This is a genomic window from Burkholderia sp. BCC0398, from assembly GCF_902833245.1.
Lineage (GTDB): Bacteria > Pseudomonadota > Gammaproteobacteria > Burkholderiales > Burkholderiaceae > Burkholderia > Burkholderia sola.
Genome location: NZ_CADFEM010000025.1, coordinates 1 through 57671 on the forward strand (window position 1 = coordinate 1; position 57671 = coordinate 57671).

The following is a 57671-nucleotide window of genomic DNA, read 5'->3' on the forward strand; positions in this document are numbered from 1 at the left end:
TCTTATCTGCCCAAGGTCATGAACACGATATCTCTAACGCACCGCTCGCAACGCCCGTTTACACCGTTCCGAATTTCAACAGCCTGCTAGGCCGCCGTCGTCGCATGCAGCGTCAGGAAACGCTTGAGGATGCCCGACGAATAGCTGCTCGCAATCGCCGACAGGAAGTGCGAGAACGACTGCGTCGCGTGATCGTCGGCCGTATCGGAGATCGTGCGCACGAGCGCGAACGGCACGTCGTGTTCGGCACATACCTGGGCGATCGCGGCGCCTTCCATTTCCACCGCGAGCGCGTCCGGCAGCGCGTCGCGCAGCGCGACGACTTCGCGCTCGCTCGACACGAAGCGGTCGCCGCTGATGACGAGCCCGGCGTGCAGCGCCGCGCCGGCGAGCCCGAAGCGCTCGGCGAACCGCGCGGCCTCTTCCTCGACGAACAGCGCGCATGCGGCCCGCAAGCGGGCCGTCAGCGCCGCGTCGGTCGCGAAACGCGTGATGCCGAGCAGCGGCACCTCGTAGCGCGGAAACAGCGGCGATGCGTCGAGATCGTGCTGCAGCAGCGTATCGGCCACGACGACGTCACCGACCCGCACCGTGCGCGACACGCCGCCCGCGACACCGGTAAACACCACGCCCGACACGCCGAACACGTGGATCAGCGCGCTGACCGTCGCGGCGGCCGCGACCTTGCCGACCCGCGCGAGCGTGACGACGCAGGCCGCGCCGTGCACGGTGCCAACGTGATAATCGCGGCGGCCGAGCGTGACCGTCTTCATCGCGCCGTCGGCGCGCATCGCGGCGATCAGGTCGCCGAGTTCCTCGGGCAGCGCGGCCAGAATGCCGAGCCGACGCGCGGCAGGCGCCACGACGAGGTCGACGTCCATCATTCCACCGCCTGCAGTTTCGCGACCGCGAGCGCGAGCCATTTCTCGCCGTGGCGCTTGAACTTCACCTGCGCCTTCGCATCGGTGCCGTTGCCTTCGAGCGCGGTGACCGTGCCTTCGCCGAACTTGGTATGGAACACCTGCTGGCCGACCCGGAAGCCGGTGTCGGCCGCGCGCTGCTTGTCCGCGAACGCCGGCAGCGGCGCGGACACGGCCGCATCGACGATCTGCTCGCGGCTGCCGCCGCCCGGCCGCGCGAACCAGTCGCGCCCGTAGCCGGCGTTGTCGGAGCGCCCGCCCCAGCGCGACCCGGCCTCGACCTTCGGCGTGAGCCACTTCAGCACGTGCTCCGGCAGTTCGTCGAAGAAGCGCGAGCGTACGTTGTAGCGGGTCTGGCCGTGCAGCATCCGGCTTTGCGCGAACGACAGGTAGAGCCGCTCCTTCGCACGCGTGATCGCGACGTACATCAGCCGGCGCTCTTCCTCCAGGCCATCCGATTCGAGCACGCTGTTCTCGTGCGGGAACAGCCCCTCCTCGAGCCCCGTGATGAACACGGCCGAGAACTCGAGCCCCTTCGCCGCGTGCACGGTCATCAGCTGCACCGCGTCCTGGCCGGCCTGCGCCTGGTTGTCGCCTGCTTCCAGCGACGCGTGCGACAGAAAGCCGGCGAGCGGCGTCATCGTGTCGGGATTCTGGGCCGGGTCGGCGGGCGATGCCGGATCGAGCACGTCGACCGCCGGATCGTCGGTCGCGGTACCGAGTTCGGGCGCCGCGATCGCGCCCGCGCGCAGCGGAATCGAGCGGGCCGGCGTGTCGAGCCCATAGCCTTCCTCGGCGATGAACGCGGTGGCCGCGTTCACGAGTTCCTGCAGGTTTTCGAGGCGATCCTGACCTTCGCGTTCGCCCTGGTAGAAATCGGCGAGGCCGCTCGCGCGCACGATGTGCTCGACGGTGTCGGGCAGGTTCATGTGCTGCGTGTCGGCGCGCATCTTCGCGATCAGGTTCGCGAACCCGCCGAGGCTCGTGCCGGCCTTGCCGGTCACGTACGGAATCGCGGCGGCCATCGAGCAGCCGTACAGCCGTGCGGCGTCGGCCAGTTGCTCGACAGAGCGCGCGCCGATCCCGCGAGTCGGGAAGTTCACGACGCGCGCGAATGCCGTGTCGTCGTTCGGGTTGTCGATCAGGCGCAGGTACGCGAGCGCATGCTTCACTTCCTGCCGCTCGAAAAAGCGCAGGCCGCCGTACACGCGGTACGGAATGCCCGACGACATCAGCGTGTGCTCGATCGAGCGCGATTGCGCGTTGCTGCGGTACAGGACGGCCACTTCGCTGCGCGCCATCCCGGTATTGATCAGCGAGCGGATCTCCTCGACGATCCAGCCGGCTTCCTGCGAATCGGTGCTGGCTTCGTACACGCGCACGGGCTCGCCGTGGCCGGCGTCGGTGCGCAGGTTCTTGCCGAGGCGGTGCGCGTTGTTCGAGATCAGCTGGTTCGCCGCGTCGAGGATGTTGCCGTGCGACCGGTAGTTCTGCTCGAGCTTGATCAGGTTGCGCACGCGGAATTCGTCCTCGAAGTCGCGCATGTTGCCGACGTTCGCGCCGCGGAACGCGTAGATCGACTGGTCGTCGTCGCCGACCGCGAAAATCGCGTTCTCGCCGCCCGCGAGCATCTTGAGCCACGCGTACTGCAGCTTGTTGGTGTCCTGGAACTCGTCGACGAGGATGTGCCGGAAGCGCGCCTGGTAGTGCGCGCGCAGCGGCGCGTTGTACGCGAGCAATTCGTAGCAGCGCAGCAGCAGCTCGGGGAAATCGACGACGCCTTCGCGCTGGCACTGCTGGTCGTACGCCTGGTACAGCTCGACGAACTTGCGGTTGAAGTTGTCGGTCGCGTCGACCTTGTCCGGGCGCAGCCCCTGCTCCTTCGCGTTGTTGATGAAGTACTGGACGTTCTTCGGCGGGTACTTTTCGTCGTCGACGTTCGCCGCTTTCATCAGTCGCTTGATCGCGGACAGCTGGTCGGCCGTATCGAGGATCTGGAAAGTCTGCGGCAGGCCCGCGTCGCGCCAGTGCGTGCGCAGCATCCGGTTGCACAGGCCGTGGAACGTGCCGATCCACATCCCGCGCGTGTCGATCGGCATCATCGCCGACAGGCGCGCCATCATCTCGCGCGCGGCCTTGTTCGTGAAGGTGACGGCGAGCACCGTGGGCGGCGATGCATAGCCCTGCTGGATCAGCCACGCGATGCGCGTGATCAGCACGCGGGTCTTGCCGCTGCCCGCCCCTGCGAGGATCAGCGCCGGTTCGTTCGGCAACGTGACGGCGGCGAGTTGTTCGGGGTTCAGATTGGCGAGCAGATCGGGCATGGAGCGGCGGCTAACGGGCGAGAAAAATGCGGGACCCGACATTATAAGTCCGTCGTGCGCGATACCGTGACCGACCGATGTGGCATCGCGGCCCAACAGGCCGCCTTCCCCGCCGGCGACGGCTTCGGCACGCGTGACCAGCGTTATTTCCTGCGCGGGGCAGCAGGTTGGTCGCCGATCCAGTCGGGATGAGGGACATACCGGCGAACTTGTTCGGCGAGTTCGGGGCCGTGAGACAGGTCCAGGCATCTCAGCAGAGCAAATTTTGCCCCGGCGTAACCTTCCACGGGATTGCCGTAATCGCGGCGCAAAAATAGTGTTCTGCAAGCCGCTCGACCGCCCGATCGCCTTTTTTCTCATCGTAACGAGTCCATTCCAGGAACGCACTCTTGGTGACGTCGGCATCCTTGCCTGCCGGCGATCCCCAGTAAGCGAGCGACAGGCACGCCGCCAACACCCTGTCCTTGTAATTCTCCGCATTGGTGCGCCGCACGGCCATGACGGAACCGGCTGCTTCGGCAGACAGTGCCGAACATAGCGCGACGGCGCAGACCACCCGAAAAATATTCATATGAGCGACCGGAAATAAGCACGGCTAGTGCGATAGTTCGCCTCCGGCATCCGCCGAGGGTTCTTTTTATCCCGGATATGCGCAGCGACGCTGCTCCTGGGTGGCGACGGCGGACCGGTGCGGCAGCAAGCCCTCGCCGACTCAAACCCGCAGCCTGACCCGCAAGTTAACCGTCCCAACACGCGTCAGCAATTGGACACGTGCGAACCTGACTGTAAGCCGCGAACGGCTCCGCTCGACGCCCGGCGACTTATAATGTGCGGTTCAAGTCTCCAACAAGCATTTTTCGGCAAATTTCCAACCATGAGCGACAACACGCTGGCGAAGAGCTTCGAACCCCACACCATCGAGTCCCAATGGGGGCCGGAGTGGGAAAAACGCGGCTACGCCGCCCCGGCATTCGATCCGTCCCGCCCCGATTTCGCGATCCAGTTGCCGCCGCCGAACGTGACGGGCACGCTACACATGGGCCACGCGTTCAACCAGACGATCATGGACGGCCTCGCCCGCTATCACCGGATGCTCGGCGAGAACACGCTGTGGGTGCCCGGCACCGACCACGCGGGGATCGCCACGCAGATCGTCGTCGAGCGCCAGCTCGACGCGCAGGGCGTGTCGCGCCACGACCTCGGCCGCGAGAAGTTCGTCGAGCGCGTGTGGGAATGGAAGCAGAAATCCGGTTCGACGATCACGGACCAGGTGCGCCGCCTCGGCGCGTCGACCGACTGGTCGCGCGAATACTTCACGATGGACGACAAGATGTCGGCCGCCGTGCGCGACGTGTTCGTCACGCTGTATGAACAAGGGCTGATCTACCGCGGCAAGCGCCTCGTCAACTGGGATCCGGTGCTGCTCACCGCCGTGTCGGATCTCGAAGTCGTCAGCGAGGAAGAAAACGGCCACCTGTGGCACATCCGCTACCCGCTCGTCGACGGCTCGGGCTCGCTGACGGTCGCCACCACGCGTCCCGAGACGATGCTCGGCGACGTCGCGCTGATGGTCCATCCGGAAGACGAACGCTACGCGCACCTGATCGGCAAGCTCGTCACGCTGCCGCTGACGGGCCGCGAGATTCCGGTGATCGCCGACGACTACGTCGACCGCGAATTCGGCACCGGCGTCGTGAAGGTCACGCCCGCGCACGACTTCAACGACTACCAGGTCGGCCTGCGCCACAAGCTCGCGCCGATCGAGATCCTGACGCTCGACGCGAAGATCAACGACAACGGCCCCGAACAGTATCGCGGCCTTGACCGCTTCGACGCGCGCAAGGCGATCGTCGCCGACCTCGACGCGCAAGGCTTCCTCGACTCCGTGAAGCCGCACAAGCTGATGGTGCCGCGCGGCGACCGCACGGGCGTCGTGATCGAGCCGCTGCTGACCGACCAGTGGTTCGTCGCGATGACGAAGCCGGCGCCGGAAGGCACGTTCCATCCTGGCAAGTCGATCACCGAGGTATCGCTCGACGTCGTGCGCGACGGCCAGATCAAGTTCGTCCCGGAAAACTGGACGACCACCTACTACCAGTGGCTCGAGAACATCCAGGACTGGTGCATCTCGCGCCAGCTGTGGTGGGGCCACCAAATCCCCGCGTGGTACGGCGAGAACGGCGAGGTGTTCGTCGCCCGCAACGAGGAAGACGCACGCGCGCAGGCCGCGGCAAAGGGCTACACGGGGGCGCTCAAGCGCGACGAAGACGTGCTCGACACGTGGTTCTCGTCGGCGCTCGTGCCGTTCTCGTCGCTCGGCTGGCCGAACGAAACGCCCGAACTGAAGCACTTCCTGCCGTCGTCGGTGCTGGTCACCGGCTTCGACATCATCTTCTTCTGGGTCGCCCGGATGGTGATGATGACCACGCACTTCACCGGCAAGGTGCCGTTCCATACCGTCTACATGCACGGCCTCGTGCGCGACGCGGAAGGCCAGAAGATGTCGAAGAGCAAGGGCAACACGCTCGACCCGATCGACATCGTCGACGGCATCGACCTCGAGGCGCTGGTCGCGAAGCGCACGACGGGCCTGATGAACCCGAAGCAGGCCGCGACGATCGAGAAGAAGACGCGCAAGGAATTCCCGGACGGCATCCCCGCGTTCGGCACCGACGCGCTGCGCTTCACGATGGCGTCGATGGCAACGCTCGGCCGCAACGTGAACTTCGACCTCGCGCGCTGCGAAGGCTATCGCAACTTCTGCAACAAGCTGTGGAACGCGACGCGCTTCGTGCTGATGAACTGCGAAGGCCACGACTGCGGCGCCGACAAGCCGGAAGTGTGCGGCGCGGGCGACTGCGGCCCCGGCGGCTACCTCGACTTCTCGGCGGCCGACCGCTGGATCGTGTCGCTCTTGCAGCGCACCGAAGCCGACATCGCAAAGGGTTTCGCCGATTACCGCTTCGACAACATCGCGAGCAGCATCTACAAGTTCGTGTGGGACGAGTACTGCGACTGGTATCTGGAGCTCGCGAAGGTGCAGATCCAGAACGGCACGCCGGAACAACAGCGCGCGACGCGCCGCACGCTGCTGCGCGTGCTCGAAACGGTGCTGCGCCTCGCACACCCGGTCATCCCGTTCATCACCGAGGCGCTCTGGCAAAAGGTCGCGCCGCTCGCCGGCCGCTATCCGCAAGGCAAGGCCGAGGGCGAAGCGTCGCTGATGACGCAGGCGTATCCGGTCGCGAACCTGCAGAAGCTCGACGAGGCGTCCGAACAGTGGGCGGCCGACCTGAAGGCGATCGTCGACGCGTGCCGCAACCTGCGCGGCGAGATGAACCTGTCGCCGGCCACCAAGGTGCCGCTGCTGGCCGCCGGCGACGCCGAGCGCCTGCGCTCGTTCGCGCCGTACGTGCAGGCGCTCGCGCGCCTGTCGGACGTGCAGATCCTTGCGGACGAAGCGGCGCTCGACCGGCAAGCGCACGGCGCGCCGATCGCGATCGTCGGCCCGAACAAGCTGGTGCTGAAGGTGGAAATCGACGTCGCGGCCGAACGCGAGCGCCTGTCGAAGGAAATCACGCGCCTGACGGGCGAGATCGCCAAATGCAACGCGAAGCTCGGCAACGAGGCGTTCGTCGCGAAAGCGCCGCCGGCCGTGGTCGAACAGGAGCAGAAACGCGTCGCGGAATTCCAGAGCACGCTCGACAAACTGCGTGCGCAGCTCGATCGGTTGCCTGCGTAACAAACGGTAAGGTCAATTGCGTTCAATATAATGCGAACGTGAACATAGACCGTCTGACAAGTCGATTACAGGAATAAAGGTTCGATCATGTTGAAAGTCACCAAGGCGGTATTCCCCGTGGCCGGCCTCGGCACGCGGTTCCTGCCGGCAACGAAGGCGAGCCCGAAGGAAATGCTGCCCGTCGTCGACAAGCCGCTGATCCAGTACGCGGTCGAGGAAGCGATCGCGGCGGGCATCACCGAGATGATCTTCGTCACCGGGCGCAGCAAGCGCGCGATCGAGGATCACTTCGACAAGTCGTACGAAGTCGAGGCCGAGCTCGAGGCGCGCGGCAAGGAAAAGCTGCTCGAACTCGTGCGCAGCATCAAGCCGAGCCATGTCGACTGCTTCTACGTGCGCCAGCCGGAAGCGCTCGGCCTCGGCCACGCGGTGCTGTGTGCGGAAAAGCTGGTCGCCGACAACCCGTTCGCGGTGATCCTCGCGGACGACCTGCTCGACGGCAACCCGCCGGTGATGAAGCAGATGGTCGACGTGTTCGACCACTATCACAGCTCGGTGATCGGCGTCGAAGAGATCCCGCCGTCGGAGACGAAGTCGTACGGGATCGTCGACGGCAAGGAATGGGAAGAGTCGATCGTCAAGATGTCGGCGATCGTCGAGAAGCCGGCGCCGGAAGTCGCGCCGTCGAACCTCGGCGTGGTCGGCCGCTACATCCTGAAGCCGCGGATCTTCGAGCATCTGCGTGCGCTGAAGCCGGGCGCGGGCGGCGAACTGCAGCTCACCGACGCGATCCAAGCGCTGCTCGCCGACGAACAGGTGCTGGCCTACAAGTATCAGGGCACGCGCTACGACTGCGGCAGCAAGCTCGGCTACCTGAAGGCGACGGTCGAATTCGCGCTGCGCCACCCGGAAGTCGGTGCGGAGTTCGAAACGTACCTGCGCACGCGCGACGGCGGACAACCGACCGTCTGAACGCGGCAAGAGCCCGCCCCGGCGGGCCCGCCCTCACCTCGCGGCCAGCGCTGTCAGTGCGCGTCGGCCGGCTTCACCGAGACGACGCCCGGCATGCCGCCCGCGTCGTCTTTTTTCGTCTTGACGAGCCAGCCGCTGCCGTCGCCGAACGGCACCTTCGCCAGCGCGCTCTTCACGAGCGCCGGCGCGGCCTGCTGCGTGCCCGGATCGCGGTCGCGCAGCGACGCCGACACGCGATAGACGTCGGCGCCCGATTTCGCATCGACGAAGCGCAGCGTCAGCACGTGACGGTACACGCGGCCCATGAACGGCAGCGCGAACGGCGCGGGCCCGTCGACCGTCACGCATGCGCTGCTCGCCGCGCCGCAGCCGGCGGCGCTCGCCGCGACCGCCGCCGGCTGCGTCGCATACGCGATCGACAACCGGTAGCGCGCGTCCTTGAGCGGCTGCGCATCGAAGCCGCGGCGCGCGAGTTCGTCGCGCACGAGCGTCTCGATCTGCCGATACTCGGCGTCGCCCGCCTGCGCAGCCGTCCGCACGAAATCGTAGCCGTGCGCCCCCGATGCAAATGCATTCGGCTGCCCGAGCGCACTCACGCCGCTCGTCACGCCCGCGCAACCCGTCAACAGCGACGCCGCCAGCGCGGTCGCCGCCCATTGCTTTCTCATGGCTTTCCCCAAATACCTGCCGTCGCGCCCGGCCCTGTCAGGCGGACGGCTCGTCGATCGCGGGCAGCGACACCGTCACCGCGGTGCCGACACCCACTTCGCTGTCGACCGACACGCTGCCCCCATGGCGCGTGACGACCGTCTTCACGAATGCCATGCCGAGCCCGGAGCCCGAGATTTCGGGCCGCTCGCCGGCATGGAATCGCTTGAAACGCTCGAACAGATGCCGCTGATCTTCCGGCGCAATGCCGTATCCCTGATCGCGAATCGTACAGAACATCCGCTTCGATGCGTGCTCGACCGTCAGCGTACACGTGATCACCGTGTCGGACGGACTGTATTTGACCGCGTTGTTCAGCAGGTTCACGAATGCGCGCGTGATCAGCGAGCGGTCCGCGCGCACCCAGCACATGTCGGCGCCCACGTCGGTCTCGACGCGGATGTGCTTCGCCTGCGCCTGCGGCCACACCTCGTCGCTCGCGTCGATCAGCACGTCGACGAGGCTCGTCACCTCGAGCTGGTACGCCTGCGACTCCGCGCGCGCCAGTTGCACGAACTCGTCGGCGAGCGACAGCGCGCGGTGCGCATAGCGCTCGATCCGCGCGAGCAACCCGCGCATCGCGTCGCTGTCGACGCGGTCGCGCTCGATCTCGACCAGCGCGAGAATCGACGACTGCGGCGAGCGCATGTCGTGCGACAGCAGGTGCAGCGCTTCCTCGCGATGCCGTTCGGCCGCGTGCAGCTCGGTCACGTCGACGAGGCCGGCGATCCAGCCCGTCACGCGCCCTTGCGCGTTCGTACACGCCGCGTAGCGTAGCAGATGGTCGAGCCCGTCGCGATCGCGCACCTCGATACCGCGCGCCATCGCGTCGTGCTCGGCCTCGAGCGTCGGGTCGAGCGCGGCCGGCCAGCGCTCGCGGATCGCCGCGTCGTGCTCGGCGTTGCCGTCGACGGTCTTCATGAACGTCAGCTCGCCGAGCGCCGTGCGCAGCGGCCGCCCTTCCGGCAGCGGCAGCGCGAGCCGCGACCCGTAGCGTTTCGCCGCGTGGTTCGCGATCAGCACGGTGCCGGCGAGATCGGTCACGAAGATCGGCTCGGGCATGCTGTCGAGGCTGTCCCACACGAAGCGCTTCATGTCCTGCACGCGCTGCGCGGCCTGCGCCATCAGCGCCATCTGCCGCTCCAGCACGTCGCCGCCGACGCTGCGCGTACGCGGCGCCTCGGGCAGCAGGTGCGGCTCGTCGGCGAGCTTCTGCAGCTCGCGGCGCAGGTACGACATCGTCATTTCCAGCCGCCGCCAGTTCCAGATCGGGTAGACGGCGATCAGCCCGAAGATCGCGGGCGCCGGCGTCAGCCAGATGCGCGCCTCGAACAGCAGCGCCAGGCTCGCGACGACGGCGAGCGCGGCGAGGCTCAGCGTCAGCAGCAGCGCACGCCACGGCGACAGCATCAGGAAGCCGCCCAGCAACACGGCGAGCGGCAGCAGCGACGCGACGAACAGCCCAAGGGGCGACGCGGGCGAGATCGCACTGCCGGTCGCCAGCATGTCGAGCACGTTCGCATGGATGTACACGCCGGCGAGCGGGCCGAATTCGCCGGACACCGGCGTCGCGAAGCGATCGTACAGCCCGGACGCCGTCACGCCGACGACGACGATCTTGCCGCGCAGCGCGTCGGGCTTCACGCGCCCTTCGAGCACGTCGTCGAACGACAGCGTCGGATACGCGGGCGTGTTGCGGCTGAACGGAATCAGGTAGCGGCCGTCGCCCGCCGCATCGCGCGACAGGTCGTGCGCGTTCGCGCCGGGCACGCCGCCGACCGGATGCAGCCGGCCGGCCTGGATCGCACGATAGACGGGCACCATCAATTGCGGCCAGCGCACGCGGCCGTCGCTTTCGAACAGCGCGACGCTGCGCACGATGCCGTCGCGATCGACTTCGAGATTGATATGGCCGAGCCCCGTCGCGCGCGCCGCGAGCGCGGCGACCGGCGGATCGACGGAACGCATGCCGTCCGCCTGCTCGGGGCTCAGCAGCACCGGCAGGAAGGTCGGCACGCGGCTCATCGCGTCCGCGAACGCGCGATCCTCGGGCGACGGTTCGGTAAACAGCACGTCGTAGACGACGGCGGCCGGCTGTGCGCGCGCGAGCGTGTCGAGCAGCCGCGCATGCACGTCGCGCGGCCACGGCCAGCGGCCGAGCGTGGACACGCTCTGGTTGTCGATGTCGACGACCACCACGTCGGGCGACAGCGGCAGGCTGCGCAGCATCAGCAGCCGGTCGTAGATCAGCCCGTCGACGCTCGACGACAGGCGGCCGAGCGCGCACGCGAGGATCACGGCGACCCCGAGGCAGCCGATCGCGATCCATTCGATCAGAAAGCGGCGGCCGAGGTGCCGCCGTGTGGAAACGGAATCGGGTTTCATGCGCCGCGGGTCAGCGCGACAGCGTGAACGCGCTGACCGGACTGGTCTTCTCGTAGAACTTGCCGCCTTCGAATTCCTCGACGGTCACCGCCCAGAAATAGTCGCCCGGCGGCAGGTGCGCGACGGTGATCTGGCGCGCGTGCAGGCCGACCTGATCGACGACCGGCGCGCTCAGGTCCTTCGAGCGCGACAGCACGAACCGGTAACGCGCGTTCTTGCCCGCCCCGTTCGGCGACCAGCGGAACTCGTAACCGCCGGCGCCCGGCGACGCGCTCGCGTCGAGCCCCATCACGCGGCGTTCGAACGTATAGGTGCGCGGTAGCCCCTCGAGGCCGTTCGCATCGATCGCGGCGATCCGCACGAAGTAGTTGCCGTTCGGCACGTCGCGGAACACCGCGCGCGGCGAATCGGTGCGTGTCTCGCGGAACAGGTCCATCAGCCCCGCATCGTGCGCGAGCTGCACGCGGTACGCATGCGCTTGCTCGAGCGGCGCGATGTCGAACGCGACGTCGGGCTCGTCCTGCACCTTGTCGGGATGCTCGAGCGCGGGTGCGCCCAGCAGCGCGATCGGCGCGCCGACCGCACCCGACGACGTCGCGACGCTGCCGAAGTTCGCATGCACGAGCGTCGCGCCGACCGGCTTGCGGCCGCCCGCGACGCCGACGGTGCCGTCGAGCACTTCGACGCGCGTCGACGCCGTGCCGGCCGCGTCGTAGTTCACGCGAAAGCGCGTGCCGCGCACGCCGGCGACGACCGACGGCGAGCGGATCTGGAAGCGGTCGTCGCGTTTCTTCAGGTGGGTGACTTCGCTGTCGACCGAGCCGCGCGTGAGTTCGAACTCGCGATCGAGCGTGCCGGTCAGCACCGTGCGGCGCAGCGACTTCAGGTCGAGCTGGCTGTCGGGCGGCAGGCTCATGTGCGTGCCGTCGGTCAGCTCGATCGTCACGAAGCCGTTCGGACCGGTGCGCACGCGGTCGCCTTCGGCGAGCGTCGCATCGTTCGCGAGCGGCGCGAAGGCAGCGCCGGACGCGCGCTCGGCCGTGCCCTGCACCGCGATCACGCGTGCGGTGAGCTTTTCCTTGCGCAGGCGCGCGACCGGCAGCTTCAGCGCGATGCCGGGCTGCAGGCGCTTCGGCGCCGGCACGCCGTTGATCTGCTGGAGCAGTTGCCAGTCGTCCACGCCCTGCAGGTAGCGCGCGGCGACGTCGTACAGCGTGTCGCCCACCTGCGTGCGATAGACGACCGTCTTGCCCGCGGCGGCGGGCGGCTGCGCCGCGGCCTGCTGCGCGGCGAACGCGAATGCGACCGCGCAGGCCGCGCGCAGCGCCGCCGTGCACAGGCCCGCCGTGCGCCGCGTGATGCGCGCGGTCACTCCGGTTCCCCCTGGCCGACCCGTTCGAGCCGGTAGCCGTATCCGTAGATCGGCGCGAGACGGTAGCCGTTTTCGGGCCGCAGGCCGAGCTTGGTGCGCAGCATCGAAATGTGCGTATCCATCGTGCGCGACGGAATGTCGGTCGCCTGCTTCCATACGAGGTCGAGAATGTGCGCGCGCGACAGCGGCCGGTCGAGATGCTGGAACAGCAGCAGCGCGAGCTCGAATTCCTTTTGCGTGAGGCTCACGGCCTTGTCGCCGACGTACGCCTGCTTCAGGTTCACGTCGAAGCGGAACTGGTCGAACTCGCGGACGGTGGCCTCGGCATTGACCGGATACGCGCGGCGCAGCAGCGAACCGATACGTGCGCGCAGGATCGGGCCCGACACGGGCTTGACCACGTAATCGTCGGCGCCGGCGTTGAGGATCTGCGTGATTCCCGCCTCGTCGTCGCGGCTCGTCATGAAGATGATCGGCAGGCTGTGCTCGGTCTGGTTCGCCCGCACCCACTTGAGCACTTCCTCGCCGGACATGTCGGGCACGTTCCAGTCGAGCACCAGCAGGTCGAACGTCTCGCGCTGCAGGCGCTTCTTCAGGGCCTTGCCTTCCTTGAACGCATAGCACGTATGGCCGACGGCCGTCAGCGTTTGACTGACGAAATCCGTCTGGGCCGGATCGTCATCCAGTACAGCAATTCTCATAGCACCCCGCAAATCGAAGTCGACTCGTCCACTCGGCTCCCGCGCCTGCCCCGGCCGCGCCACCTGTGCGCGGCGTCCGGATACCGGCCGGCGAGCCGTCGTTCGCCGCTCGCGCCTCCTGCGCAAGCCGGCGACCCCGGCTAAATATCTCAAAAACGGGGCACGGACGAACCGGCGATTTCATCATAGTAGTATGAAATTCGCCAAGAAATTGCGCGGACTATCGCCCTTTCTTCGAATAATCCTTTCTCTTGCGCAACCGGACGCCTATTCGGCGCCCGCGATGCCGGCCACCGGCTCGGCGAAATCATCCGTCGGCATGCGCGGCGACGGCCGCTGCGGCAACGGCGGTTGCGCCAGCACGGGCTGCCCCAGCACGGGCTGCCCCAGCATCCGCTGCAACTGGTCGCGCACGCGCTCCCACGCGCCGGCCGCGTAGTCGGGCTGGCCCGCCGCCCATGCCTGCGCCAGATCGAACACGCGTTCGATCGTCGCACCGCAGTAGGTCGGGCCCGCGCCGTCGTCCCGCGCGGCGTCGCGCAGCCGTTCGTCCAGCCATTCGGCCAGCCACGGCATCTCGGCCGCGGCCGAATCCGCATAGGCCTCCAGCGCGGCACGCGCGTGGCGGTCCTGTTGCGGATCGAGCTCGATCCGGCTCAATTCCGAGGTGCGCACGGGCGCGATGCTTTCCGCTCCGGACGGACTTCGAAGGGTCCCTGGTCTGAAGGACATGTCCTCTCCCCGTTGTACGACGGTAGCGTCAGGCATGGCCCCCGAGCCCGCCGTGCGACGTACCGTGGCCGGCGCCTCCGCTGGGAGCGGACGACCGGCCGGGTCAGTATACGCAGCCGGTCGCGCAACGAGGTTTAAGAATTGTCAGAGAAGTGTGGCCAGCGCTTTCCAATGGAACAGGCGCCTGGGCAAGGGCACCGGGCCAGGGACAGCCGGCGAGGCGCCCGGCGCGGCGGGACACGTGATGCGCGCCTTCAGCGGCGGCGCATCAGGAATACGAAGGTCTTGTCCTGGGTCGTCGATTCGACGATCTCGTTGCCCGTCTGCTTCGCGAACGCGGCGAAATCGCGCTGCGAGCCCGGATCGGTCGCGAGCACCTTGAGGATCTGCCCGCTTTCCATATCGGCAAGCGCTTTCTTGGCACGCAGGATCGGCAACGGGCAATTGAGCCCGCGCGCGTCCACTTCCTTGTGAATCTGCATCGGCTGTCGACCTTCGAATGACGCGCCATACGTGGCGCGGGAGGAAGCGGCGATTTTACCGCAGCGCCGCCGCGCTTGCCCGGGCCGCCCACGGCCAGGCGCCCGCCGGCACCCGGCTCACGCGCCGGAGAAGCCGCCCGCGAGCCGTTCGCGCAGGTGCCGCACGAGCGCGCGCACCGCACTCGGGACGACCGGGCTGTACGGGCGGATCGCGAAAATGTGGTCGCCGAACGCGCCCGACGGCCGCCAGCCGTCGAGCAGCGCGACGAGCCGGCCGGCGTCGAGATCGCGCCGCGCGCTGAAATCGGGCAGCAGCGCGATGCCGAGCCCGCCGAGCGCGGCCTCGCGCATCGCCTCGCTGTTGTTCGCCGCGAAACTGCCGCGCACCGGCACGCTCACGCGCTCGCGGCGGCCGTCCGGCTCGAAGCTCCACGCGGCCGGCTCGTGCTCGCGCAGATAGCACAGGCAGCTGTGATCGACGAGCTCGCTCGGGTGGCGCGGCGCGCCGCGCGCGTCGAGATAGTCGCGGCTCGCGACCAGCAGCGAACGCGTGTCGCACAGCTTCCACGCGACGTGGGTCTGCGGCGCGGTGGTCGTATGGCGGATCGCGAGATCGAAGCCCTCCTGCGTCAGCGAATGCAGGCGGTCCGACAGGTCGAGCTCGATCTGCACGCCCGGATGCTGGCGCAGGAAATCGGGCAGGTGCGGCACGACCTGCTGGCGCCCGAGCGCGACCGGCACCGTCAGGCGCAGCAGCCCGCGCGGCTCGCCGGCGAGATCCTTCACGCGCGCGAAATGCTGGCCGATCGACTCGAACGCATCGCGCGTGCTGTCGACGAGCGTCTGGCCCGCATCGGTGAGCCGCACGCTGCGCGTGGTGCGGCGCACGAGCGGCACGCCGGCCGCCTTTTCGAGATCGGCGATGCGCTGGCTCATCGCGGCCTTGCTGATGCCGAGCCGCTGCGCGGCGGCCGTGAAACTGCCGGCCGCGGCCAGCACCGTCAGCGAATGGATATGCGGCCAGAGCGCCTGGACATTTTGCTGATTCATCCAGTGATTATTCAGAATTCTGAACAGTGAATCAAGCTGCGCGGTCTTCTCCCGCCCCGCCGCTTTGCCTAGACTTGGTTCCGTTCACCCCCTACTCCCAGGAGACACGCATGACCACGGTTCCCGCGTATACGTCCGACGCCGACGTCGGCCACTACATCGACGGCGCGCCCGTCGCCGGCCGCAGCGGCCGCTTCCAGGACGTGCTCAACCCGTCGCTCGGCCGCGCGGTGCGCCGCGTCGCGCTCGCCGGCAACGACGAAGTCGAGCGGGCCGTCGCGTCCGCCCACGCCGCGTTCCCGGACTGGGCCGCGACGCCGCCGATCCGCCGCGCGCGCGTGCTGCACCGCTTCCTGCAACTGATGAACGAGCACCGCGACACGCTGGCTGCGATCATCACGGCCGAGCACGGCAAGGTGTTCTCCGACGCGCAGGGCGAAGTCGCGCGCGGCATCGACATCGTCGAATTCGCGTGCGGCGTGCCGCAACTGCTGAAGGGCGACTTCACCGACCAGGTCAGCACCGGCATCGACAACTGGACGATGCGCCAGCCGCTCGGCGTCGTCGCGGGCATCACGCCGTTCAACTTCCCGTGCATGGTGCCGTGCTGGATGTTCCCGGTCGCGATCGCGACGGGCAACACGTTCGTGCTGAAGCCGAGCGAGCGCGACCCGTCGGCCGCGCTGTTCATCGCCGACCTGCTCACGCAGGCCGGCCTCCCGGCCGGCGTGTTCAACGTCGTGCAGGGCGACAAGGGCGCGGTCGATGCGCTGCTCGACCACCCGGACGTGCAGGCCGTCAGCTTCGTCGGCTCGACGCCGATCGCGGCCTACGTGCAGCAGCGCGCGGTGCAGTCGGGCAAGCGCGTGCAGGCGCTGGGCGGCGCGAAGAACCATCTCGTCGTGATGCCCGACGCGAACATCGAGCAGGCGGTCGATGCGCTGATTGGCGCCGCGTACGGCTCGGCCGGCGAGCGCTGCATGGCGATCAGCATCGCGGTACTGGTCGGCGACGTGGCCGACAGGATCGTGCCGGCGGTCGCCGAGCGCGCGCGCAAGCTGGTGATCGGCGACGGGATGTCGCCGGAAGTCGAGATGGGCCCGATCGTCACCGGCGAAGCGCTCAAGCGCATCGAAGGCTATATCGAGCAAGGCGTGAACGAAGGCGCGCAACTGGTGGTCGACGGCCGCGGGCTGCGCGTGCCGGGCCGCGAGGCCGGCTTCTTCACCGGCGGCACGCTGTTCGATCACGTCACGCCCGACATGCGGATCTACAAGGAAGAAATCTTCGGGCCGGTGCTCGGCTGCGTGCGCGTGAAGGATTTCGGCGAAGCGGTCGACCTGATCAATGCGCACGAGTTCGGCAACGGCGTGTCGTGCTTCACGAGCGACGGCGGGATCGCGCGCGAATTCGCGCGGCGCATCCAGGTCGGGATGGTCGGCATCAACGTGCCGATCCCGGTACCGATGGCATGGCACGGCTTCGGCGGCTGGAAGAAGAGCCTGTTCGGCGACATGCACGCGTACGGCGAGGAAGGCGTGCGCTTCTACACGCGCCAGAAGTCTGTGATGCAGCGCTGGTCGTCGAGCATCGGCAAGGGCGCCGAATTCGCGATGCCGACCGCGAAGTAAGCCGGCCGGTGCGCCGCCCGTCGATCCGTTCGGCGGGCGGCGCACCGGTAGCCGAGATCAACCGGCCTTCGTGCCGTGCGCGCCGTCGGCGGTCGGCAGGTACGACAGCTCGAGCCGGTACGCGAGCGCGACGAACAGGCTCTGCGCAAGGCCCATCGTCGCCGTCAGCGCGCGAAAGCCGAACGTCGCGCTGTCCTGCACCATCAGCGTCACTTCCGCCTCCCGCGCGAGCGGGCTCATCCGGCTGTCGGTGATCGCGATCAGCCGCGCACCGCGCTGCGCGGCCTGCTGCGCGACCTGTACCGTCTCGTCCGCGTACGGCATGAACGAGATCACGATCATCACGTCGCCTTCGCGCACCGATCGGATCTGCCCGAGATGCATGCTGCCGAGCGCGCTGAACAGCCCGATGCGCTTGTCGGTGTGCTGCAGCGCATAGTCCAGATACACGGCGATCGGAAACGCGCGCCGCGACCCGGCGATCCAGATCGCCTGCGTATCGGCGAGCAGGTCGACCGCCTGCGCGAGCGCCTGCGAGTCGAGCGTCTGCCGCAACTGCTGCATCCCGGCAATGCTGCCCTTGATGAATTCGTCGGCGATCTGTTCGGGTTGCAGGCTCGACGAACCCGATTCGATCACGTCGCGCACGCGCAGGTTGTACGCACGGCCCGGCGCGATCTGCTGCGCGAGCCCTTCGCGGAACAGCCGCTGCATCTCGGAGAACCCGGAGAAGCCGAAGTGCTTCGCGAAGCGCACGACGGCCGACGGCTGGACGCCGCAGGCTTCCGCGAGCGACTGGATGCCCTCCAGCCCAAGCTGGTCCCGATGCGTTTCCACGTGGCGCGCGATCACCTTCAGGCGATTGCTGAGGCCGTCGTACTCCTGCGTCAGGTGCTGCAGGAACGCCTCGACGGTGGCGGGAGGTTTCTCGGATGAACTCATCGGATAGCGCGAAGTTGACGGCCCCGGTGCGCGCGCGTGGCTGGCCGGCGCGGCCCGGGGCTCGACTGGATACATGCATGAAGGGCGAATTTAATCACGTTTGCGGCACGGCCCGCGCCGCCTGCTCGCTCCCACGCGCTCGATCATCGCTTGCATACGCTCCACGGCAAGACTGGGAGCGATTGTCCAACGCGTTCGCGGCGGCGTAAAGATCAGGGTGTGTACCGAGGCCGGCCGTCGCGACGAAGCGCGGCGCAGCCGGCCCGCCTCCGTTCAGCGATAGTCGACCCACACGCCGCCCGCGTCGGCCGAACGCACGCAGTTCTCGACCCAGCGCACGCCTTCGACGCCCGCGTGCACGTCCGGAATACGGATCGCCTTCACCGCCACGGCGTCGCCGCGATCGGCCGCGTCCATCGCGAGCGCGAAGCGCGCGTAGAGATTCGACCATGCGTCGAACAGCCCTTCCGGATGCCCGGCGCCGATGCGGTCCTCGCGCAATGCGTGCGGATGCAGGTACGGCATTCCGCGATCGAGCACCTGTGCCGGCTGCCCCTGGACTTCGTAGCGCAACTGGTTCGGGTGTTCATCCCACCATTCGATGCTCGCCTTCGAACCGATCACGCGCACCTTCTGCCCGTGCATCGAGCCGGCGTTCACCGCGCTCGACCACACGTAGCCGATCGCGCCGGTGTCGTATTCCATGATCGTGAACGCGTTGTCCTCGAGCGGCGCGCGGCTCTTCACGAAACTCTGCCGCGAACACATCAGCCGCTTGATCTTCAGTTCCGGCGCCATCACCTCGGAGATATACAGCGGATGCGTGCCGATGTCGCCGAGCACGTAGCTCGGGCCCGCGAACTTCGGATCGACGCGCCAGCGCGCGGCCGCGCTCGCGGCCTCGACGCCCTCGCTGTGAAAGCCGTGCGCGAACTGCATCTGCACGATGCGGATCTCGCCGAGGTCGCCGCGCGCGATCATCTCGCGCGCCTGCTCGATCATCTGGTGTCCGGAATAACCGTACGCGACGCCGACGATCCGGTTCTTCTCGACCGACAGCCGCTGCAGCGCCTCGGCTTCCTCGGTCGTGAAGCACAGCGGCTTCTCGCAGACCACGTGCAGCCCCGCGTTCAGCGCGGCGCGGCAGATCTCGAAGTGCGTGTTGTTCGGCGTCGCGATCGATACCGCGCGGATGCCGTCCGGCCGCCGCGCCTCCGCGTCGAACATCGCCGCGTAATCGGGATAGCAGCGCTCGGCCGCGACGCCGAGCTTCACGCCGAACTGCCGGCCGCGTTCGGGATCGATATCGAATGCGCCCGCAACCAGCTGGAAGCTGCCGTCGCGCAGCGCGGCCGACCGGTGGCTGTAGCCGATCTGGCTGCCGAGCCCGCCGCCGACCATGCCCCAGCGAATCGAATGTCCAAGCAGAATCTGTCCGTCAATCATGATGGTGTTCCTGGTGCGGGTTCAGAGGGTCATGCAAAACCGGCCGACGCGAGAAACGCGCGGCTCGCGGCGACGTCGCGCAGGCTCGTGCCGGCGTTGCGCGGGTCGCGTTCCTGTTCGATCGTGATGGTGCCGGCGTAGCCGATGTCGGCGAGCGCGTGGCGGATCGCCGGGTAGTCGAGCACGCCGGTGCCGATCGGGCACATCACGCCGCGCGCGCAAGCCGCGAAAAACGCGATGTGCTCGCCCATCACCGCGTCGTACACGGCCGCGTCGATATCCTTGAAATGCACGTAGTCGAGCCGCGCCGCGTGGCGGCGCAACCACGTTTCGGGGTCCATGCCCGAGTAATGCAGGTGGCCGGTGTCGAGGCACAGGCCCGCCGTGTCGGCCGGAATATCGGCGACGATCCGGTCGATCTCGTCCGCGAACTCGATGTACCCGCCCGCATGCGGATGGATCACCGCGCGCACGCCGAACTCGTCGCGCGCGATCGTCGCGATCTGCCGGATATGGCCGACCATCCGCGCCCAGCGCGCGTCGGACAGCCGCGGCGCGCGATCGCCGTGGCCGGCCGCGTAGTCGCGCTCCTCGTGGCCCCAGTCCATCACGACCAGGTACGGCGCCGCGTAGCGCTGGCCGTCCTGCGTCGGCAGCTTCGGCAGCCGCGTGATCAGCGCGCAGATGTCGCGCGTCTGGCGCAGGAGGTTCGGCAGGTTCTCCGGCGACACGAGATCGTCGAAGATCGTGCCGGCCGTGATGCTCAGGCGCTGTCGCTCGAGCTCGGCGCTCACCACGTCGAGGTCGAGCGGGATGTAGCCGTACGGCCCGAGCTCGATGCCCGAGTAGCCGGCCTGCGCGGCCTCGGCCAGCACGTGCCGCCATGGCGGCAGATGCGGGTTCTTCACGTCGTCGACGCCCCAGCAGCACGGCGCGCAGCCAATCTTCATCGTCATGTCGGTCGGTCCGGCAAGCAGGCGGCGAACGGCCGCGGGTCAGCCGCGATAGAACGCGGGACGGTCGGCCATCGCGATCGGCTCGACCGCGCCGCTCTGCTGCGCCCGCACACACGCGTCGGCCGCGACCGCCGCCGCGTAGCCGTCCCATGCGGACGGGCCAGTGAGCGCGCCCTGCCGCACGCCGTCGATGAATGCCTGCAGCTCGACGTCGTACGACGCGATGAAGCGCTCCTTCCAGTCGGTCATGATCTCGACCGACTGCCGCGCCGCATGCTTGAGCCCGACGGCCGGCGGATCGGGCAGCTTCGCGATGCCCTGCTCGCCGACCACCTCGCACTGGATGTCGTAGCCGTACTGGCAGTTCACGAAGATCTCGACGTCGATGCGCACGCCGCTCGCGGTTTCGAGCAGCACGATCTGCGGATCGGCGAGATGCGCGCCCGCATGGCGCGTCTTCTTCGGATAGACGACCTGCGCGCTCGTGTAATCCTCGCCGAGCAGCCAGCGCAGCACGTCGAGTTCGTGGATCAGCGTGTCGGTGATCGCCATGTCGGTCGTGTAGCGCTCGCCGACCGACTGGTTGCGGTGCGCGCAATGCAGCATCAGCGGCGCGCCGATCTGGCCGCTGTCGATCACGCGCTTGAGCGCGCGATAGCCTTCGTCGTACGGGCGCATGAAGCCGACCTGCACGAGCCGCTTGCCGTGCGCGACTTCGGCTTCGGCGATCCGCATGCAGCCGTCGGCCGTGACGGCCAGCGGCTTCTCGCAGAACACCGGCTTGCCGTGCGCGATCGCGTCGAGCACGAACGCTTCGTGGGTCGGCCCCCACGACGTGACGAGCACGGCCTGCACGTCGGCGGCCGCGACCACTTCGTGGCCGTCGCCGTAGATCTCGGCGTCGAGCCCATACTTCGTCACCGCGTCGCGCGCCTGCTGCGGATCGATGTCGTTGACGGCCACGACGCGCGCACCGGACAGCGTGCGGGTCAGTCTGCGGATGTGGTCCTGGCCGATCGCGCCGCAGCCGATCACGCCGATTTGCAAGGTCATGCAGTTCTCTCCAGTCGTTCGTTCATCAGCGGCGCGGCCCATGCCGCGCCGGTCAACAATCGGTCATCGGTCAACGCGCCGCGCGATCGAAATGGCGATCGACGTAGCGCTGGATCGCGTCGCGCATATAGCGCGACGACGCTTCCGCGCGGTCTTCCCACGCGAACACGCACGACGACAGCACGCCGTCGAAGCCGGCGGCGCCGAGTGCGCGGAAAAACACGTCCCAGTCGATCTCGCCCTGCCCGATGTCGAGATGCTGGTGCACGCGAATCTGGTTCGAGCCGGGCGGGTTCACGATGTAGCGCAGCTGGCTGCTCTTGCGGTGGTCGAAGGTATCGGCCACGCGCACGTGCGCGAGGATCGGCGCGGCGGCCGCGATCATCGCGGCCATGTCGTCGCCGTAGTGGAACGTATGCGGCGCGATATACGACAGCTTCAGCGACGGCGAACCGAGGTTCGTGACGATGTCGATCGCAGGCTGCAACTGCTCGATCCAGTCCTCCGGATGCGGCTCGACCGACAGCACGATGCGCTCGCGCTCGAGGATCGGCAGCAGCACGTCCATCGACCGAAACCACGCGGCCTCGCACAGCGCCTGAGGGTTCGCGCCCGGCCGCTCGCCGACCGAGCGCTCCGGCGACGCGCCGCGCCCGAACTCGGACACCATCAGCGGACACTCCATCTCCACTGCCACCTCGATCGCCTTCTTCCAGCAGCGCACGGCCCATTGCCGCTCGTCGTCGAACGGGCTCGCCCAGCGGTACATCGGTTGCAGCGACGCGAGACCGACGCCGCTCGCGCGCATCGCGTGGCGGAACGCGGCCATCCGCTCACGGGTCGCGCGCGGCATCACCCACCAGTCGAGAAAGTCGCCGCGCGGCGACAGCTCGATCTGGTCGTAGCCGAGCTCGGCCACCGCGTGCGGCAGCCGGTCGAGCGGCAGGTGGCGAATCATGTAGGGGTCCAGCGCGATCTTCATCGTCTTCCCGGGCAGTTTCGTGATTTCGGCAGCGGTGGAATCGATCAGCGGCGCGACTTCTTGTTGCGGTACTGGTCGGCGATCACGGCCGCGACGATGATCGCGCCCTTCACCATCTCCTGGTAATACGCGTCGATGCGAATGAACGTGAAGCCCGACGTCATCACGCCGAGGATCAACACGCCGATCACGGTGCCCGTCACGCGGCCGAGGCCGCCCGACAGCGACGTGCCGCCGATCACGACGGCCGCGATCGCATCGAGCTCGTACATCACGCCCATGCCCGACTGGCCGGAGATCGCACGCGCGGCGGTCACGGTCCCCGCGATGCCGCTCAACAGGCCCGCGATCGCATAGACGAAGATCAGGTGCCGCGTGACGTTGATGCCCGACACGACGGCCGCATGGCGGTTCGCGCCGATCGCATAGGTGTACTTGCCGAAGCGCGTGTAGCGCAGCACGACGTGGAAGATCGCGGCGATCACGACGAAGATGATCACCGGGTTGGCGCCCGCGCCGATCGCCGCGAACGGGTCGGTCAGCATCGACACCGGCATCCCGTTGGTGAACCACTTCGCGAAACCGCGCGCGGCGACCATCGTGCCGAGCGTCGCGATGAACGGCGGGATGCCCGTCATCGCGATCAGCGTGCCGTTCAGCAGGCCGACCAGCAGCCCGACGCACACGCCGGCCAGCACCGGCCAGATGATCGGCAGGTCGGTGAGGTGCGGAAACACCGCGCGCGGGAAGTCGGACACCTGCGCGAGGCTCGCCGATACGACGGCGGCCGCCGCGACGACCGACCCCGACGACAGGTCGATCCCGCTGGTGATGATCACGAGGTTCACGCCGACCGCGATGATGCCGATCACGGCCATCTGCAGCACGATGATCTCGAGCCGCTCGGCATTGAACAGGAAGCTCTGGCCGACGACGACCCAGCCGACGATCTCGAAGAACAGGCTGATGCCGACCAGCACGAGGAAGATGCTCAGTTCGGGCGGCCACTTCGCATGCCGCGACTTGAGGGTCATGGTCTGCGCATCCGCGACCGGGTTCAGGTTGCCCATTTCAGTGTCTCCAATCTTGTTTCGGCTCAGCGCGACGCGAGATCCATGATGCGGACCTGGTCGGCGTCCTTGCGATCGACGATGCCGGTCATGCGCCCTTCGTGCATCACCATCACGCGATCGCTCATCCCCAGCACTTCCGGCATTTCCGACGAGATCATCAGCACCGCGACGCCCTTGCCGGCGAGCGCGCTGACGAGCCGGTGGATCTCGGCCTTCGCGCCGACGTCGATGCCGCGCGTCGGTTCGTCGAGGATCAGGATGCGCGGTTGCGTGAGCAACCATCGACCGATCAGCACCTTCTGCTGGTTGCCGCCCGACAGGTTCTGGATTTCCTCGTGCAGCCCGGGCGACTTCACGCGCAGCATCCGGCTCATTTCCTCGCAGTCGCGCTTCAGTTGCGCGTGCTGCACGAAGTTGAACTTCACGTAGCGACGGCTGAGCACCGCCGCTTCCATGTTCGCGAGCAGGTCGAGATTCAGGAAGCAGCCGGAATCCTTGCGGTCCTCGGTGAGGAACGCCATCCCGTGCTTCATCGCCTGCGCGGGCGTCGCGATCCGCACCGGCTTGCCGTCGATGCGGATCTCGCCCGACGTGGCCGGCACGACGCCGAACAGCGCCTCCGCGACGTTCGAGCGCCCCGAGCCGACGAGGCCCGCGACGCCGAGAATCTCGCCCGCGCGCAGCTCGAAGCTCACGTCGCGGAACACGCCGTCGACGCAGAGATCCTTCACCGACAGCACGACGTCGCCGATCGGCACCTCTTCCTTCGGGAACATCTGCGTGATCTCGCGCCCGACCATCATGCGGATGATGTCGTCGCGCGTGACGTCGGTCGACGCATGCGTGCCGATGTACTTGCCGTCGCGGAACACCGAGAACTCGTCGGCGATCTCGAACAGCTCGTTCATCTTGTGCGTGATGTAGACGATGCCCTTGCCCTGCTCGCGGAGCTGGCGAATGATCCGGAACAGGTGCGTGACTTCCTTGTCGGTCAGCGCGGAGGTCGGCTCGTCCATGATCAGCACGTCCGAGTCGAACGACACGGCCTTCGCGATCTCGACCATCTGCCGGCTCGCGACCGTCAGCGTGCGCACGTCGGTCTCCGGATCGATGTCGATCGACAGCCGCTCGAACAGCGCGGCCGTGCGGCGGCGCAGCGCCGCGTGATCGATCAGGCCGAAGCGGTTCTTCGGTTCGCGGCGAATCCAGATGTTCTCCGCGACCGTCATGTACGGCATCAGGTTGAGTTCCTGATGGATCATCGCGATCCCGCGGTCGAGCGCATCGAGCGGGCCGTTCAGCACGACCGGTTCGCCGTTGATCAGGATTTCGCCCTGGTCGGGCGTGTAGACGCCCGCGATGATCTTCATCAGCGTGGACTTGCCGGCGCCGTTCTCGCCCATCAGCGCATGCACGGTGCCGCGGCGCACGCGGAACTGCACGCCGTCGAGCGCGACGACGCCGGGAAAGGACTTGCCGACGCCGCGCACCTCGAGCACGCAGTCGGCCGTGGGCGCACCGGGCGTGGCGGACGAAGCGGCCGGTGCGCTTTCGCTGGCCGTCGAGCGCGCGATCCTGGCTGTAAACATGGACGTACCTCGAAAATCGCGCGCGAACCCGGCCGCGCCGGGCCCGCGCAGTTCAGCGGAAAAACCGGTCAGTGCTTCGCGTACTGGTTCATGTTCTCCGGCGTCACGAGTTCGAACGGCACGTTCACGTAGCGATCGACCGGCTGCTTCTTCGCGAGCTTGAGCGCCGCGGCTACCGCCTGCGCGCCCTGCCCGGTCGCGTTCTGGTAGACCGATACCTTCAGCTCGCCGGCCTTCATCGCCGCGAGCCCGTCCGGCGTCGCGTCGATGCCGGCGACGACCGTCTTCGGCGTCAGCTTGCGTGCGGCCTTCAGCGCGTTGATCGCGCCGATCGCCATTTCGTCGTTGTTCGAGATGATCGCGTCGAACTTGGTGCCGGAGCTCAGCCAGTTCATCGTGATGTCCTGGCCCTGCGTGCGGCTCCACTTGCCTTCGCGCTTGTCGACGATCTTCATGCCCGCGCAATCCTTCGTCGCGATCACGTCCTCGATGTCCTTGGTGCGGGCGCGCGCCGATTCGTTGGACAGCTCGCCCATCAGCACCAGCAGGTCGCCCTTGCCGCCGAGCAGCTTGCACACCTGGCGCGCCTGCAGCGTGCCCGACTGCTTTTCGTCGGACGCGACGACCGCGACGCCGGCCGGCAGCTTGTCGAAATCGACCGGCTTGCGGTTCACGTAGACGAGCGGGATCTTCGCGGCGGTCACCATCTTCGTGATCTTCGGCGTCGCGTCGGTATCGACCGCGTTCACGATGATCGCGTCGACCTTCTGCGCGATCATGTTCTGGACCTGGCTCAACTGCTTGCCGACGTCGTTGCCGCCGTCCTCGATCTGCACCGTCGCGCCGTCCTTCTTCGCCGAATCGGCGATGCTGTTGCGCAGGATGGTCAGGAATGTGTCGTCGAACGATGCCATCGTCACGCCGATCTTCTCGGCATGCGCGAGCGGCGCAGCCAGGATCGCGGCGGCCGCGACGGCCATCAGCTTGGTCTTCATGATCAATCTGTCTCCTCATCTCCGGGGGGCGGAAGACGGCGCGTTGCGCGCCGCCGGGCCGAGTCCGATCGGGTCCGATCGGGACTGAAGCATCCGGATGAAACTGTAGATCACTTCCTCGACAATTTGGAAATTTATTTCTACGTGATTTCACCTAGGGAACTGGATTTCCAAAAAGTCTAGACTCCGTTCCGTAGCCCGAATCCCGGCGACAGGCCGCCTCGCGTCGTGCAGCACCTGCCGCGACAGCCGCCGCCGGTTCGGTCCCCTAATCCGCCGGCAGCGCCGAACGCCGGCCGCGAGCGTGACACGTGATATGAGCCTGCTGAACTTTCCGAGTGACCGCCCCATCGATCTCGCCTGCCTCGGCCGCGTGGCCGTGGATCTCTATGCGCAGCAGTACGGCAGCCGCCTCGAGGACGCGCGCAGCTTCCAGATGTATCTCGGCGGCTCGTCCGGCAACGTCGCGTTCGGCGTCGCGCGGCTCGGGCTGAAGACCGCGATGATTTCGCGCGTCGGCGACGAGCAGATGGGCCGCTTCCTGCGCGAGACGCTCGAGCGCGAAGGCTGCGACACGAGCCAGTTGCAGACCGACCGCGAGCGCCTCACCGCGCTGGTGCTGCTCGGGCTGAAGGATCGCGATACGTTCCCGCTGCTGTTCGTGCGCGAGAACTGCGCGGACATGGCCGTGCGCGCCGACGAGATCAGCGAGGACTTCATCGCCGGTTGCCGCGCGCTGGCGATCACCGGCACGCATCTGTCGACGCCGGGCACGCGCGAGGCGTCGCTGACCGCGTTGACGTATGCGCGCCGCCACGGCGCCGTGCGGATCCTCGACATCGACTACCGGCCGGTGCTGTGGGGGCTGACCGCGCGCGGCGCCGGCGAAAACCGCTACGTGCCCGACGCGCAGGTGACACGGCAGCTGCAGCAGGTGCTCGGCGAATTCGACCTGCTGGTCGGCACCGAGGAGGAATTCCTGATCGCGGGCGGTGTGCCGGATGATTTGATCGCGTCGTTGCAGGCGGTGCGCGCGATCACGAACGCGACGCTGGTCGTCAAGCGCGGCGCGCTCGGCTGCTGCGTGATCGAAGGCGATGTTTCCGCGCGCATCGACGATGCGCCGACCTTTCTCGGCGAGCGCGTCGACGTGCTCAATGTACTCGGCGCGGGCGACGCGTTCCTGTCGGGGCTGCTGTCCGGGCTGCTGCGCGGGCGCGACTGGGCCGAATCGACGCGCATCGCGAACGCGTGCGGCGCGATCGTCGTGTCGCGCCACGCGTGCTCGGCCGCGATGCCGACGCCGGCCGAACTCGCGCACTGGTTCGACGGCAGCCGCAATCCGCAGGTCGACGCCGACCGCACGCTCGCGCACCTGCATCGCGTGACGGTGCCGCGCCGCGAATGGGACGATCTCTGCGTGATGGCGTTCGACCATCGCAGCCAGTTCTACGAGCTCGCGGTGCAGGCCGGCGCCGACGAAGCGCGGATCAAGACGCTGAAGCGCCTGCTCGTGCGCGCGGTCGAACAAGTCGAGCGCGATCGCGGGATCGCCGGCCACGTCGGCGTGCTGATCGACGGCGGTGCGTACGGCAGCGACGCGCTCGCGTCGGCCACCGGGCGCGGCTGGTGGGTCGGCCGTCCGGTCGAACTGCCGGGCTCGCGGCCGCTGCGGTTCGACGACACGCGTTCGGTCGGCTCGTCGCTCACGCACTGGCCGACCGAACAGGTCGTGAAGTGCCTCGTCCACTATCACCCCGACGACCACGTCGACCTGCGCGTCGAACAGGAGCAGCGCGTGCTGGAGCTGTGGGAAGCCACGCGCGCGAGCGGCAATGAGCTGCTGCTGGAAATGATTCCGCCGCGCGCGGTCACGCCGGCCGGCACCGAGGACGACGCGGTGCTGCGCACGGTCGCGCGCTTCTACAACCTCGGCGTGAAACCCGAATGGTGGAAGCTCACGCCGCTCACCGCCGACGGCTGGGCGCGGCTCGCCGCGCTGATCGCCGAGCGCGACCCGTACTGCCGCGGCGCGGTGATCCTCGGGCTGAACCAGCCGCTGCAATACCTCGTCGACAGCTTCCGCTCGGCGACCAACCCGATCGTCAAGGGCTTCATGGTCGGGCGCACGCTGTGGGCCGATGCGTCGCTGAAATGGTTCGCGGGCCGGATCGACGACCAGGCGCTGATCGACGAAGTGGCCGGCAACTTCGCGCAACTGGTCGACGCGTGGCTGGGCCGCCGGGCCGCCGCGCGCGCCGCCGCGGCCTGATGCCCGTGTTCGTGACGACCACCCGACCTCTCTCTATCGACCGACGATGACCACCACCGTAAGACTGACCGTCAGCCAGGCGCTCGTGCGCTACCTGGCCGCCCTGCGCGCCGAAGTCGTCCAGCCCGACGGCCGGACCGAGATCCTGCCGTACTGCGGCGGCGTGTTCGCGATCTTCGGCCACGGCAACGTGGCCGGGCTCGGCGAGGCGCTGCATGCGGAGAAGGACCGGCTGCCGACGTTTCGCGCGCACAACGAGCAAGGGATGGCCAACGCGGCCGTCGCGTTCGCGAAAGCGCATTTCCGCCAGCGGATGATGGCCGCGACGTCGAGCATCGGCCCCGGCGCGACCAACATGCTGACCTCGGCCGCGCTCGCGCACGTCGGCCGCTTGCCGCTGCTGTTGCTGCCCGGCGACGTGTTCGTGTCGCGGCTGCCCGACCCGGTGCTGCAGCAGGTCGAGGATTTCGAACAGGGCGACGTCAGCGCGAACGACTGCTTCCGGCCCGTCACGCGCTACTTCGACCGCATCACGTCGCCCGAGCAATTGCTCGTCGCGCTGCCGCGCGCGATCCAGGTGATGACCGATCCCGCGCAGTGCGGGCCCGTGTGCCTCGCGCTGCCGCAGGACGTGCAGACCTTCGCGTACGACTGGCCCGAGGATTTCTTCGCGCCGCCGGTGATCCGGATGCGCCGGCCGCCGGCCGACGCACTCGAGCTCGCCGATGCGCTCGACGTGCTGAAGGCCGCGAAGAAGCCGCTGATCGTCGCGGGCGGCGGCGTGCTGTACAGCCAGGCGTGGGATGCGCTGCGCACGTTCGCCGACTCGCACGGCGTGCCGGTCGCCGAATCGCAAGCCGGCAAGGGCAGCCTTGCGTGGGACCACCCGCTGAACCTCGGCTCGATCGGCGTGACGGGCTCGCCCGCCGCGAACCGCGCGGCCGCGCAGGCCGACGTCGTGTTCGCGGTCGGCACGCGGCTGCAGGATTTCACGACCGGTTCGCACGCGCTCTACGGCGACGCGACGCTGCTGAGCCTGAACGTGCAGCCGTTCGACGCGGGCAAGAAACGCGGCCGGCAACTGGTGGCCGATGCGCGCACGGGCCTCGGCCAGCTGTCGGCCGCGCTGGCCGGCTGGCGCGCCGACCCGGCGTGGACCGCCGCGAACCGCGACCAGGCCGCCGCATGGAACGCGCGCGTGACGGACCTGACCACACGGATTCCGAAGGACACGCTGCCGTACGACGCGGAAGTGATCGGCGCGGTGCGCGACTCCGCGGCCGACGCGGGACGCGACAGCGCGCGCGACGATCTCGTCGTCTGCGCGGCCGGCACGCTGCCGGCCGAGTTGCACAAGCTGTGGCGCAGCGGCGTGCCGGGCAACTATCACATGGATTATGCGTATTCGTGCATGGGCTACGAGGTCGCGGGCGGCCTCGGCGCGAAGCTCGCGCGGCCCGAGCGCGAAGTGATCGTGATCGTCGGCGACGGCTCGTACATGATGCTCAACGCGGAACTCGCGACGTCCGTGATGCTCGGCCGCAAGCTCATCGTCGTGATCCTCGACAACCGCGGCTACGGCTGCATCGAGCGGCTGCAACTCAATTGCGGCGGCGCGAGCTTCAACAACATGCTCGACGACTGCGTGCCCGAAGGCGGCGAACGCTCGACGATCGACTTCGCGATGCATGCGCGCGCGATGGGCGCCGAAGCCGTGCACGTGCGCGACATCGGCGAGCTGCGCCACGAAATGAAGCGCGCGCGGGCGGCGACGACGAGCCAGGTGCTCGTGATCGACACCACGCACCAGCGCACGACCGACGACGGCGGCGCGTGGTGGGAAGTCGCGGTGCCGCAGGTGTCCGAACGCGCCGGCGTCGAAGCGGCGCACCGCGCGTATCTCGACGCGAAGACCCGCCAGCGGCGCTGATCCGCGCCCCTTTCCATCGGCCGCGCCGACACAACAACATTCGAACCCAGGAAACCCGTCATGAGCTGGAACGTCCGCATCGGTATCAATCCCCTGTCGTGGATGAACGACGACCTGCCGTCGCTCGGCGGCGAGACGCCGCTCGAGACGGCGCTGAAGGAAGGCGCCGAAATCGGCTATGCGGGCTTCGAGCTCGGCAACAAGTTTCCGAAGACGGGCCCCGAACTGAAGGCGAAGCTCGCCGAATTCGGGCTCGTGTGCGTGTCGGGCTGGTATTCGGGCTTCCTCGCGGAAGTCGCGCCGGGCATGACCGATGCCGATGCGGTCGCGGCGGAAATCGAGCGCTGCCGCGCGCATATGACGAAGCTGCAGTACAACGACGTGAAGGTCGTCGTGTACGGCGAATGCGCGGGCACGATCCAGGGCAACATCGACACGCCGGTCGCGAAGCGGCCGCGTTTCGTCGACGATGCAGCGTGGCGGCGCTATGCGGCGCGTCTCGACGCGTTCGGCGCGCACCTGCTCGACACGTACGGCATCAAGCTTGCGTACCATCACCACATGGGCGCGTACGTCGAGTCGCCGGACGACGTCGACCGGCTGATGGCGCTGACCGATCCCGCGAAGGTGTTCCTGCTGTTCGACACCGGCCACGCGTATTTCGGCGGCGCGGCCGACCCGGTGGCGCTGCTGCAGAAGCACGTGTCGCGCGTCGCGCACGTGCATTGCAAGGACGTGCGGCCGCAGGTCGTCAGCAAGGCACGCAACGACGGCTGGAGCTTTTTGAACGGCGTGATCAACGGCACCTTCACGGTGCCGGGCGACGGCGCGCTCGACTACGACGCGACGCTGCGCACGCTGAAGGACGCCGGCTACGAAGGCTGGCTCGTCGTCGAGGCCGAGCAGGACCCGGCCGTCGCGCCGAGCTATGCGTATGCGAAGAAGGGCTACGAATCGCTGCGCGCGATCGTCGACCGGTTGAGCGCGTGAGTTCGCGCGCAAGCGCCTGAGCGTTCGCGCCCTACCCTATTGCGGAGACTTATTTCATGACGATTTCTCCCCTGCTGGTCAAGGCATCCGCCGACCGCGAAATCTGCAACGTCACGCCCGAATCGGCCGGCTGGAAGCACGTCGGCTTTCGCGCGCTGCGCCTGAAGGCCGGCGACACCGAAACGCTCGACACCGACACGCGCGAATTGTGCGTGGTCGTGCTGACGGGCACGGTGCGCGCCAAAGTCGACGGCGAGACGTACGACGCGCTCGGCAAGCGCGACAGCGTGTTCGAGGACGTGTCGCCGGACGCGCTGTACGTGCCGGGCGGCAAGACCGTCACGCTGGTCGCGACGCGCGATGCGGAAGTCGCGCTGTGCACCGCGCCGTACGCGAGCGGCGACAAGCGGGTTCAGCGCCTCGACGGCGAACGGATGCGCCGCTCGGTGCGCGGGCAAGGCACCAACACGCGCTACGTATGCGACATCCTGATGGGCGACAACCCGGCCGCCGACCGGCTGCTCGTCGTCGAAGTCGTCACGCCGGCCAGCCATTCGAGCAGCTATCCGCCGCACAAGCACGACCGCGACGCGGCGCCCGACGAGACGTCGCTCGAGGAAACCTATTACCACCGGATCGATCCGCCGCAGGGCTTCGCGTTCCAGCGCGTATACACCGACGACCGCAGCCTCGACGAGGCGTGCGCGGTCGAGAACCACGACGTCGTGATGGTGCCGCGCGGCTATCACCCGGTCGTCGCACCGCACGGCTACAACCTGTACTACCTGAACGTGATGGCGGGCCCGAGCCGCGCGTGGGCGTTCAGGAACGATCCCGCGCACGAGTGGATGCTCGACGCGGCGCCGAAACGTTGAAGCGCTGAAACGCTGAAACGTCGACGTGCCGAAACGCCGAAGCACTGAACGAAAGACGGGCCCGCGCGCGGCCCGTGACGATGCGACGCCCGGCACGCGCGTACAGCGCCGGCAACGCGACGGAGCCGCCATGGTGACGCCCCCCTTTCGCCTCGAACCCCACGCCTTCGACGACGATGCGTCGAACCCGGCGCTGCCGCACTTCAATGCAGCCGTCGCACGCCGCATCGGAGAAATCGCGGTCAACCTCGCGTCGCGCCGCGGGCTGCCGATCGCGGTCGGCATCGTCGGCGGGCAAGCGCCGCTGTTCTACTGCGCGCTCGACGGCAGCGGCGCGCACGACAGCGAGGCGATCCGCCGCCGGCAGAACACGGTGCTGCGGTTCGGCCAGAGTTCGCTCGCGGTCGGCGCGTGCTTTCGGCGTGCCGGCTGGTCGCTGCGCTCGCACGGCCTGTCGGACGACGACTACGCGCTCGACGGCGGCGGCGTGCCGCTGCGGATTGCCGGCGCCGGCATCGTCGGCGCGATGACGATCGCGGGGCTCGGCTCCGAAGCCAATCACGCGCTCGTCGTCGAATGCCTGCGGTGGCACGTCGGCGCGAATGCGCTGGCGATGAGCGCGTAGCGGCCGCTCGCGGCCGGCGGTCGACGGGTCGCGCAGCGCCACGGCATGCGTCTTTCATTCGACGCGAAACGCAAACGGAATCCGAACCGGCCGCAGCGTGTCGAGATTCACGCCGGCGAGCCCCGTTCGCCCTTTTGCCAGCAGCGTATCGTCGCGATAGACCTCCTGCTGGAACGCGATACGCACACGCGTGAGCTCGGTCAGCGTCGTGCGGATCGTCAGCGGTTCGTCGTGACGCGCCGGCGACAGGAACGCCGTCTCGATGCGGCAGACGATGAGCCCGGTTCGCAGTTCGGCCATCATGTGCGCGAGATCGATACCGTTGGCGCGATACCATTCCATCCTGGCCTGATCGAACCAGCGCAGGTAGTTCGCGTGATAGACGACGCCGCCGAGATCGACATCGACGAACGGCACGCGCAACGAAAAATGATGGCTGCGATGGCTGGGAGCAACATGCATGTCGACACCTCCGGGAGAAATCGGCAGTTCAGGGAAACGCATGCGGCGGCGCGCTATTGCATCTGCGCGCGATAGGCGTTCGTCATGACGAGCGTCGCATTGACCCCGCCGAAACCGAAACTGTTCGTCATCACGGTCGTCAGTTTCCGCTGCGTGGTCGCCGTGACGATGTCGAAGCCGCACGCGCCGTCGTCGAGCTGCCCGATGTTCATGCTCGGCGCAATGAATCCGTCGTTCATCATCAGCACCGCATAGATGAATTCGTGCACACCGGCCGCACCCTGCGCGTGGCCGGTCGTCGACTTGGTCGACGACACCGGCGGCGCGGCCTCGCCGAACACGTTCCGGATCGCGCGTAATTCGCGGATATCGCCGACGGGCGTGGACGTGCCGTGTGTGTTCAGATAGTCGATCGGCAAATCGATACCGCGCAATGCGAGCCTCATGCTGCGCTCGGCGCCTTCGCCGGACGGCACGACCATGTCGATACCGTCGGTCGTCGTGCCGTAGCCGATCACTTCCGCATAGACGGGCGCGCCGCGCTCGATTGCATGATTCATTTCCTCGACCACGACGATCCCTGCGCCGCCTGAAATCACGAAGCCGTCGCGGTCCGCATCGTAGGGGCGCGACGCGCGCACCGGCGTATCGTTGAAGCGGGTCGACAGCGCGCCGATTGCATCGTACTGGCACGCGACTTCCCACCCCAGTTCTTCGGCGCCGCCGGCGAACACGATGTCCTGCGTGCCGGCCCTGATCAATTCGACGGCATGGCCGATGCACTGTGCCGATGCGGCGCACGCACCGCAGATTGCGTAGCTCACGCCGCGCACGCCGAACGCGACGGCAAGGCACGCGGCATGGACGGACGGCATCGAATGCACGATGTCGTACGCGCCGACGCCGCGCAACCCACGCGTGCGCATCGCATCGACCGCATGGACGTAACCGAGCGACACCCCGCACGCGTTGCCGACGATCACGCCGGCGCGCTCGTTCGACACGAGGCGCGAGGGCAGCCGCGCGTCGTCGATCGCTTGTTGCATGCATGCGAATGCTTGCAGCGCGGCAGGGGTCATCCATCGGAGATGCCGGCGATCGACGCGATCCGGCGCGGGCGCCTCGACGGGCGCCCAGACGTGGCTGCGCAGTCCCGCGTCCCTGAATGATTCGGAAAACACGATGGCGCTGCGGCCCGCGCGCAGCGCGTCGCGCACGGTCGGGACATCGCTGCCGATGCTGGACGCAATGCCGATCCCCGTGATGACCGCACGTCTCATGTCCCGCTTCCCCGAAAACGAACCATGCCGGCGTCGGCCGCATGTCGAGCGCCGCACCGCCGATGTTCGCTCGACCGGCCAGCGACGTGCGCCGTTTGCATCCGGCCGCAAACCGTTCAAACCTGCCGGATCACTTCAGAGGAATTAAATATCGAAATTCGCGTTTTCGCAAACCCGACCGAGCTGCGCTGCGGGGATGCCACGACGGCGGGGCCTGCGACGCGGTGATCGCGGGGCACGTTGCCTCGCGCAGGCCCCACTCATGCCGACTCAGCGCAGCCCGCCGCTCGCGACGAGGCGCTCGCCGGTCAGCCAGCGTGCATCGTCCGATGCGAGGAACACGGCGACCGACGCGATGTCGTTAGGCTCGCCGAGGCGGCCGAGCGGCGTCTGGCCGAGCACTTGCGCTTCGAGATCGGAACCGATGATGCCCGCGCTGTGCGTGCCTTCGGTCACGACCATCCCCGGGTTGATCGCGTTCACGCGGATCTTGCGCGGAGCGAGCTCGAGCGCGAGCACGCCGGTGATCGCGTCGACCGCGCCCTTCGTGCCGCTGTACACGGCGCTGGCCGGCGGCGTGATGCTGGTCACGACCGAGCTGATGTTGATGATGCTCGCGCCTTCGCCGAGATGCTTGGCGGCCGCCTGCGTGGTCAGCAGCACGCCAAACACGTTCGTGTCGAACTGCCGGCGGTAGTGTTCTTCGGTGATCGCTTCGATCGGCGCGAATTCGTACACGCCGGAGTTGTTGACGAGCACGTCGAGACGGCCGTACGTGTCGACCGCGGTATCGATGATGCGCTGCGCATCGGCGGCCTTCGACACGTCGCCGCCGACCGCGACCGCGCGGCCGCCCGCTTCGGTGATCGCGCTCACGACCGCATCCGCGCCCGCCTTGCTGCTCGCGTAGTTGACGACGACCGCTGCGCCCTCGTCGGCCAGTGCCTTCGCGATCGCCGCGCCGATGCCCTTCGAGGCGCCCGTGACGACCGCTACCTTGCCTGCCAGCTTGCTCATGATTTCATTCCTCAGTCAGAAGACCTTCGATGGATGGCGCCGGTTGCCGCGACGATGTTGCCGCGGCAATCGGCCTGACTGGAAATTTACGTTGCGGCACCGCAGCGATAAAGCGGCTCGACGCGAATTGACTGGCGGAGTTTGCCGAACAATCGACCGGGCGTGGTCAGCCGGCGCTCAGCCACGCGTCGGCCACCTCGCCGTGCAGCCCGTCGAGCCCGCCGTCGTAGACGATCCTTCCCCGCCCCATGACCGCGACGCGCCGCGCGAGCCGCGGCGCGAGCTGCAGCCGCTGCTCGATCAGCGCGATCGCGACGCCGTCGGCCTGCAGCGCGGCGAGACACGCGCCGACTTCGTCGACCGCGAGCGGCGCGAGCCCCTCGGCCGGTTCGTCGACGATCAGCACGCGCGGGCCGCCGGCGAGTGCGCGCACCAGCGCGAGCACCTGCTGCTCCCCGCCCGACAGCCGCCCGGCTTTCACGTCCGCGCGCGCGGCCAGCAGCGGAAAACGGTCGAACAGGCGGTCGAGCGCCGCCCGTTCGGCTGCGCCGCTCACGCCGCGCAAACCGAGTCGCAGGTTGTCGCGCACGGTCAGCAGCGGGAACACGTCGCGGCTTTCGGCCACGTAAGCGACGCCGCGCCGCGCGATCTCGAACGTGCGCGCCCCCGCGCATTCGGCGCCGGCGATGCGCACCGAGCCGGCCGTGCGCACGAGCCCCATCACGGCCTTCGCGAGCGTCGAGCGCCCGGAGCCGTTGCGGCCGAGCAGCGCGAGCGTCTCGCCCGGCGCGAGCGCGAGATCGACGCCATCGAGTACGGGCTGCATCCCGTACCACGCGCGCAGCCCGCGAATGTCGAGCACCGCGCTCATGCCGCACCCTCGCCCAGATACGCGGCACGCACGCGCGGATCGGCGCGGATCGCGTCGGGCGCGCCGGTCGCGACCACCGTGCCGCGCACGAGCACCGTGATGCGTTCGGCGAAACCGAACACCGCGTCCATGTCGTGCTCGATCATCAGGACCGTGCGGCCCTGCGTCGTCGCGCGGATCAACGCGATCATCCGCGCGGCCTGCGCGCGGCTCATGCCGGCCGTCGGCTCGTCGAGCAGCAGCGTCCGCGCGCCGCTCGCGAGCGCAATGCCGAGATCGAGCGCGCGCTGCTCCGCATAGCCGAGTTCGCCGGCCGGCGTGTCGCGCCGCGCGTCGAGGCCGATGTCGTGCAGCACGCGCGCGGCCGCGAGATCGACCGACGCGGAGTCGCGCAGCCGGTTCCACCAGCGCCGCCGTTCGGCCGGCGCATGCAGCGCCGCGCAGCGCAGGTTGTCGAATACGCTCAGGCGCGCGAACGCGCTCGTCTGCTGGAAACTGCGGCCGATGCCGAGGCGGCTCGCGACGACCGGCCCGCGCCCGCGCAGCGCGACGCCGTGCAGCATGACGCGCCCGCGCGTCGGCCGCGTCGCCCCGGCGATCACGCCGAACAGCGTCGACTTGCCCGCGCCGTTCGGCCCGATCAGCGCGTGGCGCTCGCCGGCTGCGATGCGCAGATCGACACCGTCGAGCACGGTCTGCGCACCGAAGCGCTGCACGATGCCGTGCAGCGCGATCGCGTTGCCGTTCATCGCGCGTCCTCCCGCGTGGCGGCCGCCGCGCCGTGCCCGAGCCGCGCGCGCCAGCCCCACAGCAGGATGCCGATGCCGGCCGCCGAACCCGCGACGGCCCAGCCGATCGGCGTATCGGCGTCGATGCCCCATGCGCCGAACGCGACGCCCGTGCCGTCGTCCCGCGCGAAGCGCCACGCATAGCCGAGCTCGGCCGCGCAGACGATCGCGACGCCCCAGAACGCACACGCGCCGATGGCGCACAGCAGCCGCCACCGCTCGGTCGCCGGGGCCTCGCGCCGCAGCGCATGCGCGAATGCCTGCGCGATGCCCGCGATCCCGCCCGGCGCGGCGACGACGATCGCGACGAACAGCACGCCGAGATACAGCGCCCACGCGCGCGACACGCCCGCGACGACGATGCTCAGCGCGGTCAGCACGGCCGCGCCGGCCGCCGGCCCGAAGAATGCGCCGGTGCCGCCGATCACCGCGGCGATCAGCACGGTCGCCGAGCGCGCCATCGATACGCTGTCGGGCGTCGCGATCTCGACGTCGATCAGCGTCAGCGTGCCGGCGACGCCGGCGAAAAACGATGCGCAGGCGACCATCGCGAGCCGCACGCGGCGCGGATCGGTGCCGAGCGCCGCGACGCGCGCCGGATTGTCGCGCACCGCGTTCGCGAGCCGCGCGAGCGGCGTGCGGCTCAGCGCATGCATCGCCCATGCCGACACGACGCACCACGCGGCGATCAGCGCATACGCGTGCGCCGGCGCGCCGAAATGCGCGTTGCCCCACGGCGCGCCGCTCGCGCGGTCGATCGGCACGCCGCCGATCCCGCCGAACCACGCGGGCACGCTCCATGCAGCCGCCGCGACGCATTCGCCGAGCCCGAGCGTGATCATCGCGAACGCGGTACCGGAACGGCGCGTCGCCAGCAGCCCGGCGACGCACCCGAAGCCCGCGCCGGCCACGCCGCCGACGAGCGGCAACAGCGGCAGCGGGCCGCCGACGTGATTGAACCAGTGCGCGGCCGCGAACGCGCCGAAGCCCGCGAACGCCGCATGCCCGAACGACAGCAGCCCGGTCGTGCCGAGCTGCAGGTTGTACGACAGCGCGAGCACGACGAGCGCGGCCGTCTGCGCCAGATAGCCGAGCACCGCGCCGTGCGGCCACAGCCACGCGGGCAGCGCGAAGCAGGCGGCGAACAGCGCCCAGCGCACGCATCCGGCGAGTGCGCGGCTACGCATCGACACGCTCGCCGAACAACCCGCGCGGCCGCGCGAACAGCACCGCGACGAGCAGCAGGTACGGCACCAGCGGCGCCAGTTGCGCGATCGACACCGCGGCCACGCTGTCGGGCAGCGCGATACCCGTCCATTGCGCGAGATCGCGCAGCGACGTGTCGCTCGCGGCCGCGAAGGTCTGCGCGAAGCCGACCGCGAGCGACGCGACGAATGCGCCGCCGAGCGAACCCAGGCCACCGATCACGACGACCGCGAACACGACCGACCCGACGGTCTCGGCCAGCGCGGGCTCGATCACCGCAAGCGGCGCGCCGATCACGCCGGCCAGCGCCGCGAGCGCGGTGCCCGCACCGAACAGCGCCGTCATCACGCGCGGCACGTCGTAGCCGAGCGCCTCGACCGCCGCACGATGCGTGAGCGCCGCGCGCACGACGAGCCCGATGCGCGACGCACGCAGCAGCACGCCGAGCGCGACCAGCATCGTCGCGGACATCGCCATCATGAACAGCCGGTAACGCGGCAACGCAAGACCGAACACGGTCGCGGGCGCGCCGTCGAACAGCGGCGGCACGGGCGCCGGCAGCGGCGCGAGACCCCACACGAGTTTCGCGCCCTCGCCGATCAGGTACGCGAGCCCGAAGGTCAGCAGCAGTTCGCTCGTATGGCCGCGTGCCTGCACGCGGCGCAGCAGCACACGTTCGCAGCCGGCGCCGAGCAGCCCGACCGCGAGCGGCGCGAGCACGAGCGCGGGCCCGAAGCCCGCATGAGCCGCGATGCTGTAGCCGACGTACGCACCGAGCATGTAGAAGCTCGCATGCGCGAAGTTGAGCACGCCCTGCACGCTGAAGATCAGCGTGAGGCCGGCCGACAGCATGAACAGCAGCAAGCCATAGCTGAGGCCGTTGAAGGCCTGGAGCGCGAACGCGTGCACCGCGTCGCGTCAGGCGGCGAGCGGTTCGAGCGCGGCGCGCAGCGCGTCGGGCAGCGGCACCGGGCGGCGCGTGCCGCGATCGACGTACACGTGCACGAAATGCCCCTGCGCGGCGGGCGACGCGTCGCCTTGCGCGAACAGCCCGACTTCGTAGCGCACGCTCGACGTGCCGAGCTTCACGACGCGCAGCCCCGCGTCGACCGATTGCGGGAACACGAGCGGCGCGAAGTAGTTGCACTGCGTCTCGACGACGAGCCCGATCGTCTGCCCGTGCTCGACGTCGAGCACGCCCGCGCGGATCAGGTACTCGTTCACCACGGTATCGAAGTAGCTGTAGTAGACGACGTTGTTCACGTGCCCGTAGACGTCGTTGTCCATCCAGCGGGTCGTGATCGGCAGAAAGTGGCGATAGGCGTCGCGCGGACGCGGCTGCGGCTTGTCGGACATGGCGATGGCGCTCAGGACGAGGGAGGCGAAGGGAACGAAAGAGACGATCGGGACGACGCGCGGCGGCCGCATGAAGCGACGCGCCAGCCAGCAGCGAAGCACCGCGCCGCGATCGCGCGCGGCACGGCGGACGACACCCTGCGGGCAGGCAGGCCCGTCACTGCCCCGGCCGGTCGACGAATTCGAAATCGAGGCCGCGCGCGCGCATCCAGTCGGCGAGCGCGATGCCCGTGCCGGCGCGCCACGGGCGCAGCAGCGGCGGATCGACGAGCTTGTATTCGAGCAGTTCCGGCGACAGCGACACCGTGCCCGACGCCCGCACGTGGTACGCGATGATCAGCTCGTTCTTGCGGATGAATTCGTACACGCCGACGAGCGATACGTGCTCGGCCTTCAGCGCGGTTTCCTCGAACACCTCGCGCGCGATGCCGTCCTCGGGCGTCTCGCCGTTTTCGAGGAAGCCGGTGATCAGCGCGAACATCCCTTCGGGCCACGCGGCGTTGCGCGCGAGCAGGATCTTGCCGTCGAGTTCGACGATCGCGGCGACGACCGGCAGCGGGTTGTTCCAGTGCACGTAGCCGCAGGTGTCGTCGGGACAGGCCTGGCGGATGCGGCCGCCCTCATGGTCGGGATCGGCACGCTCGGTCAGCGGGTTCGCGCAGCGCGGGCAAAAGCGGTAGTCGGCGGTGGTCATCGATGGGGATCTGGCGAGCGCCCGGCCTCGGCCTGAAGGCCGCGTCGCGCGTCCGCTCGGCGCGGAAAAGGCTTCATTCTAGCGAGTTTGCCCGCGCCCGAGACGATCCGGCCCCACCGGCATCAGGGCGACCCGCGCCCGCGTGCGGCGGTCGCCGCGAAGCCGGCGGCGCCGATCAGCAGCGCCGCCGCCGCGACCCACAGCGCCGGCGTAAACGACCCGAAGCGCACGGCCAGCGGCGCCGCGACGAGCGGCCCGAGGATCTGCCCGACGCCGTACGATGCGGTCGCATAGCCCATCAGTCCGGCCGCACGCTCGCCGTGCAGGCGCCGCGCCTCGCGCATCGCGAACAGCGTGATCGCGGTAAACGGCAACCCGAGCAGCGCGCTGCCGATCGAGAAGCCGGCCGCGTTCGGCCACACGATTCCGGCCGCGATACCGAGCGCCTGCGTCGCGCAGCCGGCCGCCAGCAGCAGCCGGTTGTCCCAGTGCCCGGGCAGCCGCGCGGCGGTGATCGCGCCGACGATCAGCGCCGCACCGAACATCGGCCAGAACAAGTCGGGCCACGGCGAGCCGGCCGGCAGCGCGGCGCGCGCGATCACCGGCAGGAACGTCGCGGTGATGATGTAGCCGAAGCCCGGTGCGCCGTACAGCGCGACGAGCCACGCGGCGTCCGCGCGGCGGCTTCGCGTGCCGGCCCGTGCTGCCGGGGACGCCGACGCGCTCGTGACCGTATGCGGCGCGGCGGCCGGTGGCGTCGCCTGCGTGTGCGCCGGTGTCGGAGCCGGCGCCGCACCGAACGTGCGCCAGATCGCGACTGACAGCACGGCCGACAACGCCGCGAAACCGAGCCAGCCCACCGCCGCGTGTCGGCCGGCCAGCGCGCTGCCGATCAGCCCCGTCACCACGATGCCGACGCCCGGCCCCGCATAGATCACCCCGCTCCATTCGGGCGCATGCAGCTCGGCCAGCCGCCGCAGCCCCCATTGCGACACGAACACGAACGTCCATGCGCTGACGACGCCCGCGACGAAACGCACGACGAGCCACACCGGCAGCGCGTGACCGACGCCCATCGCGGCGGTCAGCAGCACGGTCGCCGCGAGCCCGAAGCGCACCATCCGCGCCGGCGCGACGCGCAGCGCCGCGCAACTGACCGCGCCGGCGAAGTACCCCGCATAGTTCGCCGATGCGAGCCAGCTGCCGGCTTTCAGACCGATCGAGCCGTCCGCGAGCATCAGCGGCAACAGCGGTGTGAACGCGAAACGGCCGACGCCGAGCACGACGGCCAGGCCGACCATGCAGGCGAGCGCGGCCGCGCGGGCACGGCGGTCGGCCTGGTCGGACGAAAGGCCGCGGGCGGCGGCGGTCAGGGCATCGAAGCGGGACATGGCGGCAAAGGCCGGCGCTGCGCGCACGCCGGCCGGATCGGAAATCGGAATGGGTTCATCCTAGCTTGACCGACCGTTCTCAAAAAATGAATAATTAAGAATCAACCCATCCTTCGGAGAGAATCATGGACCTGGCGGCGCTGGCGATCTTCCGGGCGGTCGTGCGCGAGAACGGCGTGACGCGCGCGGCGGCCAAGCTCAATCGCGTGCAGTCGAACGTCACGACGCGCATCAAGCAGCTCGAGGAAGAACTCGGCGCGGCGCTGTTCGTGCGCGACGGCCGCCGGCTCGTGCTGACGCCGGCCGGGCATACGCTGCTGCCGTATGCGGAGCGCCTGCTCGCGCTCGCCGACGAGGCGCGCGACGCGGTGCGCGAGGACACGCCGCGCGGCCGGCTGCGGCTCGGCACGATGGAAAGCACGGCCGCGAGCCGCCTGCCGGCCCTCCTCGCGCGCTACCACCATGCGTGGCCGGACGTGTCGCTCGAACTGCTGACGGGCACGACGGGCTGCCTGATCGACCGCGTACGCGACTTCGAGATCGACGCCGCGCTGTTCGCGCGCCCGCCCGAGCCGGACGCGCTGCCCGACACGTTCGAGACGGTGCCGATCTTTCGCGAGGATCTCGTGCTGCTCACGCCGCGCGGCCATCCGCCGGTACGCACGCCGCGCGACGTGATCCTGCCGACGCTGATCGCGTTCGAGCGTGGCTGCGCCTATCGCAAGTACGTCGAGCAGTGGTATGCGGCGCACGGCGTGAAGCCCGCGCGCGTGCTCGAACTCGGCTCGTATCACGCGATCGTCGCGTGCGTCGCGGCCGGCGCGGGCGTCGCGGTCGCGCCGCGCTCGGTGCTCGATCTGCAGCCTGAAACCGGCAACGTCGCCGCGCACACGATTCCCGAACTCGCGGGCATCGACACGCTGCTCGGGTGGCGGCGCGGTTATGCGTCGGCGGCGCTCGCAGCATTGCGCGATGCGCTCACCGAAGCCACGCCTCAGCCTGACGACGCGGCGAAGCCGGCCGCGACCGTGCCGGCCTGACCTGGATTCGCGCGCCGCCGTGGCGATCGACGCGCACAGCCTGCACGGCCCGCACAAACAAAACGACCCGACCGGCATCTGCCGATCGGGTCGTTTTTCGATTCACGCGATGCTGTCAGTGCGACGGCATCGCATCGGTCGTGCAACGATCAGAGCCGTTCTTCGACCCAGCCCTTCACGCCGGCCAGCGCGCCCGGCAGGTTCGCCGGCTCGGTGCCGCCCGCCTGCGCCATGTCCGGACGACCGCCGCCCTTGCCACCGACCTGCTGCGCGACGAAGTTCACGAGCTCGCCGGCCTTGACCTTCTTGCTCGCGTCCGGCGTGACGCCCGCGATCAGGCTGACCTTGCCGCCTTCGACGGCCGCCAGCACGATCGCCGCGCGCTTCAGCTTGTCCTTCAGCTTGTCGACCGTTTCGCGCAGCGTCTTCGCGTCGGCGCCGTCGAGCGTCGCGGCCAGCACGTACACGCCGCCGACTTCGACGGCCTGCTGCGCGAGCTCGTCGCCCTGGCTCGACGCGAGCTTCGACTTCAGCGCGCCCAGCTCCTTCTCGAGCGATTTCACCTGCTCCTGCACCTGCGCGATGCGCTGCGTGAGTTCCGACGGCTGCGCCTTCAGCGCGGCCGCGGCTTCGTTCACGCGTGCGTCGAGCTCCTGCACGTAGCGCACCGCGTTGTCGCCGGTGATCGCCTCGACGCGGCGGATGCCGGCCGCGACGCCGCCTTCGACGACGATCTTGAACAGGCCGATGTCGCCGGTGCGGTGCACGTGCGTGCCGCCGCACAGTTCGCGCGAGAAGCCGAGATCGAGCACGCGCACTTCATCGCCGTACTTCTCGCCGAACAGCGCCATCGCGCCGCCCTTCACCGCTTCGTCGTACGGCATCACGCGCACGATGCCCGGCGCGTTCGCGAGGATTTCGTTGTTGACGATCTGCTCGACGCGACGGATTTCGTCGTCGGTCATCGGTGCGTTGTGCGCGAAGTCGAAACGGGTCTTTTCCGCGTCGACGAGCGAACCCTTCTGCTGCACGTGCGCGCCGAGCACCTCGCGCAGCGCCTTGTGCATCAGGTGGGTGGCCGAGTGGTTGCGCTGCGTGCGCGCGCGGCGATGCGCGTCGATTTCCGCGCGCAGCACGTCGCCCACCTTAAGCAGGCCCTGCTCCAGCGTGCCGTGATGGCCGATCACGTCGGCCTGCACCTTCAGCGTGTCGGCCACCGCGAAGCGCGTCGCGGCGTTCGCGAGCACGCCCTGGTCGCCGACCTGGCCGCCCGATTCCGCGTAGAACGGCGTGTGGTCGAGCACGACGACCGCATCCTGGCCAGCCTTCACTTCGTTGACGGCCGAGCCGTCGACGTACAGCGCGACGACCTTCGCGTCGTCGAACGCGATTTCCTCGTAACCGTGGAAGGTGGTCTTCGCGCCCGAGTATTCGAGGCCCTGCGTGGCCTTGAACTTGCCGGCCGCGCGCGCCTGCTCGCGCTGGCGCGCCATCGCGTCGTCGAAGGCCGGCTCGTCGACCGTCATCCCGCGCTCGCGGCACACGTCGGCCGTCAGGTCCAGCGGGAAGCCGTAGGTATCGTGCAGCTTGAACGCGAGCTCGCCGTCGAGCACCTTGCCGCCCTTCGCTTCGACATCCGCCAGCGCGGCTTCGAGGATCGACATCCCGTGCTCGATCGTCTCGAAGAAGCGCTCCTCTTCCTGGCGCAGCACGTCGGTCACGCGCTGCTCGGCTTCCTTCAGCTCCGGATAGGCGGTGCCCATCTCGGCGACGAGGTCGACCACCAGCTTGTGGAAGAACGCGCCCTTGCGGCCGAGCTTGTAGCCGTGGCGGATCGCGCGGCGCACGATCCGGCGCAGCACGTAGCCGCGGCCTTCGTTGCCGGGGATCACGCCGTCGACGATCAGGAACGAGCACGCGCGGATGTGATCGGCGATCACCTTCAGCGAGTTGTTCGTGAGGTCGCTGATCTCGGTCACGCGCGCGGCGGCCTTGATCAGGTTCTGGAACAGGTCGATCTCGTAGTTGCTGTGCACGTGCTGCAGCACCGCGGCGAGACGCTCGAGGCCCATGCCGGTGTCGACCGACTGCTTCGGCAGGCGCGTCATGTTGCCCTGCGCGTCGCGGTTGAACTGCATGAACACGAGGTTCCAGATCTCGATGTAGCGGTCGCCGTCTTCTTCAGGCGACCCCGGCGGGCCGCCCCACACGTCCGGGCCGTGGTCGTAGAAGATTTCGGTGCACGGGCCGCACGGGCCGGTGTCGCCCATCGTCCAGAAGTTGTCCGACGCGTAGCGCGCGCCCTTGTTGTCGCCGATCCGGATGATCCGCTCGGTCGGCACGCCGACTTCCTTCGCCCAGATGTCGTACGCCTCGTCGTCTTCCTGGTAGACGGTGACCCAAAGCTTGTCCTTCGGCAGTTGGTAGACCGTGGTCAGCAGTTCCCACGCGAACTTGATCGCGTCGTGCTTGAAGTAGTCGCCGAACGAGAAGTTGCCGAGCATCTCGAAGAACGTGTGGTGGCGCGCCGTGTAGCCGACGTTCTCGAGGTCGTTGTGCTTGCCGCCCGCGCGCACGCTGCGCTGCGCCGTCGTGGCGCGCGAGTACGGGCGCGGGTCCGTGCCGAGGAAGACGTCCTTGAACTGGACCATGCCCGAGTTCGTGAACATCAGCGTGGGGTCGTTACCGGGCACGAGGCTCGACGAGCGGACGATCGTGTGGCCCTTCGATTCGAAGAATTTGAGGAATTTCTCGCGGATTTCGGCAGCTTTCATGGCGTGCGGGGACAGTCTGGCAAAGACGGCTTCAAACGCCGGCGCCCCAAGGCGGGGCGCGCGGCGGCATGGATTTGGAAACGATCGATTATACGATACAGAACGCCCGCCCAAGCGGCAGCGGCCCGCTGCGACGGGCGACCGGCGTGGGCGACCGGCGTGGGCGACCGGCGTGGGCGACCGGCGTGGGCGACCGGCGTGGGCGACCGGCGTGGGCCACCCGCGCGGCCGATTCGCCTTAAGATGCTCGACATGCCAATCGGCCTTGCCGACAACGCAGGCCCGCCATGAAAGGAGACGATTCGACGATGGGTGCCCTGAGCCATATCCGCGTGCTGGACCTGACCCGCGTGCTCGCGGGCCCGTGGTGCGCGCAGACCCTCGCCGATTTCGGCGCGGACGTGATCAAGGTCGAGCGCCCGGGCGCCGGCGACGACACGCGCCACTGGGGGCCGCCGTACCTGAAGGACGCGGACGGCGCGGATACCGCCGAGGCCGCGTACTACCTCGCGGCGAACCGCAACAAACGCTCGGTGACGGTCGACATCGCGACGCCGGAAGGCCAGCAGATCGTGCGCGAGCTTGCCGCGCAAAGCGACGTCGTGCTCGAGAACTACAAGGTCGGGCAATTGAAGAAGTACGGGCTCGATTACGACTCGCTGCGGGCGGTGAAGCCCGATCTCGTCTACTGCTCGGTCACCGGCTTCGGCCAGACCGGGCCGTACGCGCATCGCGCGGGCTACGACTTCATCGTGCAGGGGATCGGCGGCTTCATGAGCATCACCGGCGAACGCGACGGCGAGCCGAGCGGCGGCCCGCAGAAGGCCGGCGTCGCGATCGCCGATCTCGCGACCGGCCTCTATTCGACGATCGCCGTGCTCGCAGCGCTCGCGCACCGCGACCGCACGGGCGAAGGCCAGTACATCGACATGGCGCTGCTCGACGTGCAGGTCGCGCTGCTCGCGAACATGAACACCAACTTCCTCGCGAGCGGCAAGCCGCCGGTGCGCTGGGGCAACGCGCACCCGAACATCGTGCCTTACCAGACGTTCCAGACGCGCGACGGCTGGATCATCGTGGCGGTCGGCAACGACGGGCAGTTCCGCAAGTTCGTCGAGGCCGGCGGCCAACCCGAGCTGGCCGACGACGAGCGCTTCGCGACGAACCCGTCGCGCGTGCGTCACCGCGACACGCTGGTGCCGATCCTCGCGGAGATGGTGAAGGCGCGCGACAAGGCCGACTGGATCGGCGCGCTCGAAGCGGCCGGCGTGCCGTGCGGGCCGATCAACGATCTCGACGAGGTATTCGACAACGAGCAGGTGGTCGCGCGCGGGATGCAGGTCTCGCTGCCGCATCCGTGCGGCGCGGACGTGAAGCTCGTGCGCAACCCGATCCGGATGAGCGCGACGCCGCCCGACGCGCGCACGGCCCCGCCGCTGCTCGGCGCGCAGACGGAAGACGTGTTGCGCGACATGCTCGGCTACGACGACGAGCGGATTGCCGCGTTGAAGGCGAAGCAGGCGATCTGAGCGCGTGTGACACCCGGCCCGGCCGCCCACGCAAGCAGTGTCGGCCAGGTATATCGGGGGTCAGCGCCGCGCAAGCGTATCGCACCCGCCAGCGAGCAGTGCGAGCGCGGCACGCGCATCGCCTGTCACGCAGTCGAAGCGGAACACGCAAACGCGCCCCTCGCATGCTTCCACGCATTGCCGTGACCGATCAACCTGAATCCGTTTCGTCGCGGCTCCGTTGTTTTCTTTGGTGCGGTCCGATCGTGCGGGCTGGACTGGCATGGAGGCCTTCCGTCTGGTCGAATGGCCCGCCAGACTGCCCATTACCGGCTTCAAGCGATATTGGACACGTCAGAAATTCGGCGCGCTGTCCGATAGCAGGTGAGCCTGCTGCCGCGCACGCCCACCAAGCGATGAGCCCGGATGGCGCGACGTGCTTCGGGGACTGCCGACGCGCACGGCTACGCCGCTGCTCGGCGACGACGACGAACGGATCGCGGCGTTAAAGGCGAAGCCGACGATCTGAAGGTCCTGCGATCCGCCCTGCGCGATACGGTCAACCCGCGATCGCCAGCGCATCGAGCCAGCCGCGCGCTTGCGGCCAGTCGCCGAGCCCGCTGTCGGCGTTGATGTGGCCGCGCGGGCCGAGGTTATGGAACGTGCTGCCCCACGCGTTCGCGCAGCCGCGTGCGAACGCGAGCGAACCGTACGGATCGTCGCTGCTCGCAACCACGCAGGTCGGAAACGGCAACCGCTCGTGCGGCACCGGGCCGAAGCCGTGCGCGTCAGCCGGAAACACGGGCCCCGCCGGATCGGGCAATGCGACGAGCAGCGCGCCGCGCACTTTCGCGAGCGCGGCCGGCCGCGCGTAGCGGGTCGCCCACCATGCGGTGGTCAGCGTACCGAGGCTGTGGCCGACGATCAGCACGGGCCCGCGCGCGGCTTCGACCGCCCGGTCGAGCGCGCGACACCAGCCGTTGCGAAACGCGTGGTTCCAGTCCGGCATCGCAATCCGCACGAAACGCGGATCGGCGCGCTCCCAGCGGCTCTGCCAGTGAAGCGGGCCCGAATTGGCGTAGCCGGGCAAGACGAAAACGACGGGGTCGGTCATGGAAGGATTCGTCGACGAATGGAATCGTGTTGTAGCGTCGACGCAGTGTCGCACACCCGCCTCTCCCTGATGGTGCCTGTCAAAATCCGGGGGATGTGCGTGACCTTCAAGCGGTCGTGACGCACTCAGCCAGGCGTCACGACCAGGGGCCGGCGGTCGGGTACGCCCGCCGGCGTGAATCAGCGTACGCCGGCGCCGACCAGGCCGCCTGCCGCCGCGCCGGCCACCGTGCCGACCGGGCCGCCGGTGATCAGGTAGCCGAGCGCGCCACCCGCGGCCGCGCCGATACCGGCGTTACGCTGCGTATGCGTCATCGCGCAGGCGCCGAGTTGCGACAGGGCCGCGACGATCACCGCGGTACGAACGAGAAAAGTGGTCTTCTTCATCATGATTGTTGGCTTCCTCCCGCTTCGCAAAAATCGCGATTGGCGGCATTGAATCGGTGAAGCCATCATAGGAAAAGCCGAACGACGCCCGCAATCCGATTTACGTCGTGTTACAGCCGACACACACTCGATATATTGCGATACGCATCGCGAACCGACGGCGCCCGACCGGCAGCCCGCGCGGGACGGACCCCGGTCAGGTAGAATTACAGGATTAAACCGGCGCGACGCGCCGACACAACCCTGACGCCAACCGCATGAGCACCGAACGCAACGACGCCCCCGCGGCTTCCAATTTCATCCGCAACATCATCGACGACGACAACCGCACCGGCAAATGGGGCGGCCGCGTCGAGACGCGCTTCCCGCCCGAGCCGAACGGCTATCTGCACATCGGCCACGCGAAGAGCATCTGCCTGAACTTCAGCGTCGCGCGCGACTACGGCGGCGTGTGCCACCTGCGCTTCGACGACACGAACCCGGAAAAGGAAAGCGTCGAATACGTCGACTCGATCGTCGACGCGGTGCGCTGGCTCGGCTTCGACTGGCGCAAGGACGCGGTCGATCACCAGTATTTCGCGAGCGACTACTACGACAAGCTGTACGAGTTCGCCGAGCTGCTGATCCAGCGCGGCAAGGCGTACGTCGACAGCCAGAGCGCCGACGAAATGCGCGCGAATCGCGGCTCGCTGACCGAAGGCGGCAAGCCGTCGCCGTTCCGCGACCGCTCGCCCGAGGAAAACCTCGACCTGTTCCGCCGCATGAAGGCCGGCGAGTTCAAGGAAGGCGAGCACGTGCTGCGCGCGAAGATCGACATGGCGTCGCCGAACATGAACATGCGCGACCCGGTGATCTACCGGATCCGCTACGCGCACCACTACCGCACCGGCGACGCCTGGTGCGTGTATCCGATGTACGACTACACGCACTGCATCTCGGATGCGCTCGAAGGCATCACGCACTCGCTGTGCACGCTCGAATTCGAGGATCACCGCCCGCTGTACGACTGGGTGCTGAACGAACTCGCGGAAGCCGGCGTGTTCGCGCGTCCGCTGCCGCAACAGATCGAATTCTCGCGGCTGAATCTCACGTACGCGATCACCAGCAAGCGCAAGCTGCTGCAGCTCGTCACCGAAGGCCACGTCGACGGCTGGGACGACCCGCGCATGCCGACGATCGTCGGCGTGCGCCGCCGCGGCTTCACGCCGGAGAGCATCCACCTGTTCTGCGAGCGGATCGGCGTGACGAAGATCGATTCGTGGATCGACATGAGCATCTTCGAAGGCGCGCTGCGCGACGACCTCGACGACAAGGCCGCGCGCACGGTCGCGGTGCTCGATCCGCTGAAGCTCGTGATCGACAACTATCCGGAAGACCTCGAGGAAGCGTGCACGGCGCCCGTGCATCCGCACCATCCGGACCGCGGCGTGCGCACGTTCCCGATCTCGCGCGAGCTGTGGATCGAGCGCGAGGATTTCGTCGAGAATCCGCCGAAGGGCTATTTCCGGCTGTTCCCGGGCAACAAGGTGCGCCTGCGCTACGGCTACGTGATCGAATGCACGGGCTTCGACAAGGACGCCGACGGCAACGTGACGGCCGTGCACTGCAACTACTTCCCGGACAGCAAGTCGGGCACCGAAGGCGCGAACACGTACAAGGTCAAGGGCAACATCCACTGGGTCAGCGCGAAGCACGCGCAGCCGGCCGAAGTGCGGATCTACGACCGCCTGTTCAAGGAGCCGCACCCGGACGCGGGCGGCGCGAACTTCCTCGAGGCGCTGAACCCCGATTCGAAGAAGATCGTGCAGGCGTACGTCGAGCCGGGCAACGGCGATGTCGCGCCGGAAACGCGCCTGCAGTTCGAGCGCCACGGCTACTTTGTTGCAGACCGTGTCGATTCAAAGCCGGGCAAGCCGGTGTTCAACCGGATCGTCGGGCTGCGCGACAGCTGGGGCAAGCCGGCCTGACGGCCTGCTCCGCACGGCGGCGGGCGGCTTCGCAAGTCGCCCCGCTGCCTGCCCATGAAAAAAACCGGCTCGAGGGCCGGTTTTTTCATGGGCGTGCGCCGAAGGACGGCAGGCGTGGAAGCCGCGGCGCCCGTTCACGCACCCGACAATCGCCGATGCAACTCCACCAGCGACAGCTTCGTACGAAACAGCCGCGCGAGACTGCGGCTCGCATAGGTGTCGACGTCGCCCGGCACGGTCCAGCGGTACGCGTCCATCTCGGGAATCATCGAGCCGTCGCGACGGCTCGGAAACAGCGACGTACACGTGCACTGCGCGGGATCGATCTCGCCGTCGGCCACCTGCACCGCGAACAGGTGCAGATCCTTGTCGTGCCGGTACGCGAAGCGGCCCAGATCGAGCAAGCGCGCCGGCGCGAACTCGATGCCGGTTTCCTCGAGCAGTTCGCGCAGCGCGGCGTCGGCCGGCGTCTCGCCCTGCTCGCCCTGCCCCTTCGGGATGTCCCAGTGCGTGGTGTCCGTCGCGTGCGCGAGGAACACGCGGCCATCCGCATCGAGGATCACGACGCCGCACGACACCGTGCGCGGCGCGCCGCCCCGCTTCGTCACGTGCGTGCTCAGCGCTTCTGCAGCTGCCACTTGCCCGCGGCCGTCTTGCAGTAGACGGGCTTGAGCGTCATCGTCTGGCCCTTCGCGGTGATTTCGGTCGCGATTTCGCGGCAGGTCTTGCCGTCCGTCTCGGTCGTGCTCGGCGTGAGCTTCGCGTCGATCTGCGTGCCGCGGCCGCTGCTCTGCCATGTCGTGGTTTCGCCGTCCTTGCCTTCGTCGCGCGCCTGCACGACCGCCTTGGACAGCGACGCGCGATCGGTCTTGCTGAAATAGCTGATCGGCGTGTCGTTCAGGAAGTTCAGGTTGTTCTGTGCATGGGCGGGCAGCATCGCGGCTGCGCATGCGGCGCCGGCCAGCACGCGCGTGACGACGGAAAGGGATGCACGCATCGACATGTTTTTTCTCCTTGGATGTTCGATCGAACGGCGTGGCGCATGCCGGCGAACCGGGGGCCGGCCCTCCGGCGCGCGCCACGACCGTCAGCGAGCGAGCATAGCATGCGTGCTGCAGTGAACGCCTTCTACGGCTTGGCTGACGCGGCCGTTTGCTGATATCCGTCAGTCAGCGTGCCGAGGAACGCGATCACATCCTCGATCTCGGCCGCGTTCAGCGCCGGCGGGTCGCCGCGCTTGCGGTCGAACGGCGGCTCGCGGTTGATGTTCGGCCAGTAGCGCTTCGGCAAATCGTCGTAGATCTGCACCTTGCCGTGCACGACCGGGTAGAACTTCTCCGGATGGATGTCGCGCTCGACGTAGAAGCGCATCACGTCCTCGAGCGAGTGATAGACGCCGTTGTGGAAGAACGTCTTGCGCAGCGCGACGTTGCGCAGCGACGGCGTGCGGAACAGCCCGCAGAATTCGTCGCGCCCCTTCAGGTCGGTGCGTTCGGGGCCGCAGGCGCCGAGATCGTGGAAGCGCGGGTCGCGATTGACGGGCAGCGCGCGGTTGCGCGGCACCGCGATCGCGATCAGCCCGAAATCGCTGAACTGCGGCGGGCCGCCTTCGAGCGTGCGCTGGCTGATGTGACAGCTCGCACAGTTGCCCTTCTTCTCGTCGTTGAACAGCTGCAGCCCGTGCAGCTCCGCGGGCGTGAGCTGTGCGTGGCCGGCCAGATACGCGTCGTATTTGCTCGTGTACGGATCGAACAGCGCCGGCTGCTGCTGGAATGCGTCGAGCGCGCGGAGCACCGCACCGAACGTCGCCTGGTCGTCGCCGAGCACCGTTTCGCCGAACGCCTTGCGGAATGCATCGGCATACGGCGCGGCGCGAACCGCGTTCGCGACCCGTGCGGGCGAACTGCTCATCTCGAACGGCGACGTGAGCGGAATGCGCGCCTGCGCATCGCGCGTATCGACGCGACCGTCCCAGGTCAATCCGCCGGTCGGACCCGCGTCGATGCTTTCGTCCCCTTCGTCCGGCGAATCGTGGAAGTGCTCGCTGAACGGCGGGATGCCGCGCAGGTACTTCAGCGACGGCACCGCGCGAAAGCCGGTACGGTGCATGTCGTCGCCGCCGAGCTGCACCGACAGCGCGTTCGGCGGCCCGAACGCATGCTCGGCGCTGTGGCACGACGCGCAAGCGAGCTTGCCGGACCCGGACAGCGACGGATCGAAGAACAGTTGCTTGCCGAGCGCCGTCATCTGCTTCACGCCCTCGAACACCTGCGCGCGCGTCTGCGGCTGGCCGGCCGGCGCGACCGCCGGGCTGGCCGGCGCGGCCTGGGCCGCCGGTACGACGGACGCGGCCGATGCAGTCGTGCCGGGCTGCGCATCGCAACCGGCGAGCGCCGCGAGCGCGCCGGCCACCGCGAGCGTCGCCGCGGCAGGGATCAGCGATCGCGCGAACGCGAAGGATTTCAGCAGGGTGTGCATTCGTTGTTCGGGTAGCGGTGGGCAATCGGCCGGAGCTTATGTCAGTCCCGTGACCGTTCAATGACGTTCCACCGACAGTCAATTGAAAGCGCCCCTACACCCGGCTGTCAAATCGGTTCCAGATAATGCGCGCAGCCGGGCGGTACCGCGAGGTTCGTGCGCCGGCCCTTCCGCCACCCGGTTCCCACACGCGACCAACGACGAATGAGAGAGAACATCGCATGAAGAAGCACGCCTGGATTCGCTACACGCCGATCGCCCTCGCGGCCGCGCTCAGCCTGACCGCCTGCGGCGGCGACGACGTTACGCAACAGGGCCTGTCGGCCGTCAAGAACGTCGTCGTGATCTACGCGGAAAACCGCAGCTTCGACAACCTGTACGGCAACTTCCCGGGCGCGAACGGTCTGCAGAACGCGACGGCCGCGAACTCGGTGCAGAAGGACCGCGACGGCTCGACGATGGCGACGCTGCCGAAGATCTGGGGCGGCCTGACCGCGACCGGCATCACGCCGGCGGTGACCGAGGCGATGACGGCGAACCTGCCGAACGCGCCGTTCGCGATCGACGATCCGAAAGGCTTCAACCAGTCGATGAGCATCGCGACGCGCGACATCGTGCACCGCTTCTACCAGGACCAGATGCAGATCAACGGCGGCAAGAACGACATGTACGCCGCATGGACCGATGCCGGCGGCCTGACGATGGGCCATTACACGGCCGATCCGTCGAAGCTGCCGCTGTGGAAGATCGCGCAGCAGTACGTGCTCGCCGACAACTTCTTCATGGGCGCGTTCGGCGGTTCGTTCCTGAACCACCAGTACCTGGTCTGCGCATGCGCGCCGTACTACCCGAACGCCGACAAGAGCCCGGCGGCCGGCAAGATCGCAGTCCTGAACGCCGACGGCAAGTCGCTGAAGGTCGCGACGAACTCGCCGGCCTCCGCGCTGAGCGGCCCGCCGAAGTTCGTCAACGACGGCGCGCTGACGCCCGACTTCTACGGCATCAACACGATGCAGCCGGCGTATCAGCCGAGCGGCAACAAGGCGGCCGCGGGCGGCGACCCGCTGCTCGCAGACCCGGCCAATCCGTCGACGATGCCGCCGCAGACGGCGACCAACATCGGCGACCTGATGACCAACGCGGGCGTGTCGTGGGCGTGGTATGCCGGCGCGTGGGGCCAGGCGCTGCAGGCGAGCCAGAACGGCACGTCGAACGTGATCTACGGCGCCGACCTGTCGACGCCGAACTTCCAGCCGCACCACCAGCCGTTCAATTACTTCGCGAACCAGGCGCCGGGCACCGCGAGCCGTGCGCAGCACCTGCTCGACGGCGGCGCGAACGGCGCCGAGTTCATCAAGGCGATCGATGCGGGCGCGTTGCCGCAGGTCACGTTCTACAAGCCGCAAGGCAACCTGAACGAGCACCCGGGCTACACGGACGTCACGTCCGGCGATCAGCACATCGCCGACGTGATCGCGCACCTGCAGGCCAGCCCGCAATGGAAGAACATGGTCGTGGTCGTCACGTACGACGAAAACGGCGGCTTCTGGGATCATGCGACGCCGCCGAATGCCGATCGCTGGGGCCCGGGCACGCGCATTCCGGCGCTGATCGTGTCGCCGTATGCGAAGAAGGGCTTCGTCGACCACACGCAGTACGACACGGGCTCGATCCTGCGCTTCATCACGCGCCGCTTCTCGCTGCCGCGCCTCGCGGGCCTGCAGCAGCGCGACGACGCGCTGAAGGCGAACGGCGCGCAGCCGATGGGCGACCTGACGAACGCGCTCGCGCTGTCGCCGAACCTGTAACGGCATCGCCGTCACCGCGAACGGGCCGGCCCATGCTACCGGCCCGGACGAACGAAGGGCAGCCCCGCAGTTCACGGGGCTGCCCTTTTTCATGCCGCGTGCGGGTGGCCGCGCGCCGCCGTCACCAGCCGTACTTCAGCTCGACGCCGACGTAATCGGCGTTGTGCCCGCCCGCCTGCCGGATCGCGTCGCCGACCTGGAAGTGCACGGCCTCCACCGCGCCGATCAGGTTCGCGGCGATCGTCCAGTCCGCGCGCAACTGCACGTACATCCCCGTCCACAACCCGCCCTTGCCCGCCGTGCCCGGCACCGGGATGTTCGGCTGCTGATAGACGGCGTCGCCGGTCGTCTCGCGCCACTGGAAGCCCAGCGCGCCGAGCAGCGACAGGTTCGCCGACGGTTTCAGCGTCACGGACGGCTTCACGTGAATCAGGTTCGCGTAGCTCGTATAGCCGGCCAGCGTGAAGTAATAGCCGTTCGGAAACAGCGGATTGAAGGTGCCGACGCGGCCGTCGTGCGAATGCCGGTCGCCCGACGCCGCGTCGACCTGCAGCGCGATGCGTGGCGACCACGGCGCGTCGAGCCTGTAGCCGGCGATCGAACCGACGGCCCACGCGCCGATCGTGGCGTTGCCGACCGTGCCGGTCTGAAGCATCGTCTCGAGATCCCAGTCGAAGCGCCCGTGCGTGCCCGTGTAGCGGACGTCCCATACGTCGCGATGCTCGGGGCCGCTCGCATCGAGGAAACGCGCGCCGTTGCGGTTGTAGCGCGACCAGTAGCCGGACAGGTCGCCCGGCCCGACCGACTGTCGCTCGAAGCGCACGCCGCTGAACGTGAGGTCGCGATTCGACACGTCGTCGAAATCGGACGCGTCGCGGTTCTGCACCGGCTGCGTCGCATAGCCGATGAAGCGCCACTTGCCGTATTCGTAATCGGCCCACACCGCATCGAACGCCAGCCGCACGTTCGGGCCGTCGCGCGCGGCGATGAAGCGCTGCAAATCGAACGCCATCTCCTGCCGACCAACGCGGAACTTGACCGTGCCACCGCCGAGCGCGCCCGTGTAGGTCGCGAACGCCTGTTCGAGATCGAGCGGGTTCTTGTCGACCGGCGACACCGTGTTCTTGCCGAACGCGCGTGCGTCCTGCAATTGCGCGAAGAACTGCCAATGCGGGCCGAGATGCGCATCGGCGTGCACTTCGACGCGCTGGATCACGTACGTATCCGATTGGGCGGCGCCGATGCCGAACAGCGGCGCGTCGTTGGTCTCGAGCCGCTCGCGCAGGTTCACGCCGAGCGACAGATAGGACTGCGGATCGTGGCCGAGCGGGATGTATTTGAGCCCGTCGAGCGGCTCCTGCGGCACGCAGGGACTCGCGAGCACCGACCAGTCTTCCTGCCAACGATTGAACAGGACGGTCGGGCGTTTGGCGGTGCACGTCGATGCGGCGGTCGCCGTGGACGTCGAGGCCGGCGCCGGTTCTTGCGTCGAAGTCGAGGTCGACGCAGCCGCCGTTTCCGCGAACGCCGCGTTGGCGCCCGCGCACAGCAGGCCCGCGACGATCGACGCGCGCGCGGCCCGCTCGAAGCGGCGGCCGTGGCGTCGCCTGCGCCGCTCGATCATGCACGCTCCTGCGTCGGGGTACCGGCCGCTTGCGCGGCGCACAGCGCAAGCGTCGCGAGCGCGCCGACGGGCGCCAGCAGCGCCAGGAACCCGACGTAGCGGAACCCGAGCGCACCGCCCGCCGCGCCGAGCGCGAACGCGACGATCGCCGGCAGCATCTTCGCGAAGCGTGCGCGTGCGGTGGCGCGCACGCTGTCCGCCGTGCCGGGCGACAGCATGTCGACGGCATCGAGAATCGCCTGCGTGACGTTGCCGGTCATCACCGTGTTCGGCACGCCGCCCGTGCGCGCGATCACGCGCGGATGCGCGTTCTGCACGCCCATCGCGAACGTGCCGACGATGCCGGCCACGAGCGCCGCCACGCTGTCGGGCTGCGTGACGGGCGTCGCCCACACGCCGGCCGCGCAGAAGCCGAGCAGCAGCACGGCCTGCACCGTGTGCAGCACGCGCGTGCCCTGCCACGCGGGCCGCGCGGCCATCGACCGCGCGATCAGGCTGCTCGCGATCACGCCGCATACGAACGCCGGAAACACGCTGAGCTTCAGTATGACGCCCTGCCCGAAGCCCGCGAGGCCCGCGCCGATCAGCACGAAGTTGCCGGTCACGTGCGCGGTGAACAGCCCGAACAGCGCGACGAAGCTCAGCGTGTCGACGAAGCCGGCCACCGCGGCGAGAATCGTGTCCTCGTGCTTCATCGCGCTACGCTCGCGTGGATTTCGGCGACGTAGCCGCCCGGGAACTGCACGAGCGCCGCGTCGCGGCCGTCCGACTTGAACGGCGGCACCAGCACCGTCACGCCCGCGCCTTCGGCCTGCTTCAGCGTCGCCGCGAGATCGGCGACTTCGTAGCCGGTCATTTCGCGCCCGAACGGGTAAGGCAGATGGCCGTCGGTCACCAGCACGGTCATCTTGCCGAAGCCCGATTCGATGCGAATCCGGCGGTACTTATCGTCCGGCCGGCCGATCTCGATGCCCGGCGCCTTCAGGTTGTCGGACACCACCTTGCCTTTCGAGAACTTGACGAAGTCGTGCACGAATTTGCGGACGCTTTGCGGCGACACGTACACGCGATTCTCGGGGACGGTCTGCAGCGCGTCGTAATTCGGCGCCTGCGTGTGCCAGTACAGCTGCATGTTCACGCCGCCCGCCCACGTGACGATC

49 protein-coding genes (1 of these 49 running past the window's edge) are annotated in these 57671 nt (G+C 68.5%); 12 read left to right on the forward strand and 37 right to left on the reverse strand.

What is annotated here, in order from left to right; all coding sequences use genetic code 11:
- Window positions 1-86 precede the first annotated feature (86 nt).
- The 3 genes from HWX76_RS34345 to HWX76_RS34355 form a co-directional block, all read right to left on the reverse strand.
- A complete protein-coding gene (locus tag HWX76_RS34345; protein WP_124557266.1) occupies window positions 87-884 on the reverse strand; it encodes a 5'-methylthioadenosine/adenosylhomocysteine nucleosidase in 798 nt (265 codons plus the stop codon).
- Window positions 881-3244: a UvrD-helicase domain-containing protein gene (locus tag HWX76_RS34350; protein WP_050017558.1), complete on the reverse strand. Its 2364-nt coding sequence runs from the start codon at window positions 3242-3244 to the stop codon at window positions 881-883. The genes HWX76_RS34345 and HWX76_RS34350 overlap by 4 nt, the downstream gene beginning before the upstream one ends.
- Window positions 3245-3494: 250 nt before the next feature.
- Window positions 3495-3815: a T6SS amidase immunity protein Tai4 family protein gene (locus tag HWX76_RS34355; RefSeq protein WP_244138071.1), complete on the reverse strand. Its 321-nt coding sequence runs from the start codon at window positions 3813-3815 to the stop codon at window positions 3495-3497.
- 303 nt (window positions 3816-4118) lie between these two features.
- Here HWX76_RS34355 and HWX76_RS34360 point away from each other — a divergent pair, with 303 nt between their 5' ends.
- Together HWX76_RS34360 and galU are read left to right on the forward strand one after the other, a co-directional pair.
- Window positions 4119-6986 (forward strand): valine--tRNA ligase, encoded by a 2868-nt coding sequence (locus HWX76_RS34360; RefSeq protein WP_050017560.1) that lies wholly within the window; start codon window positions 4119-4121, stop codon window positions 6984-6986.
- Window positions 6987-7073: 87 nt separating this feature from the next.
- Entirely contained in the window at window positions 7074-7958 is an 885-nt protein-coding gene (gene galU / locus HWX76_RS34365) for a UTP--glucose-1-phosphate uridylyltransferase GalU (RefSeq protein ID WP_050017561.1), read from the forward strand.
- Between the two features lie 53 nt (window positions 7959-8011).
- On the opposite strand, the gene HWX76_RS34370 is transcribed toward galU, so the two are convergent.
- The 7 genes from HWX76_RS34370 to HWX76_RS34400 all read right to left on the reverse strand — a co-directional run bounded on the left by HWX76_RS34370 (window position 8012) and on the right by HWX76_RS34400 (window position 15388).
- Window positions 8012-8626: a DUF4136 domain-containing protein gene (locus HWX76_RS34370; RefSeq protein WP_124595271.1), complete on the reverse strand. Its 615-nt coding sequence runs from the start codon at window positions 8624-8626 to the stop codon at window positions 8012-8014.
- A 37-nt stretch (window positions 8627-8663) separates the two neighbouring features.
- A complete protein-coding gene (locus HWX76_RS34375) occupies window positions 8664-11051 on the reverse strand; it encodes a CHASE2 domain-containing protein (protein ID WP_176017015.1) in 2388 nt (795 codons plus the stop codon).
- A 10-nt stretch (window positions 11052-11061) separates the two neighbouring features.
- Entirely contained in the window at window positions 11062-12423 is a 1362-nt protein-coding gene (locus tag HWX76_RS34380) for a FecR domain-containing protein (RefSeq protein ID WP_176017016.1), read from the reverse strand.
- The gene (locus HWX76_RS34385; RefSeq protein ID WP_006490421.1) at window positions 12420-13124 is read right to left on the reverse strand and encodes a response regulator transcription factor; all 705 of its coding nucleotides are present in this window, start codon (window positions 13122-13124) and stop codon (window positions 12420-12422) included. Before HWX76_RS34385 ends, HWX76_RS34380 begins: the two co-directional genes overlap by 4 nt.
- Before the next feature lie 267 nt (window positions 13125-13391).
- A complete protein-coding gene (locus HWX76_RS34390; protein WP_124631711.1) occupies window positions 13392-13856 on the reverse strand; it encodes a peptidase in 465 nt (154 codons plus the stop codon).
- A gap of 254 nt (window positions 13857-14110) precedes the next feature.
- On the reverse strand, window positions 14111-14338 hold the full coding sequence (locus HWX76_RS34395; protein WP_006402122.1) for a sulfurtransferase TusA family protein: 228 nt from the start codon (window positions 14336-14338) through the stop codon (window positions 14111-14113).
- 117 nt (window positions 14339-14455) lie between these two features.
- Window positions 14456-15388: a LysR family transcriptional regulator gene (locus HWX76_RS34400; RefSeq protein ID WP_176017017.1), complete on the reverse strand. Its 933-nt coding sequence runs from the start codon at window positions 15386-15388 to the stop codon at window positions 14456-14458.
- A gap of 110 nt (window positions 15389-15498) precedes the next feature.
- Between HWX76_RS34400 and HWX76_RS34405 the strand changes: the two genes are divergently transcribed.
- The gene (locus HWX76_RS34405; protein ID WP_050017570.1) at window positions 15499-17019 is read left to right on the forward strand and encodes a CoA-acylating methylmalonate-semialdehyde dehydrogenase; all 1521 of its coding nucleotides are present in this window, start codon (window positions 15499-15501) and stop codon (window positions 17017-17019) included.
- A gap of 57 nt (window positions 17020-17076) precedes the next feature.
- Here HWX76_RS34405 and HWX76_RS34410 read toward each other — a convergent pair whose 3' ends face one another.
- The 8 genes from HWX76_RS34410 to HWX76_RS34445 form a co-directional block, all read right to left on the reverse strand.
- Complete coding sequence (locus HWX76_RS34410; RefSeq protein ID WP_050017572.1) at window positions 17077-17961, reverse strand: MurR/RpiR family transcriptional regulator; 885 nt, start codon at window positions 17959-17961, stop codon at window positions 17077-17079.
- A gap of 273 nt (window positions 17962-18234) precedes the next feature.
- A complete protein-coding gene (locus HWX76_RS34415; RefSeq protein ID WP_050017573.1) occupies window positions 18235-19407 on the reverse strand; it encodes a Gfo/Idh/MocA family oxidoreductase in 1173 nt (390 codons plus the stop codon).
- Window positions 19408-19436: 29 nt separating this feature from the next.
- On the reverse strand, window positions 19437-20363 hold the full coding sequence (locus tag HWX76_RS34420; protein ID WP_089488369.1) for a TIM barrel protein: 927 nt from the start codon (window positions 20361-20363) through the stop codon (window positions 19437-19439).
- A 39-nt stretch (window positions 20364-20402) separates the two neighbouring features.
- Window positions 20403-21416 carry a Gfo/Idh/MocA family oxidoreductase gene (locus tag HWX76_RS34425; RefSeq protein ID WP_176017018.1) on the reverse strand — a complete coding sequence of 338 codons (1014 nt, stop codon included), beginning with the start codon at window positions 21414-21416 and terminating at the stop codon, window positions 20403-20405.
- Window positions 21417-21486: 70 nt separating this feature from the next.
- Window positions 21487-22398, reverse strand: coding sequence for a sugar phosphate isomerase/epimerase (locus HWX76_RS34430; protein WP_176017019.1), 912 nt, complete (start codon window positions 22396-22398; stop codon window positions 21487-21489).
- Between the two features lie 44 nt (window positions 22399-22442).
- The gene (locus HWX76_RS34435; RefSeq protein ID WP_050017580.1) at window positions 22443-23468 is read right to left on the reverse strand and encodes an ABC transporter permease; all 1026 of its coding nucleotides are present in this window, start codon (window positions 23466-23468) and stop codon (window positions 22443-22445) included.
- A gap of 26 nt (window positions 23469-23494) precedes the next feature.
- Window positions 23495-25060, reverse strand: coding sequence for a sugar ABC transporter ATP-binding protein (locus HWX76_RS34440; protein WP_176017020.1), 1566 nt, complete (start codon window positions 25058-25060; stop codon window positions 23495-23497).
- A gap of 68 nt (window positions 25061-25128) precedes the next feature.
- Window positions 25129-26055, reverse strand: coding sequence for a sugar ABC transporter substrate-binding protein (locus HWX76_RS34445; protein WP_050017638.1), 927 nt, complete (start codon window positions 26053-26055; stop codon window positions 25129-25131).
- 316 nt (window positions 26056-26371) lie between these two features.
- Between HWX76_RS34445 and iolC the strand changes: the two genes are divergently transcribed.
- From iolC to HWX76_RS34470, 5 genes are all read left to right on the forward strand, one after another.
- Window positions 26372-28327, forward strand: a complete 1956-nt coding sequence (gene iolC, locus HWX76_RS34450) for a 5-dehydro-2-deoxygluconokinase (protein WP_176017021.1) — start codon at window positions 26372-26374, stop codon at window positions 28325-28327.
- Window positions 28328-28373: 46 nt separating this feature from the next.
- Entirely contained in the window at window positions 28374-30257 is a 1884-nt protein-coding gene (iolD, locus tag HWX76_RS34455; RefSeq protein ID WP_176017022.1) for a 3D-(3,5/4)-trihydroxycyclohexane-1,2-dione acylhydrolase (decyclizing), read from the forward strand.
- Window positions 30258-30317: 60 nt separating this feature from the next.
- Complete coding sequence (gene iolE / locus HWX76_RS34460; protein ID WP_050017585.1) at window positions 30318-31247, forward strand: myo-inosose-2 dehydratase; 930 nt, start codon at window positions 30318-30320, stop codon at window positions 31245-31247.
- A gap of 56 nt (window positions 31248-31303) precedes the next feature.
- Entirely contained in the window at window positions 31304-32122 is an 819-nt protein-coding gene (gene iolB / locus HWX76_RS34465) for a 5-deoxy-glucuronate isomerase (protein WP_124639951.1), read from the forward strand.
- A gap of 130 nt (window positions 32123-32252) precedes the next feature.
- Window positions 32253-32747 (forward strand): heme-degrading domain-containing protein, encoded by a 495-nt coding sequence (locus tag HWX76_RS34470; RefSeq protein WP_124631704.1) that lies wholly within the window; start codon window positions 32253-32255, stop codon window positions 32745-32747.
- Window positions 32748-32801: 54 nt separating this feature from the next.
- Here HWX76_RS34470 and HWX76_RS34475 read toward each other — a convergent pair whose 3' ends face one another.
- The 10 genes from HWX76_RS34475 to HWX76_RS34520 form a co-directional block, all read right to left on the reverse strand.
- A complete protein-coding gene (locus HWX76_RS34475; protein ID WP_176017023.1) occupies window positions 32802-33209 on the reverse strand; it encodes a YbgC/FadM family acyl-CoA thioesterase in 408 nt (135 codons plus the stop codon).
- A gap of 53 nt (window positions 33210-33262) precedes the next feature.
- Window positions 33263-34489: a beta-ketoacyl synthase N-terminal-like domain-containing protein gene (locus tag HWX76_RS34480; protein WP_089488362.1), complete on the reverse strand. Its 1227-nt coding sequence runs from the start codon at window positions 34487-34489 to the stop codon at window positions 33263-33265.
- Between the two features lie 270 nt (window positions 34490-34759).
- Complete coding sequence (locus HWX76_RS34485) at window positions 34760-35506, reverse strand: glucose 1-dehydrogenase (protein ID WP_050017591.1); 747 nt, start codon at window positions 35504-35506, stop codon at window positions 34760-34762.
- 166 nt (window positions 35507-35672) lie between these two features.
- Window positions 35673-36377 carry an ABC transporter ATP-binding protein gene (locus tag HWX76_RS34490; protein WP_124557287.1) on the reverse strand — a complete coding sequence of 235 codons (705 nt, stop codon included), beginning with the start codon at window positions 36375-36377 and terminating at the stop codon, window positions 35673-35675.
- Complete coding sequence (locus tag HWX76_RS34495) at window positions 36374-37126, reverse strand: ABC transporter ATP-binding protein (RefSeq protein WP_050017593.1); 753 nt, start codon at window positions 37124-37126, stop codon at window positions 36374-36376. Before HWX76_RS34495 ends, HWX76_RS34490 begins: the two co-directional genes overlap by 4 nt.
- Window positions 37123-38352, reverse strand: a complete 1230-nt coding sequence (locus tag HWX76_RS34500; protein WP_176017024.1) for a branched-chain amino acid ABC transporter permease — start codon at window positions 38350-38352, stop codon at window positions 37123-37125. The genes HWX76_RS34495 and HWX76_RS34500 overlap by 4 nt, the downstream gene beginning before the upstream one ends.
- The gene (locus HWX76_RS34505) at window positions 38345-39280 is read right to left on the reverse strand and encodes a branched-chain amino acid ABC transporter permease (RefSeq protein ID WP_089488359.1); all 936 of its coding nucleotides are present in this window, start codon (window positions 39278-39280) and stop codon (window positions 38345-38347) included. Before HWX76_RS34505 ends, HWX76_RS34500 begins: the two co-directional genes overlap by 8 nt.
- A gap of 9 nt (window positions 39281-39289) precedes the next feature.
- Complete coding sequence (locus HWX76_RS34510) at window positions 39290-39727, reverse strand: thioesterase family protein (protein WP_027787751.1); 438 nt, start codon at window positions 39725-39727, stop codon at window positions 39290-39292.
- 157 nt (window positions 39728-39884) lie between these two features.
- Entirely contained in the window at window positions 39885-40421 is a 537-nt protein-coding gene (locus HWX76_RS34515; protein WP_050017597.1) for an NUDIX domain-containing protein, read from the reverse strand.
- Between the two features lie 122 nt (window positions 40422-40543).
- The gene (locus tag HWX76_RS34520) at window positions 40544-41812 is read right to left on the reverse strand and encodes a YbfB/YjiJ family MFS transporter (protein ID WP_089488358.1); all 1269 of its coding nucleotides are present in this window, start codon (window positions 41810-41812) and stop codon (window positions 40544-40546) included.
- A gap of 125 nt (window positions 41813-41937) precedes the next feature.
- On the opposite strand from HWX76_RS34520, the gene HWX76_RS34525 reads away from it, so the two are divergent.
- On the forward strand, window positions 41938-42852 hold the full coding sequence (locus HWX76_RS34525) for a LysR family transcriptional regulator (protein ID WP_124595255.1): 915 nt from the start codon (window positions 41938-41940) through the stop codon (window positions 42850-42852).
- A 149-nt stretch (window positions 42853-43001) separates the two neighbouring features.
- On the opposite strand, the gene alaS is transcribed toward HWX76_RS34525, so the two are convergent.
- Window positions 43002-45626, reverse strand: coding sequence for an alanine--tRNA ligase (gene alaS, locus HWX76_RS34530; protein WP_089488356.1), 2625 nt, complete (start codon window positions 45624-45626; stop codon window positions 43002-43004).
- 308 nt (window positions 45627-45934) lie between these two features.
- Here alaS and HWX76_RS34535 point away from each other — a divergent pair, with 308 nt between their 5' ends.
- Window positions 45935-47155: a CaiB/BaiF CoA-transferase family protein gene (locus tag HWX76_RS34535; protein WP_176017025.1), complete on the forward strand. Its 1221-nt coding sequence runs from the start codon at window positions 45935-45937 to the stop codon at window positions 47153-47155.
- A 538-nt stretch (window positions 47156-47693) separates the two neighbouring features.
- Here HWX76_RS34535 and HWX76_RS34540 read toward each other — a convergent pair.
- Together HWX76_RS34540 and HWX76_RS34545 are read right to left on the reverse strand one after the other, a co-directional pair.
- Window positions 47694-48248, reverse strand: coding sequence for an alpha/beta hydrolase (locus tag HWX76_RS34540; protein WP_176017026.1), 555 nt, complete (start codon window positions 48246-48248; stop codon window positions 47694-47696).
- 179 nt (window positions 48249-48427) lie between these two features.
- Window positions 48428-48637, reverse strand: coding sequence for an ornithine acetyltransferase (locus tag HWX76_RS34545; RefSeq protein WP_006497729.1), 210 nt, complete (start codon window positions 48635-48637; stop codon window positions 48428-48430).
- 254 nt (window positions 48638-48891) lie between these two features.
- On the opposite strand from HWX76_RS34545, the gene HWX76_RS34550 reads away from it, so the two are divergent.
- Window positions 48892-50601, forward strand: coding sequence for a glutamine--tRNA ligase/YqeY domain fusion protein (locus HWX76_RS34550; protein WP_050017607.1), 1710 nt, complete (start codon window positions 48892-48894; stop codon window positions 50599-50601).
- Window positions 50602-50735: 134 nt separating this feature from the next.
- On the opposite strand, the gene HWX76_RS34555 is transcribed toward HWX76_RS34550, so the two are convergent.
- The 3 genes from HWX76_RS34555 to HWX76_RS34565 form a co-directional block, all read right to left on the reverse strand.
- Window positions 50736-51209, reverse strand: a complete 474-nt coding sequence (locus tag HWX76_RS34555) for an NUDIX hydrolase (protein WP_050017608.1) — start codon at window positions 51207-51209, stop codon at window positions 50736-50738.
- Window positions 51210-51217: 8 nt separating this feature from the next.
- The gene (locus HWX76_RS34560) at window positions 51218-51604 is read right to left on the reverse strand and encodes a hypothetical protein (RefSeq protein ID WP_069621291.1); all 387 of its coding nucleotides are present in this window, start codon (window positions 51602-51604) and stop codon (window positions 51218-51220) included.
- A 125-nt stretch (window positions 51605-51729) separates the two neighbouring features.
- Window positions 51730-53079: a cytochrome c peroxidase gene (locus HWX76_RS34565; RefSeq protein ID WP_176017027.1), complete on the reverse strand. Its 1350-nt coding sequence runs from the start codon at window positions 53077-53079 to the stop codon at window positions 51730-51732.
- A gap of 221 nt (window positions 53080-53300) precedes the next feature.
- Here HWX76_RS34565 and HWX76_RS34570 point away from each other — a divergent pair, with 221 nt between their 5' ends.
- Window positions 53301-54887 carry an acid phosphatase gene (locus HWX76_RS34570; protein ID WP_124631697.1) on the forward strand — a complete coding sequence of 529 codons (1587 nt, stop codon included), beginning with the start codon at window positions 53301-53303 and terminating at the stop codon, window positions 54885-54887.
- 121 nt (window positions 54888-55008) lie between these two features.
- Here HWX76_RS34570 and HWX76_RS34575 read toward each other — a convergent pair whose 3' ends face one another.
- The 3 genes in view from HWX76_RS34575 to HWX76_RS34585 are tightly spaced (each overlapping or abutting the next) and all read right to left on the reverse strand, a layout consistent with a single transcriptional unit that may run on beyond the window.
- Window positions 55009-56511: an alginate export family protein gene (locus tag HWX76_RS34575; protein ID WP_124631696.1), complete on the reverse strand. Its 1503-nt coding sequence runs from the start codon at window positions 56509-56511 to the stop codon at window positions 55009-55011.
- Window positions 56508-57206, reverse strand: coding sequence for a YoaK family protein (locus HWX76_RS34580; protein WP_050017613.1), 699 nt, complete (start codon window positions 57204-57206; stop codon window positions 56508-56510). The genes HWX76_RS34575 and HWX76_RS34580 overlap by 4 nt, the downstream gene beginning before the upstream one ends.
- On the reverse strand, window positions 57203-57671 hold the 3' portion of the coding sequence (locus HWX76_RS34585) for a glyoxalase (protein WP_176017028.1). Its footprint extends 446 nt past the window's final position; 469 of the gene's 915 nt are visible here — the last part of the coding sequence; the start codon falls outside the window, past its right edge; the stop codon is at window positions 57203-57205. Before HWX76_RS34585 ends, HWX76_RS34580 begins: the two co-directional genes overlap by 4 nt.

Excerpts from the sequence above, each read along its gene's own strand:
- HWX76_RS34345 (WP_124557266.1), bottom strand. The coding sequence starts at position 884 with ATGATGGACGTCGACCTCGTCGTGGCGCCTGCCGCGCGTCGGCTCGGC.
- HWX76_RS34350 (WP_050017558.1), bottom strand. The coding sequence starts at position 3,244 with ATGCCCGATCTGCTCGCCAATCTGAACCCCGAACAACTCGCCGCCGTC.
- HWX76_RS34355 (WP_244138071.1), bottom strand. The coding sequence starts at position 3,815 with ATGAATATTTTTCGGGTGGTCTGCGCCGTCGCGCTATGTTCGGCACTG.
- HWX76_RS34360 (WP_050017560.1), top strand. The coding sequence starts at position 4,119 with ATGAGCGACAACACGCTGGCGAAGAGCTTCGAACCCCACACCATCGAG.
- galU (WP_050017561.1), top strand. The coding sequence starts at position 7,074 with ATGTTGAAAGTCACCAAGGCGGTATTCCCCGTGGCCGGCCTCGGCACG.
- HWX76_RS34370 (WP_124595271.1), bottom strand. The coding sequence starts at position 8,626 with ATGAGAAAGCAATGGGCGGCGACCGCGCTGGCGGCGTCGCTGTTGACG.
- HWX76_RS34375 (WP_176017015.1), bottom strand. The coding sequence starts at position 11,051 with ATGAAACCCGATTCCGTTTCCACACGGCGGCACCTCGGCCGCCGCTTT.
- HWX76_RS34385 (WP_006490421.1), bottom strand. The coding sequence starts at position 13,124 with ATGAGAATTGCTGTACTGGATGACGATCCGGCCCAGACGGATTTCGTC.
- HWX76_RS34390 (WP_124631711.1), bottom strand. The coding sequence starts at position 13,856 with ATGTCCTTCAGACCAGGGACCCTTCGAAGTCCGTCCGGAGCGGAAAGC.
- HWX76_RS34395 (WP_006402122.1), bottom strand. The coding sequence starts at position 14,338 with ATGCAGATTCACAAGGAAGTGGACGCGCGCGGGCTCAATTGCCCGTTG.
- HWX76_RS34400 (WP_176017017.1), bottom strand. The coding sequence starts at position 15,388 with ATGAATCAGCAAAATGTCCAGGCGCTCTGGCCGCATATCCATTCGCTG.
- HWX76_RS34405 (WP_050017570.1), top strand. The coding sequence starts at position 15,499 with ATGACCACGGTTCCCGCGTATACGTCCGACGCCGACGTCGGCCACTAC.
- HWX76_RS34410 (WP_050017572.1), bottom strand. The coding sequence starts at position 17,961 with ATGAGTTCATCCGAGAAACCTCCCGCCACCGTCGAGGCGTTCCTGCAG.
- HWX76_RS34415 (WP_050017573.1), bottom strand. The coding sequence starts at position 19,407 with ATGATTGACGGACAGATTCTGCTTGGACATTCGATTCGCTGGGGCATG.
- HWX76_RS34420 (WP_089488369.1), bottom strand. The coding sequence starts at position 20,363 with ATGACGATGAAGATTGGCTGCGCGCCGTGCTGCTGGGGCGTCGACGAC.
- HWX76_RS34425 (WP_176017018.1), bottom strand. The coding sequence starts at position 21,416 with ATGACCTTGCAAATCGGCGTGATCGGCTGCGGCGCGATCGGCCAGGAC.
- HWX76_RS34430 (WP_176017019.1), bottom strand. The coding sequence starts at position 22,398 with ATGAAGATCGCGCTGGACCCCTACATGATTCGCCACCTGCCGCTCGAC.
- HWX76_RS34435 (WP_050017580.1), bottom strand. The coding sequence starts at position 23,468 with ATGGGCAACCTGAACCCGGTCGCGGATGCGCAGACCATGACCCTCAAG.
- HWX76_RS34440 (WP_176017020.1), bottom strand. The coding sequence starts at position 25,060 with ATGTTTACAGCCAGGATCGCGCGCTCGACGGCCAGCGAAAGCGCACCG.
- HWX76_RS34445 (WP_050017638.1), bottom strand. The coding sequence starts at position 26,055 with ATGAAGACCAAGCTGATGGCCGTCGCGGCCGCCGCGATCCTGGCTGCG.
- iolC (WP_176017021.1), top strand. The coding sequence starts at position 26,372 with ATGAGCCTGCTGAACTTTCCGAGTGACCGCCCCATCGATCTCGCCTGC.
- iolD (WP_176017022.1), top strand. The coding sequence starts at position 28,374 with ATGACCACCACCGTAAGACTGACCGTCAGCCAGGCGCTCGTGCGCTAC.
- iolE (WP_050017585.1), top strand. The coding sequence starts at position 30,318 with ATGAGCTGGAACGTCCGCATCGGTATCAATCCCCTGTCGTGGATGAAC.
- iolB (WP_124639951.1), top strand. The coding sequence starts at position 31,304 with ATGACGATTTCTCCCCTGCTGGTCAAGGCATCCGCCGACCGCGAAATC.
- HWX76_RS34470 (WP_124631704.1), top strand. The coding sequence starts at position 32,253 with ATGGTGACGCCCCCCTTTCGCCTCGAACCCCACGCCTTCGACGACGAT.
- HWX76_RS34475 (WP_176017023.1), bottom strand. The coding sequence starts at position 33,209 with ATGCATGTTGCTCCCAGCCATCGCAGCCATCATTTTTCGTTGCGCGTG.
- HWX76_RS34480 (WP_089488362.1), bottom strand. The coding sequence starts at position 34,489 with ATGAGACGTGCGGTCATCACGGGGATCGGCATTGCGTCCAGCATCGGC.
- HWX76_RS34485 (WP_050017591.1), bottom strand. The coding sequence starts at position 35,506 with ATGAGCAAGCTGGCAGGCAAGGTAGCGGTCGTCACGGGCGCCTCGAAG.
- HWX76_RS34490 (WP_124557287.1), bottom strand. The coding sequence starts at position 36,377 with ATGAGCGCGGTGCTCGACATTCGCGGGCTGCGCGCGTGGTACGGGATG.
- HWX76_RS34495 (WP_050017593.1), bottom strand. The coding sequence starts at position 37,126 with ATGAACGGCAACGCGATCGCGCTGCACGGCATCGTGCAGCGCTTCGGT.
- HWX76_RS34500 (WP_176017024.1), bottom strand. The coding sequence starts at position 38,352 with ATGCGTAGCCGCGCACTCGCCGGATGCGTGCGCTGGGCGCTGTTCGCC.
- HWX76_RS34510 (WP_027787751.1), bottom strand. The coding sequence starts at position 39,727 with ATGTCCGACAAGCCGCAGCCGCGTCCGCGCGACGCCTATCGCCACTTT.
- HWX76_RS34515 (WP_050017597.1), bottom strand. The coding sequence starts at position 40,421 with ATGACCACCGCCGACTACCGCTTTTGCCCGCGCTGCGCGAACCCGCTG.
- HWX76_RS34520 (WP_089488358.1), bottom strand. The coding sequence starts at position 41,812 with ATGTCCCGCTTCGATGCCCTGACCGCCGCCGCCCGCGGCCTTTCGTCC.
- HWX76_RS34525 (WP_124595255.1), top strand. The coding sequence starts at position 41,938 with ATGGACCTGGCGGCGCTGGCGATCTTCCGGGCGGTCGTGCGCGAGAAC.
- alaS (WP_089488356.1), bottom strand. The coding sequence starts at position 45,626 with ATGAAAGCTGCCGAAATCCGCGAGAAATTCCTCAAATTCTTCGAATCG.
- HWX76_RS34535 (WP_176017025.1), top strand. The coding sequence starts at position 45,935 with ATGGGTGCCCTGAGCCATATCCGCGTGCTGGACCTGACCCGCGTGCTC.
- HWX76_RS34540 (WP_176017026.1), bottom strand. The coding sequence starts at position 48,248 with ATGACCGACCCCGTCGTTTTCGTCTTGCCCGGCTACGCCAATTCGGGC.
- HWX76_RS34545 (WP_006497729.1), bottom strand. The coding sequence starts at position 48,637 with ATGATGAAGAAGACCACTTTTCTCGTTCGTACCGCGGTGATCGTCGCG.
- HWX76_RS34550 (WP_050017607.1), top strand. The coding sequence starts at position 48,892 with ATGAGCACCGAACGCAACGACGCCCCCGCGGCTTCCAATTTCATCCGC.
- HWX76_RS34560 (WP_069621291.1), bottom strand. The coding sequence starts at position 51,604 with ATGTCGATGCGTGCATCCCTTTCCGTCGTCACGCGCGTGCTGGCCGGC.
- HWX76_RS34565 (WP_176017027.1), bottom strand. The coding sequence starts at position 53,079 with ATGCACACCCTGCTGAAATCCTTCGCGTTCGCGCGATCGCTGATCCCT.
- HWX76_RS34570 (WP_124631697.1), top strand. The coding sequence starts at position 53,301 with ATGAAGAAGCACGCCTGGATTCGCTACACGCCGATCGCCCTCGCGGCC.
- HWX76_RS34575 (WP_124631696.1), bottom strand. The coding sequence starts at position 56,511 with ATGATCGAGCGGCGCAGGCGACGCCACGGCCGCCGCTTCGAGCGGGCC.
- HWX76_RS34580 (WP_050017613.1), bottom strand. The coding sequence starts at position 57,206 with ATGAAGCACGAGGACACGATTCTCGCCGCGGTGGCCGGCTTCGTCGAC.